General features: G+C 41.6%; 48 protein-coding genes, 1 pseudogene and 1 CRISPR repeat array (2 of these 50 running past the window's edge). Of the genes and pseudogenes, 17 read left to right on the forward strand and 32 right to left on the reverse strand.

The genetic code is table 11. From position 1 onward, the window contains the following. Window positions 1-221, reverse strand: the 5' end (the start) of a protein-coding gene (locus tag J8Z24_RS19975) for a GntR family transcriptional regulator (protein WP_176032818.1). Its footprint begins 454 nt before the window's first position; only the first 221 of its 675 coding nucleotides appear in the window; the start codon lies at window positions 219-221; the stop codon falls past the left edge of the window. Between the two features lie 246 nt (window positions 222-467). Here J8Z24_RS19975 and J8Z24_RS19980 point away from each other — a divergent pair, with 246 nt between their 5' ends. Beyond that, window positions 468-1,208, forward strand: coding sequence for a substrate-binding periplasmic protein (locus tag J8Z24_RS19980; protein ID WP_252095719.1), 741 nt, complete (start codon window positions 468-470; stop codon window positions 1,206-1,208). 124 nt (window positions 1,209-1,332) lie between these two features. Next, window positions 1,333-1,680 carry a RidA family protein gene (locus J8Z24_RS19985; protein ID WP_128729941.1) on the forward strand — a complete coding sequence of 116 codons (348 nt, stop codon included), beginning with the start codon at window positions 1,333-1,335 and terminating at the stop codon, window positions 1,678-1,680. 563 nt (window positions 1,681-2,243) lie between these two features. Here the strand turns inward: J8Z24_RS19985 and J8Z24_RS19990 are convergent. From J8Z24_RS19990 to J8Z24_RS20000, 3 genes are all read right to left on the reverse strand, one after another. Then, on the reverse strand, window positions 2,244-2,741 hold the full coding sequence (locus J8Z24_RS19990; RefSeq protein ID WP_252095720.1) for a P-loop nucleotide/nucleoside kinase family protein: 498 nt from the start codon (window positions 2,739-2,741) through the stop codon (window positions 2,244-2,246). A gap of 174 nt (window positions 2,742-2,915) precedes the next feature. Next, window positions 2,916-3,881 carry an ABC transporter substrate-binding protein gene (locus J8Z24_RS19995; protein ID WP_252095721.1) on the reverse strand — a complete coding sequence of 322 codons (966 nt, stop codon included), beginning with the start codon at window positions 3,879-3,881 and terminating at the stop codon, window positions 2,916-2,918. A gap of 457 nt (window positions 3,882-4,338) precedes the next feature. Continuing rightward, window positions 4,339-5,058 carry an SDR family oxidoreductase gene (locus J8Z24_RS20000; protein ID WP_125252613.1) on the reverse strand — a complete coding sequence of 240 codons (720 nt, stop codon included), beginning with the start codon at window positions 5,056-5,058 and terminating at the stop codon, window positions 4,339-4,341. A gap of 269 nt (window positions 5,059-5,327) precedes the next feature. Between J8Z24_RS20000 and J8Z24_RS20005 the strand changes: the two genes are divergently transcribed. Then, window positions 5,328-6,224 (forward strand): LysR family transcriptional regulator, encoded by an 897-nt coding sequence (locus J8Z24_RS20005; protein ID WP_252095722.1) that lies wholly within the window; start codon window positions 5,328-5,330, stop codon window positions 6,222-6,224. A gap of 247 nt (window positions 6,225-6,471) precedes the next feature. On the opposite strand, the gene J8Z24_RS20010 is transcribed toward J8Z24_RS20005, so the two are convergent. From J8Z24_RS20010 to J8Z24_RS21875, 9 genes are all read right to left on the reverse strand, one after another. Continuing rightward, complete coding sequence (locus J8Z24_RS20010; protein ID WP_252095723.1) at window positions 6,472-7,665, reverse strand: MFS transporter; 1,194 nt, start codon at window positions 7,663-7,665, stop codon at window positions 6,472-6,474. A gap of 46 nt (window positions 7,666-7,711) precedes the next feature. Beyond that, window positions 7,712-7,978 carry a sigma factor gene (locus J8Z24_RS20015; protein WP_252095724.1) on the reverse strand — a complete coding sequence of 89 codons (267 nt, stop codon included), beginning with the start codon at window positions 7,976-7,978 and terminating at the stop codon, window positions 7,712-7,714. Window positions 7,979-8,431: 453 nt separating this feature from the next. Then, window positions 8,432-9,460, reverse strand: coding sequence for an alpha/beta hydrolase (locus J8Z24_RS20020; protein WP_161972716.1), 1,029 nt, complete (start codon window positions 9,458-9,460; stop codon window positions 8,432-8,434). Window positions 9,461-9,934: 474 nt separating this feature from the next. Then, window positions 9,935-10,282 carry a hypothetical protein gene (locus J8Z24_RS20025; protein ID WP_125252612.1) on the reverse strand — a complete coding sequence of 116 codons (348 nt, stop codon included), beginning with the start codon at window positions 10,280-10,282 and terminating at the stop codon, window positions 9,935-9,937. 116 nt (window positions 10,283-10,398) lie between these two features. Beyond that, window positions 10,399-10,836, reverse strand: coding sequence for a GNAT family N-acetyltransferase (locus J8Z24_RS20030; RefSeq protein WP_147391374.1), 438 nt, complete (start codon window positions 10,834-10,836; stop codon window positions 10,399-10,401). 350 nt (window positions 10,837-11,186) lie between these two features. After that, the gene (locus J8Z24_RS20035; protein WP_252095725.1) at window positions 11,187-11,468 is read right to left on the reverse strand and encodes a DDE-type integrase/transposase/recombinase; all 282 of its coding nucleotides are present in this window, start codon (window positions 11,466-11,468) and stop codon (window positions 11,187-11,189) included. A 449-nt stretch (window positions 11,469-11,917) separates the two neighbouring features. After that, a complete protein-coding gene (locus J8Z24_RS20040; protein WP_252095726.1) occupies window positions 11,918-14,599 on the reverse strand; it encodes an amidohydrolase in 2,682 nt (893 codons plus the stop codon). Between the two features lie 607 nt (window positions 14,600-15,206). Then, on the reverse strand, window positions 15,207-15,770 hold the full coding sequence (locus J8Z24_RS20045; protein WP_252095727.1) for a dihydrofolate reductase family protein: 564 nt from the start codon (window positions 15,768-15,770) through the stop codon (window positions 15,207-15,209). 915 nt (window positions 15,771-16,685) lie between these two features. Next, a complete protein-coding gene (locus J8Z24_RS21875; RefSeq protein WP_286037150.1) occupies window positions 16,686-16,820 on the reverse strand; it encodes a hypothetical protein in 135 nt (44 codons plus the stop codon). A 136-nt stretch (window positions 16,821-16,956) separates the two neighbouring features. Between J8Z24_RS21875 and J8Z24_RS20050 the strand changes: the two are divergent. Then, window positions 16,957-17,099, forward strand: a pseudogene (locus tag J8Z24_RS20050) (IS110 family transposase); the annotation flags it as partial. A 334-nt stretch (window positions 17,100-17,433) separates the two neighbouring features. Here J8Z24_RS20050 and J8Z24_RS20055 read toward each other — a convergent pair. Then, window positions 17,434-17,775: a zinc ribbon domain-containing protein YjdM gene (locus tag J8Z24_RS20055; RefSeq protein ID WP_125252608.1), complete on the reverse strand. Its 342-nt coding sequence runs from the start codon at window positions 17,773-17,775 to the stop codon at window positions 17,434-17,436. A gap of 178 nt (window positions 17,776-17,953) precedes the next feature. Here J8Z24_RS20055 and J8Z24_RS20060 point away from each other — a divergent pair, with 178 nt between their 5' ends. After that, a complete protein-coding gene (locus J8Z24_RS20060; protein WP_252095728.1) occupies window positions 17,954-18,397 on the forward strand; it encodes a hypothetical protein in 444 nt (147 codons plus the stop codon). Between the two features lie 302 nt (window positions 18,398-18,699). On the opposite strand, the gene J8Z24_RS20065 is transcribed toward J8Z24_RS20060, so the two are convergent. The 5 genes from J8Z24_RS20065 to J8Z24_RS20085 form a co-directional block, all read right to left on the reverse strand. After that, complete coding sequence (locus J8Z24_RS20065; RefSeq protein WP_010603820.1) at window positions 18,700-18,909, reverse strand: cold-shock protein; 210 nt, start codon at window positions 18,907-18,909, stop codon at window positions 18,700-18,702. 350 nt (window positions 18,910-19,259) lie between these two features. After that, complete coding sequence (locus J8Z24_RS20070) at window positions 19,260-20,093, reverse strand: alpha/beta fold hydrolase (protein ID WP_252095729.1); 834 nt, start codon at window positions 20,091-20,093, stop codon at window positions 19,260-19,262. 162 nt (window positions 20,094-20,255) lie between these two features. Then, entirely contained in the window at window positions 20,256-21,212 is a 957-nt protein-coding gene (locus tag J8Z24_RS20075; RefSeq protein ID WP_252095730.1) for an acyltransferase family protein, read from the reverse strand. A gap of 276 nt (window positions 21,213-21,488) precedes the next feature. Further along, entirely contained in the window at window positions 21,489-23,699 is a 2,211-nt protein-coding gene (locus J8Z24_RS20080; protein ID WP_252095731.1) for a sensor domain-containing protein, read from the reverse strand. Window positions 23,700-24,248: 549 nt separating this feature from the next. Beyond that, window positions 24,249-24,593, reverse strand: coding sequence for a VOC family protein (locus tag J8Z24_RS20085; protein ID WP_125252605.1), 345 nt, complete (start codon window positions 24,591-24,593; stop codon window positions 24,249-24,251). 162 nt (window positions 24,594-24,755) lie between these two features. Here J8Z24_RS20085 and J8Z24_RS20090 point away from each other — a divergent pair, with 162 nt between their 5' ends. The 5 genes from J8Z24_RS20090 (at window position 24,756) to J8Z24_RS20110 (ending at window position 31,748) form a co-directional block, all read left to right on the forward strand. Further along, a complete protein-coding gene (locus J8Z24_RS20090) occupies window positions 24,756-26,552 on the forward strand; it encodes a glycoside hydrolase family 3 protein (RefSeq protein WP_176033693.1) in 1,797 nt (598 codons plus the stop codon). Window positions 26,553-26,562: 10 nt separating this feature from the next. Then, on the forward strand, window positions 26,563-27,363 hold the full coding sequence (locus J8Z24_RS20095; RefSeq protein ID WP_176033692.1) for a D-glutamate cyclase family protein: 801 nt from the start codon (window positions 26,563-26,565) through the stop codon (window positions 27,361-27,363). A gap of 9 nt (window positions 27,364-27,372) precedes the next feature. Beyond that, window positions 27,373-28,101 (forward strand): 5-oxoprolinase subunit PxpA, encoded by a 729-nt coding sequence (locus J8Z24_RS20100; protein WP_176033691.1) that lies wholly within the window; start codon window positions 27,373-27,375, stop codon window positions 28,099-28,101. A gap of 47 nt (window positions 28,102-28,148) precedes the next feature. Beyond that, window positions 28,149-28,682: a GNAT family N-acetyltransferase gene (locus tag J8Z24_RS20105; RefSeq protein ID WP_128732692.1), complete on the forward strand. Its 534-nt coding sequence runs from the start codon at window positions 28,149-28,151 to the stop codon at window positions 28,680-28,682. 354 nt (window positions 28,683-29,036) lie between these two features. After that, window positions 29,037-31,748, forward strand: coding sequence for a lamin tail domain-containing protein (locus tag J8Z24_RS20110; RefSeq protein ID WP_252095732.1), 2,712 nt, complete (start codon window positions 29,037-29,039; stop codon window positions 31,746-31,748). Window positions 31,749-32,113: 365 nt separating this feature from the next. On the opposite strand, the gene J8Z24_RS20115 is transcribed toward J8Z24_RS20110, so the two are convergent. Further along, the gene (locus tag J8Z24_RS20115; RefSeq protein ID WP_125252599.1) at window positions 32,114-32,527 is read right to left on the reverse strand and encodes a VOC family protein; all 414 of its coding nucleotides are present in this window, start codon (window positions 32,525-32,527) and stop codon (window positions 32,114-32,116) included. Between the two features lie 480 nt (window positions 32,528-33,007). On the opposite strand from J8Z24_RS20115, the gene J8Z24_RS20120 reads away from it, so the two are divergent. The 3 genes from J8Z24_RS20120 (at window position 33,008) to katG (ending at window position 38,851) form a co-directional block, all read left to right on the forward strand. Further along, the gene (locus tag J8Z24_RS20120; RefSeq protein WP_252095733.1) at window positions 33,008-35,026 is read left to right on the forward strand and encodes a S9 family peptidase; all 2,019 of its coding nucleotides are present in this window, start codon (window positions 33,008-33,010) and stop codon (window positions 35,024-35,026) included. A gap of 436 nt (window positions 35,027-35,462) precedes the next feature. After that, complete coding sequence (locus J8Z24_RS20125; protein WP_252095734.1) at window positions 35,463-36,242, forward strand: class I SAM-dependent methyltransferase; 780 nt, start codon at window positions 35,463-35,465, stop codon at window positions 36,240-36,242. Window positions 36,243-36,628: 386 nt separating this feature from the next. Continuing rightward, complete coding sequence (katG, locus tag J8Z24_RS20130; RefSeq protein WP_176033687.1) at window positions 36,629-38,851, forward strand: catalase/peroxidase HPI; 2,223 nt, start codon at window positions 36,629-36,631, stop codon at window positions 38,849-38,851. A gap of 125 nt (window positions 38,852-38,976) precedes the next feature. Here katG and J8Z24_RS20135 read toward each other — a convergent pair whose 3' ends face one another. The 5 genes from J8Z24_RS20135 to J8Z24_RS20155 all read right to left on the reverse strand — a co-directional run bounded on the left by J8Z24_RS20135 (window position 38,977) and on the right by J8Z24_RS20155 (window position 45,529). Beyond that, a complete protein-coding gene (locus J8Z24_RS20135) occupies window positions 38,977-39,417 on the reverse strand; it encodes a hypothetical protein (protein WP_252095735.1) in 441 nt (146 codons plus the stop codon). Window positions 39,418-39,772: 355 nt separating this feature from the next. Then, window positions 39,773-40,991: a CRISPR direct-repeat array (repeat unit 32 nt; unit sequence GTTTCAATCCACGCGCCTGCGGGAGACGCGAC). 313 nt (window positions 40,992-41,304) lie between these two features. After that, the gene (locus tag J8Z24_RS20140; RefSeq protein ID WP_252095736.1) at window positions 41,305-42,144 is read right to left on the reverse strand and encodes a lipase chaperone family protein; all 840 of its coding nucleotides are present in this window, start codon (window positions 42,142-42,144) and stop codon (window positions 41,305-41,307) included. Further along, on the reverse strand, window positions 42,141-43,058 hold the full coding sequence (locus tag J8Z24_RS20145; protein ID WP_252095737.1) for an esterase/lipase family protein: 918 nt from the start codon (window positions 43,056-43,058) through the stop codon (window positions 42,141-42,143). Before J8Z24_RS20145 ends, J8Z24_RS20140 begins: the two co-directional genes overlap by 4 nt. 250 nt (window positions 43,059-43,308) lie before the next feature. Then, window positions 43,309-44,271 (reverse strand): LNS2 domain-containing protein, encoded by a 963-nt coding sequence (locus tag J8Z24_RS20150; protein WP_252095738.1) that lies wholly within the window; start codon window positions 44,269-44,271, stop codon window positions 43,309-43,311. A 229-nt stretch (window positions 44,272-44,500) separates the two neighbouring features. Then, window positions 44,501-45,529, reverse strand: a complete 1,029-nt coding sequence (locus J8Z24_RS20155; RefSeq protein WP_176033683.1) for an NAD(P)H-dependent flavin oxidoreductase — start codon at window positions 45,527-45,529, stop codon at window positions 44,501-44,503. A gap of 252 nt (window positions 45,530-45,781) precedes the next feature. On the opposite strand from J8Z24_RS20155, the gene J8Z24_RS20160 reads away from it, so the two are divergent. Next, entirely contained in the window at window positions 45,782-46,291 is a 510-nt protein-coding gene (locus J8Z24_RS20160; protein WP_125252591.1) for a hypothetical protein, read from the forward strand. A gap of 112 nt (window positions 46,292-46,403) precedes the next feature. Here J8Z24_RS20160 and J8Z24_RS20165 read toward each other — a convergent pair whose 3' ends face one another. From J8Z24_RS20165 to J8Z24_RS20180, 4 genes are all read right to left on the reverse strand, one after another. Further along, the gene (locus tag J8Z24_RS20165) at window positions 46,404-46,616 is read right to left on the reverse strand and encodes an EF-hand domain-containing protein (protein WP_176033682.1); all 213 of its coding nucleotides are present in this window, start codon (window positions 46,614-46,616) and stop codon (window positions 46,404-46,406) included. A gap of 8 nt (window positions 46,617-46,624) precedes the next feature. Next, window positions 46,625-46,846, reverse strand: coding sequence for an EF-hand domain-containing protein (locus tag J8Z24_RS20170; protein ID WP_125252589.1), 222 nt, complete (start codon window positions 46,844-46,846; stop codon window positions 46,625-46,627). A gap of 47 nt (window positions 46,847-46,893) precedes the next feature. Beyond that, window positions 46,894-47,115, reverse strand: a complete 222-nt coding sequence (locus J8Z24_RS20175) for an EF-hand domain-containing protein (RefSeq protein WP_128731904.1) — start codon at window positions 47,113-47,115, stop codon at window positions 46,894-46,896. A 711-nt stretch (window positions 47,116-47,826) separates the two neighbouring features. Then, window positions 47,827-48,753: a hypothetical protein gene (locus J8Z24_RS20180; protein WP_176033681.1), complete on the reverse strand. Its 927-nt coding sequence runs from the start codon at window positions 48,751-48,753 to the stop codon at window positions 47,827-47,829. A gap of 363 nt (window positions 48,754-49,116) precedes the next feature. Between J8Z24_RS20180 and J8Z24_RS20185 the strand changes: the two genes are divergently transcribed. Beyond that, a complete protein-coding gene (locus tag J8Z24_RS20185) occupies window positions 49,117-49,932 on the forward strand; it encodes a hypothetical protein (RefSeq protein ID WP_147389920.1) in 816 nt (271 codons plus the stop codon). Between the two features lie 66 nt (window positions 49,933-49,998). Here the strand turns inward: J8Z24_RS20185 and J8Z24_RS20190 are convergent, their stop codons facing one another. Next, a complete protein-coding gene (locus tag J8Z24_RS20190; protein ID WP_125252585.1) occupies window positions 49,999-50,724 on the reverse strand; it encodes a YebC/PmpR family DNA-binding transcriptional regulator in 726 nt (241 codons plus the stop codon). 203 nt (window positions 50,725-50,927) lie between these two features. On the opposite strand from J8Z24_RS20190, the gene J8Z24_RS20195 reads away from it, so the two are divergent. Continuing rightward, a complete protein-coding gene (locus J8Z24_RS20195; protein ID WP_252095739.1) occupies window positions 50,928-53,696 on the forward strand; it encodes a methyl-accepting chemotaxis protein in 2,769 nt (922 codons plus the stop codon). A 94-nt stretch (window positions 53,697-53,790) separates the two neighbouring features. Here J8Z24_RS20195 and J8Z24_RS20200 read toward each other — a convergent pair whose 3' ends face one another. Both J8Z24_RS20200 and J8Z24_RS20205 read right to left on the reverse strand, forming a co-directional pair. Further along, window positions 53,791-54,264 carry a peroxiredoxin gene (locus J8Z24_RS20200; protein ID WP_128732424.1) on the reverse strand — a complete coding sequence of 158 codons (474 nt, stop codon included), beginning with the start codon at window positions 54,262-54,264 and terminating at the stop codon, window positions 53,791-53,793. Window positions 54,265-54,351: 87 nt separating this feature from the next. Further along, on the reverse strand, window positions 54,352-56,418 hold the full coding sequence (locus tag J8Z24_RS20205) for a winged helix-turn-helix domain-containing protein (RefSeq protein ID WP_252095740.1): 2,067 nt from the start codon (window positions 56,416-56,418) through the stop codon (window positions 54,352-54,354). 323 nt (window positions 56,419-56,741) lie between these two features. Between J8Z24_RS20205 and J8Z24_RS20210 the strand changes: the two genes are divergently transcribed. Further along, window positions 56,742-57,671: the start of a TonB-dependent receptor domain-containing protein gene (locus J8Z24_RS20210; RefSeq protein WP_252095741.1), read on the forward strand. The gene runs 2,106 nt beyond the window's last position; only the first 930 of its 3,036 coding nucleotides appear in the window; the start codon lies at window positions 56,742-56,744; the stop codon falls past the right edge of the window.

Genomic DNA, 57,671 nt, shown 5'->3' on the forward strand with positions numbered 1-57,671 from the left:
ACAACACGTGCTCCAACGTTGGCTTTACGTTCAACCAAGTGACATGACTCCAAACGATTAATTGCCTCACGAACAACCGCTCTACTGACCTCGTATTTTGTCGACAATTCCATTTCGCTGAGCTTGGAACCAGCAGCTATCTCTCCTTCGACAATTTCCTTTCTCATACGAAAGAATGCTTTATCAGAAGAAGTAACTGCTTGTTCGTCTAGAAAGCTCATCATTAGTTAGTCAGTCATCGTTTTTTAAGTTGTAGACAATATAGTGTTAGTTGACGTTAACGTCAACTAACAAAAATACAAATTGTCGACAATTCTTAATATAGACACTATTCACCAATTTTATGATGTATTAAAACTTACCGTTGATTCATTCATCACGTACAGAGGTAACGACAACATTCATTGCGCAGGATAACAATTCTGCATATTATGATATGTAATAGGACAAAAGGCTGACCATTAGCAATGTGGCGTTACCCCCTCATCACAACAATATTTCTGCTGGCAACAGGCCTTGCCAACGCACAGTCTTATTCTGTGTTGGTGTATCATGGCGCAAACCCACCCTATTATTTTGAAGAGAAAGGCAAACCAACAGGCATATTTGTCGACATTTTTCAGGAGCTGAGCAACCTGACCTCACATCAATTTAACTTTATTCCACTTTCTGTCGCCAGAGGACAACGTTACTTTGATGGTGGTAATGTAGATATCGAACCCGGCGTAAACCCAGTTTGGCGTAAAGCCGCTAGAGTACCCGGCATATATAGTATTAACTACGCGTTTTCAACAGAGGTGCTATTAGGACGAAAAGCAAACTGCAAGGGAAAGCAACAACCTGAACACTTTTATGGTGCGCTCGTCGGCAAGGTAAGAGGGTACCACTATGACACATTCGAAGAGCACCTAGGCAAAGATAAGATCTCCATTTACGAGAATATTTCTGAAAAAGAACTCCTCGCGCAGCTTGAGCATAACCGTCTAGATTATATTATGATTGGCGCAGAAACCGCGGATTATTATATCTCTCAGCAACCTAAATATCGTGATTTTTCCCCTTGCTTTAGAATAAGCCGCTTGCCGGTGCACATGCGCTTCCAACCTCATTTGACACAGCTAAATCTGGAAATAAACACGGCGCTGAGCCGCATGATTAATGACGGCAAAATAAAGGCCATTTATGCTAAATATAAAATAACGCATTGATGGCTAGAGCTGCAGCTTCACGTCTTGCTCACGATACCAATGGTCAGGTAGTCCATCTTCTAGAAAAAGAGTAGTATTAGCTACTCTTAATTTACTCACGTTACCAAATAACCAAGGAAAAAACTTGATAGAACGTATTGAAACTAAACAACGAATGAGCCGCATAGTTAAACATAACGGGACAATTTATCTATGTGGTCAAGTCTGTAAAGATGCCGAGCAAGGGATAAAAGAACAAACCGAGACCATGCTTGAAAAAGTTGACGAACTGCTTATTCAGGCGGGCAGCGACCGCAAGCACATCCTTTCTGCAACAATTTATATTAAAGACATGAAATATTTTGCTGAAATGAACGAAGTATGGGATGCGTGGGTACCGCAAGGGTATGCACCTGCACGTGCTTGTGTTGAAGCGAGCATGGCTCGTGATGCTTTGCTTGTTGAGATTTCGGTAGTCGCTGCAGAAATCTAGCTGATAAATTAAGGTAAGTGCGATTAACATTGCACTTATCTGTCATATCTGGCTCTTCGATACCGGCAAAGCTTGGCAATAACACCAACCCAGATTTCCTCACGTCATTAGATTCTATTTGCTGTTAGTGAGCATAAGCTGATGCATTTCTTCATTGCCTTAATCTTGCAGGTTTGAGCTCTAATAATTTCGATTTTTAAATACCATGGGTGTGAGCAGCATAATTACTAAGATTATGAACGCTATTGTAAAACCAACTTGCTGAACCATATTAGCACCAGAAAAACACATCAAAGTGGCTATCGTCAAAACAGCAATTTGAGCAAACCCAATTAAGCCTCTTTTCCCACGGTTTCCATCCCCCTTAAACACCCAAAACAGAATAATGGGTAGCGATAAAGCAAGCAAAATAAGTAAGGGAAAAAGCAACCCTGATGCTGCGTGTACCATCTACATTTCCTATTTACCTATGCTAACGTTAAGTAATGAGCCGCTAAACTACTATACTGACAGCACGGAAGTTAATTCAAAATAGTACCAAACGTTCCATTGAAAATGTTGCGCTACTCGATACTTTCCACAGCCACCAAATTAAGACCTTCACTCGCTGTTGGCGCTTCAAAGTATTGGGTTACATGATGAAATACAGCTTCTGTATCAAACATTGACCTTTCTGGTTGTTCTACCCGACGCATAGCGATTTGAGATAAACATTGCTCGTCGGTTAACGCTAGATACCAGAGCTCATAATCACTATTTACTTCAGAACATAGTGATACGAACCATGACCTTTGCTTGACAGTATTTGCTGGGAAATCCATAACAACATTAACCCCAATACTTAATAAGTTTTGCACATGAGATTTAACAAAAGGTTTAATGAGGTTTGAGTACTGAATGTAATCATCAAAAGTTTGAATTTGAGAAGGATAATGCGCTGACAACCAATCATCTTCTGAAATTAAAATTGCATTATTTACAGTAGCGACTGTCTGAGACTTTGTCGATTTCCCCGCCCCCATCTTGCCACAGAAAAAGAACAGCTTTCCTTTATTTTCCATATTTTCTCCATTTGTACTTAGCAATCACTTAATTGGTAAAAAACACTTTTGTGTAGAGTTGCCTTAGCTTTCTTTGAATTATACATCATCGCTACCCCACTATAAGTGGTGCCTACTTCTTGGGCAACCCCTGTAAATAGCACGCTAAGCGAAAAGTGTAACCCCCCTTTACAATTACTTCTGGCTATAGCGATAAATTTGGCAACTTGGATGTTTCAACCAACTTTGCCAACGTGATTGATATCGCTTAAGCCACATTTCACTGGCTTTTTCATTCGTTTTTGCGTTTATATTAACTTGCAAAGCAAACTGTGCAAGGTCGTCAGAATTAAAGGTCATACTTTGTAAAATCGCAAAGGCGCACGGTTGTGAGCGAACAAACGCGCTTGACGCTATTTTCTTTATCCAACCATCACGAGGGTTTCCACAGTCATGTAAAAAATCTTTATTAATGCCCCATTGTGGCTGAGTTCCACACTCTATTGTATAAGGTGGAAACTCTACAAAATAGCCAGCATAACGTGCTTCCACCCAGTTTGGGGTCCAATTAAATATTAAAATAGGCTTTTTGTTTTTGTACGCATCTTTTAGGACGCGCACCAGTGAAAAGTCGTCAGGTAAGTTTTCGACTCTATAATTCAGGTTTAATGCTCTAATTCTCGCTGAATCGTTCTTTTCCCATGGACCGTTATAATATACACCTCTTGGATCACCACCTTCGCTAAATAAATGTACACAATCGTTTAAAGCTCGCCAATCAGGTAGCTTGGGGCATAATTTTGCGACATAATCCGGATACCACCACTCTTCTCGTGTAGAAATAGGATACGTACCCGCCTGCTGAATATCACCCGAATGCAGCAATTGTTCTAGTTTATCTTCCATTGTGCCTTGCCATACCTCAACTTGCACATCAGCATGGTTATATTTTAAGTAATACCACTGCCCTACGGTTGGCAAAGAAATAAACTGTGACTGAATTCCAGCGTGCTTGAGCAAGCTGGCATAAATATTAGACACCACCAATTGGCTTGCCCAATCATTAACAATGATGCGTACTGGTTCTGCATGAGCAAAAAACCCTCCACATAAATACAGTAGTCCTCCTAAAGCCACGCGCTTACATCGTAAAGTATTCATATTGAATCAAGCAAACAGTGTACATTTATTAAGTTATAGCTGCTCGGCTCTAGATTGTGAACTTAAACCATTAGCAAACACACATCAATGCGTAAATCACATTCATCCACTTCGAAGATCAGATTTACGTGTTCAAAAAAATATAGACTGTTCGGCAAACAGGTCGGCGCTTTGTGGTAACCACTGTTCATAATGCCTATAAAATCATATTGTCTAAATTACCATGGCTACCAATATAGGTAGACTTCGCGATAACCATGCCACGTCAATTGCGTGTTTATTTGTTCGAATGAACTATCACATTAATTAAGCGCGACCGCCTCTCCCGTTAAGTCTACAAATAACCAATAGCGCTTATTGTTAAGCTAACAAGTAAGCTAGCGCGATTAAAACAAGCACTTATTACAACTGGTTTATGTATCCAACCAAAGGGAGAGCGGCTTTACTGCTTTTGTGATCAAGGTTGCTGTTTAGTAGGTGCTATTGCTATCTCACGAATACATACATTTTGTGGTTGGTTGTATGCGAACATAACCGTTCTTGCGACATCATCGGCACTCAACGCTCCACCAATGTCTTTTTTCCAGTTTTCATAGCCATCTTTTATGTCGTCAGAAGTGGTATGAGAAAGCAACTCGGTTTCAACTGGCCCTGGGGCAATCGTAATTACACGAACATTGGCTGAGGCAGCCTCTTCTCTTACATTCTCAGAAATGGCATGTACAGCGAATTTAGTGCCGCAGTATGCCGCATGATTTGGAAATGTTTTTTTACCTGCAATAGAGCTAATGTTGATAATAGTTCCCGTGTTTCGTTCTAGCATAGGGGCAAGTGCGGCTTGCATACCATTCAGTAACCCAATAACGTTCACATCAAACATGTGTTTCCACTCACTTGGCTCTTGAGTGTCAATTTGTCCCAGTAGCATAACCCCCGCATTATTTATTAATAAATCGACCTCTCCAAATAATTGCTCTGCTTTCAGTATTGCTGCTGTAAAAGCATGTTTGTCCGTAACATCAACTTTTTCGCACAACGTATTGGGCAAATTCAGTGCTTCTAATTTTTCTACTCGACGTGCGAGCAGCAGCAATGGGTGACCTTGTGCGCTTAATTGACGTGCAATTGCTTCACCAATACCCGAACTCGCACCTGTAACAACAACTAGCTTTTTCATATTTGATTACCTTTTATCGATTAAAATTGAACACCCATCTTGTAGCGAAAAGCAATAAACCATCGCTTTTCCATTAAGCTTTAATGCTATTGAGTGACTAGGTACTATCTTAAAGCTAGTTTATTAGTGCATATATATCATTTCAGTTGAAACACTGTTGCACCTGAGCAACAATAAACATCACGACTATGTAATACTAATCAGTTGCTCGGATTTTGAACTCTAACAATGATGCTTCATTAGATCTTTTAGAATAAGGAGAGTGTTTAGTGATAATTGACCAAATAAGCTTGGATGATATTCGTATTTTTGCCGTAGTTGCTGAACAGGGTAGCTTCACTAGCGCGGCAGAGTTGCTTAAGGTCTCTCGGTCACATATATCAAGAAGAGTAAGTGCGCTTGAAAAACAAACTGGTTTGACGCTGCTACAAAGAACAACAAGAACATTAAAATTAACGGATAGTGGTAAACGACTGGTTGCTCAATGTCATAGCGCAATACAAAAAATTGAATATGCCCTAGTAGATGCCATTAATGATAATGATAATCTTAAGGGAAATATCCGAGTCAACAGCGTTGGTGGGTACTTGGGTGAAGTCTACGTTGCGAGTCTCGTTAGTGAATTTATGAAACTGCACCCTGAAGTGTCTGTTGAACTTGATTTTAGTAGCCATCGAGTTGACTTAATTAACGATGAATTTGATGTTGCATTTCGTATGGGGAAGCTCGAAGACTCAGGTTTTGTCGCACGGCAATTATGTATGATAGAAATGTGTACGCTCGCAAGCCCCAATTATTTAACTGGTAAACCGGTGATTAAGCATCCAAAAGAGTTGCAAATGCATTGCTGCTTAACCGGCTCTGTTGCACATTGGCGCTACTTGCACCATCAAACAAATGAATCATATTCCGTCTCCATTGACGGTACCTTACGCTGTAAAAACGGACAAGTATTAATCAGTGGTGCTCTTAATGGACTCGGGATAATACGCGTGCCTCGGATTTATTGTCAAAATGCGATAGACGAAGGAAAGTTGGTGGAAGTGTTTACTGAATGGCATATTCCAAGTGTTGAGTTTTCTCTTCTTTATCACAAGGATAAACATCAAGCTAAGAGACTGGCTGCATTTATTGAATTTACAAAAGCATACTTCTTAAATACTTAGCTAGTGGCGTCCCTTCGTTATTCCGAAGTCAACCGTTTAACAAAATAAGTTATCAACAAAGTTTTAGGTAAAGCCAAAGGCTTCCATACTAAACAACCTTAACTGGGGATAAATAGTTAAAAGTAGATAAATACTCGTATTTTTTAGAAAAGCAAATGCACGATTAATTAATTCGTCATACTCTTGTCCTCATCGGTACGCCACTGGTGCGCGATATTTAGGGGGCATAAACTGCCCCCTAAAACATTTAACGTCTCGCTGCCCAAAACACGATCACCACTAGCATGTTCGCAATCAGCAAGTAGGGCATGGTGTTATCAACGCCATACAGTCCAGTACCAACTATCGGCCCACTGATAATTCCCAACCCTTGAGCAGCCGACACTATACCAGCAGCCGCGCCTTGTTCGGTAGGGTTGACCGAATTAGCAGCCAGTGCAGAGACCGATGGATAAATCCAGCCCATACCAAACCCAGCTATTGCATAACTCGCCCAAATAGTCATGGTATTGACCGCCAACACAGCGCTTACAAACCCAACAGCAGCAATGAGCCCGCCACACAAGATTAGTTGTTTTGGTTGCCATGTTAATTTCTGCAATACAATCTGGGCAATAATCAATGCAACTCCAACAATAGCCAAAGCAACACCCGCAGCCCTAGCTGCTTGAGCGGGTTCAAGTTGGAGCTGATCAAGTACAAAAAAGCCAACTATAATTTGCGCCACCGCCACACTAAAAGTGCTGACGAATGCGACTCCAACAGCACTTCGCAAACGTTTATCACCGAGGCTTACTGTATTAGCCGATGGCTGAGCATGCAGCTCTACTTTTGGTAATACGCGCCATAGAACAAGCAGCGCGATAACCGGAAAAAAGGCTGTAATATACAATGGCAAGCTTAAACTTATTGGCCCAAGCAAACCAGCAAGACCAGGGCCAATCACCATTCCAGCAGCACTTGCAGCGCCAACTCCAGCCATTGCACCAGCACGGCTATCTGGTGCTATATGGTCTGCTACCAACGCTGCCGTTGTTACAGGTACCGCCGCATAAAAAAATCCAGCGATCCCTCGACCAACAACAATACCGATAAAAGCCATCACAGGCAGTATTGCACTGTGTAAGGCATAATCAATAAACAGCGCCAATATAAAGTAACTAACCACAAATCCAGTGAGACCGAACAACATCACTGGACGGCGACCTTTTCTGTCACTTAGTCTCCCCCACACCCGTGCCATGATAACCCAGGCTAACCCAGCTACAGTTACAGCGGCACCTACTTGCCAAGCTGACAATCCTATAACTCGAGCAATGGGTGCAGCTAAGGCCGAAAAGGCCATCATTGCCATAGTGCATACAAAGGTTTCAAACATCATTGGCTTTAAGCTAAAAGATGTTGCCTGCAACGATTTAGTATTATTCCTTATGCTGGTCATTTGAGCTCCATTTCATCAACAGGTTTTGACAGTTTTCCGACTTCATCTATTCACCCAAACATCTGTCCTCAAGATGATTGTCATCTAGTGTGCGATCAGTGCGTTGCTGGTTAACCGCCGCACTCTTCGCTGCTCGATATAAAAATGCCCGCACATCATCAATAGGAGGGTCAGGGTTGCGCCTTAGCATATTTTCAGCAACCGATTGAAAGATATCTTCAGCTGTTTCAGCACAACCAACTTTTCTGATGAGAAATCGGCTGACTTCTAGTCGGTACTTTTCTATTGCCCCCGCCATAGATACAGTATACACCTCTGATGAGCTACGGCCTTTTGCTGAAAATAACTTCTAAGTTATTGATAAATCTTTACTAACCACATAACTACGGGCTAAGAAAGAGAATCCAGGCAATACTGTAAGGCTTCGTGTAACAATACCGCAAATAGAAATCACTCTCAATAACGAACTGCAATTAGGTACAACAATAACCTGGTCAAAAATCATGCTTTCTACATAACTTGCTACTCGCTGTCGCGTTTTTTCAAAGTTGTACTTTTAAGATGCTGTAAAAAGCTTAGATCCAAACTCGGAGTTATTAATTTAGGGGATAATTAATCAAAAACGTGTACAGCAACCTTATTTCAAAGTGTTTTGATGCTAAAGCGAAGCAATTCGTTGCAATGTTAAGTAGAGCCTGACACAACCATGATGAACAAATATTAGTGCAGATCAGTATTAACTCAATAATACACGCAGGCACAGTATCTAATCAGCTTGCCTTTTAACCTCACTGATAACGAATAACACCGTATTGATTACTTCGGTAGGTTTTTCAAATTGTATGTAATGCGACGTGTTATGGAATAATTTCAAATGACTATTAGATGACCATGATGCTTGGTCGTTAAACATATAACGGTCTTGCTCCATTACTGCCGGCACAATATCACGGCTTAAACCTGCATTGGCAAGTTGTAGATCAGACATTTTTGTGTAATTAACAATGTTACCGAGAACAAACATAGGTCTGTCGCCAAAGTTTCTTAGTGAGCGGATTTGTTTTAGACCAACAGAGTAATTCAAAATTTCCTGAGATAAAGTATGATCAGATAATGGTGCAAAGGCTTTCACAGCTTCTGAATGATACTGTGATTGATTTGGAAAAGCGAAACTAGCCTGATTATTTATAATACGAGTTAAACCTATTATATCCATAATGGGCTTAACTATTTGGAAAACTGAATTTTTTAAAGATAGAATCAATGGTATTTCAACATCTTGAACTAAATCCATCTGCTCTGGATGAGGTGAGTCTATCAACACAATACCAGCAACTTTTTTTTCAAACAGCTCAGTAAATTTCGTAATATATACACCACCAAATGAATGACCAACCATAATATATGGAGGTTTCTCATTCGATATAACAAGCGCTTTATTTAAATCACTCGCAATATCTTGCATCAAATTGTTTGTTCGGGGCCGAGGGTCACTCCACATGATACCTGCGCGATCATAAGCACAAGTTCTCGTTGTTTGAGCTAATTGGTCATGAACAGCTGACCAACTTAATGAACCCAAAGTATCTAAGCCTGATTCAAGAATAACAATAGGCGTACCTTCCCCTCTGCAGTCAATGTGCAAAAAGCGAGAACCTATATCAACTAATGAGCCGTTAGCTGGATACTTTAATAATGTATTATTTCGAGAGACTTGTTCATAAGTTATACCGAAACTAAGAAGTAACAGTACAAATAAACAAAAACTTAAGACAGTTTTGCTTTTAGATAACAACGGTAATACCCTATATTTAATTTAAGTAGGCTAACACCTTCCTAATTAACACACAAATAATTGAATAAAATAATCAGCACTAGTGCACACGCCGAGCTTTAAGAACACTGTCAAAATTCGGTTGTTATATATTTTTATTCAAAAATCTAGAGATAAATAAACTTCTAACAGGAAGTTATTAATCCTACTAGGTTTGCTGATATTTCTTGTAGTATTCATCATTTCATCCATTGTCATTTTGCGTCCTTTTGTTTAGGAATTTGTCATATGCCGAATATATAGTGCATGTTTAACAAAGTTAACCGTGTAACCAAAAAAAGATACATAGCATTAAATTATCACATCGGATAATTTTTATGACTTTAAAGTTGATTCTATTGATGACATTACAGGCGTATTCGGCCAGAAGCAAAACGAATAAGCAAAAGTCTACTGTGTAGTATTCCTTTGTTAAAGCATGTTTCAGCATTTTGCTCACTCCGAGCTGACCCTCGGCAAGCCTAACTTTTTAACTAACGTTGCAAATTGCTCATTTGTATATGGCCCAAATACAAATTCGTCGTGCTCTGCAAACTCGTGATCTTTGATTTTATCAATGTAATAAAAAGAGCAAGTTTGATATGGGCAAGCATAAACTGATATATATTTTTTATTAGCGGTAATATTTACAGGCTCATGAATACGCCCAATATAAGCACCTTCACCAATGCTATAACCTAAAGTTTTAATACCATTAATATAGTAAACTTCATACGGCAACTCTTCCCAAATAGGGGAGCAACCAATTAGAGATAATGTTGCCAAAGCTAGAATTACTCTCATAAGCCTCCCCAAATACTAATGCATTGCTTAAAGGCGTAAAAATGTTTGGTTACAATTGGCGAAAAATATGCGCAGGCCACGCCTTGTTCGTCCCCCTTTAATATACATATTAGATTTTAAATACTGATGACTGCGAGCATATCTTCATTGTCTTCATCCATACCAACCTCAACAAAGCCAAAGCTAGAATAGAACTCCTTAGCCACAGGATTCTTAGGGTTATAGCAAATTTCTATTTCCTTAAGGTTTGCAAGCTGCTTAATTTCGGCTAAAGCAAGATCTAACGCTTTACGACCAATGCCATTTTTTTGGTGTTTATGATCAATCATAAACCGCCAGATTGAAACCTTTGTAATCGACTCTTTAGCCCACATAAAGAAGCCGACAGGCTCTTTTTCCAAGTATATTGCTCTGGTTTCATACCCATCGTTAAACATAGATTCAACAAGTGACCACATATTACAAGCAACGTATTCTTCTTGCTCCTTTGATACATCAAGCTCACACACTGCTTCGTAATTATCTTTTGTAATTTGACGAAGTGACACTTCCAAGATTTTCTCCTTAAAGCTGGTGTTACCTACCAAAAGTAGACAGCTTAATTTATGCATACCTGCTTGCGTATTCCATTGGACTTAAATACCCTCATGCTGAACGCAATCGTACGCGGCTATAAAATATTTCAATGCACTCAAATATACTCACTTTAATTTCTTCAAGCGACTGATATTTGAGTAAAATACTAACTCCCGTTTAATTTCGAATAAAAAGGCTCCATCACCACATTATCCCAACAGTTATTTCTTCTACTAGTACTAGTTGTAGCTCCTATGTTACCTATAAGCCCTTGGTACATTAGTACTCTGCATTGAATATCTCTAACCGAGTGTGTAATCAAATCGGCTCAGATTTCTCTGCGCTCAATTGCCATTTTCAACGCGCTTATTATCAGTAATTCTGTCATTTGCGTATAAAATGACCCACTAACTATCGCTTGAGGAAATAGGTCCATCACTGCCATAAAGTAAAGCCATTGCCCTTTACACCATATATACGTGATATTTGTCACCCATTTCTCGTTTGGAGAAGCCGCAAAAAACTTCCTGTTTAATACATTTTCAGCCACATTCGGTGTCGCATAGCTAGACTGAAGAGCTACATTGAATGGAGCTAGATTGACGCTCACTTCAACTCAGAATTACACAAAATTGTCTATTATTCGTATCGAAACAACTCTAAAGTAAGGTAGCTATTGGTGTTTTCATATTTCTAAACATCAAAGCCTAAGCATCGTACAGGGCAAGACGCTGTGGTTAACAGAGCTTAAGGGGTTATCGCTAAATAGTTTATTCGGTTAAGCCAGCAAATATTCACAATTTGCTAGATTTGTGCGCCGTCGCCTTTTAAGGGTTTCACAGCAAGCGGTGAGTACTCGCGGGATGGGCAGTTGGTTGTTACCTGGAGGTTTTGTGCAACTGATAAGACAATTGCTTTAGTAAAAATGCAAAAGCGCTCTAATAAAATAATAATTACACTCGGTTGCTGATATATAAATTTAATTGAACATGTCATGAAAAACCCACTCTAATTGGGAGTGGGCTAATTTAAAAATTGTTACTTATGGAAAGCTACTTTTTAGAGAGTACCAATTGGGTTAATCCGTTGGGGTTTATCAACACACTGAGTGACTGCATAAGCCGCAATTCTATAATTACTACCTAAACATATACCTACTTTGTAGGTTTTACCTAACTCTAGGTCGAGGGAATCTAGGTCAATGGGGCTTTCTATTAATTCATCTGTCAGATTTTTACAATAGTAGATACCCGTATCCGTGCTCGTTCCTTGTGTTGAACCGTCCCCTTCTAAATTTGGAGCGACCTGACCATTATCCCAACCATAGTTGGTGTTAACATCTGTAATAAACAACCAGCAGGTACCATTTTTAGGCTTTTGAATGTCTGACGGTACCTCAAAGCTAATAGAACCAGATGATGGCATTAGCTGTAATTTGTTAATGCTCGTTTTATCGTTCACTTCAGATGTGCCACAGCATTTATCAATAAGTGCGCTTGCTGCAATCACATCCGCTTTTTTTGATTGTAAAAAAACACCTGCAACTAAATAAAACTTGGTTGCAGAATCAAATTTGGATAAACTTTCAGTACAAATCTCAACTTTACGATTAAAATACACGTTATTCATTGGCTCAGTATACTTATCAGTTAATGCATCGCCATTTTCGTCTTGCAGCTGATACCAAATTTTGGCCTCAACGCCTTTTGGTGGTGAAACTTTTGGCCCTGTATATTTAAAGGTCAAGGCTTTGTTTTGATTGTCCCAGGAAATGTTAGACAGGTATGATTCTTGAGGCTGTACAAATACTTGTTTACCTCCTTTAAAAGTTTTAAGCACAGGAATATCACGCATCCCTTGTGCAGGGTAAGCCATGTTTTTGCGGTTTTGGTACCTCAGCGGTGACTCTGCCAAAATCGTGAAGTCTGCGCACTTACCAACTTCCAACGATCCAACCCATTTATCCGCGTGGCATTGCCAGGCAGCATCATAAGTCATCGCTTTAAGAGCTTGAAATGGCGTAAGTCGTTCATTCGGGTTTAATACTTCCAGGCTTTGATTTGGCGCACTTTCCATTAGTCGAGTGATGGCCTGCTCCATATAACGCAAAGGTCCCATAGGCGTAACACTATAATCACTATGAAGTGTTATTCGCATACCATGGTTATTAATGGCTGATGCACATAAATCTAATTGGTCTGCTCGTTGTTGACCGATAATAGTATTTTTAAAATTCCACCCCCAATAACCGACATGCCCAATAGTAAAACTTGGTGAAATGCCAAGGTGTTCCATTTCAGCCATGGTACTTGGTGAAAGCAAGGAGCAGTGCTCAATTCTGTCTCGACGTTGGTCTATAGTGTTTTTCGTAATACCAGCTTGTTTAAAGGCGCTGAGCGTTCTGTCTATCGCGTGATCGCCATTAGCATGCGTCATCGTCGGCCAACCATAATTGTTGGCTATTCTCATTAGTCCATTAAACTCTATTGGGTAGCCATAATTAAACAGGCCTGTAATATTCTGCTCTGCTAATTTTTTTATTTTATCTTCATTTTCTTCATTGAAGTCTGACTGTTCTGCATGGGCAAACACTTCATAATTTTCATTACAATCATACGGCGTATACTGATAGCCAGTTAATCCTTGTGAAGAACCATCGGCTATAAGCTTTAGAAAAGAAAGATTAAAGTCTTCGTCACCTGAGTTGGGCAAACCCAAAGAGCCGATGCTTGTATTCAATTGATCCAAACTATCTATCAAGTAAGCACCGCCTATGCGTACCTTACTCTTTGAGCTTTTGGCATACGCTTTTAAAATCTCTATTTGCTTCTCATCTAGCGCAGCATCCAACATATATGTGCTACCATGAGACACCGCACTTTCAAACAGCTTATCGAACTCTTGTTTAATTCGTTCTTTTGCTTGTAGCTTAATTTTCCCGTTTTCATAGTCATATGTTTCTATCAGAACTTTTAAAACTGGCACCATTTCAGAGAGTTCTTCAAGTACCCCGTTTTTACCTGTACTAACTTTTTTTTGTTTTTTACTTCCATTTTCTGCTTCTACGCTTATGTTATGTTCATCAATGACCTTAATCGCCGCATTATTAATATATGCCAAATGTCCTGATGTATTTGTAATATAAATCGGCACAGAATTAGATATGCCATCTAACTTATCCGCATTTATAACTTTATTCCCAGAAGAGAATAATGAAGGATCCATATTATGCCCTAGAATCCAACCTTCACCAGCTGTCATATTGTCTGCTTTTTCGGTCAAGACCTTTTTAACCCAATCAAAATTATATTTATCTTTTGGAAACACATTCTCCCGAAGTTGCTGACCATAAAAAGGGCTTAAATCTAACCCTGCATTAATTACCGCGCTGGGAATAATATGCACATGAGGCTCAATAAATGCAGGAATTAAAGTGGCTGCACCTTCAATTTCTTCGACCTTAGGTACTGAGTCTGAGAATTCTTTTTTTACATCTTCAAAACTACCTGCAGCGCAAATTTTTCCATCTTTAATACCTATTGCTTCGACATTTTCATTCATTCCCTCTCGCATAGTTAAGATTGTGCCGCCATTTATAGCGTGCATAATAAAACTCTCTGTCGCGTTATCTTCGGTTTGATCATTCAATTCGCAAGACGGGTTAAAATCTTTTGGCAATAAGCTTTGCCATAATTTACTGCCACAAGCACAGTTAAATATTTGATTACATTTATGAGTCATTTTTTATCCTTAATTTGAAATAGATAGTCTATTCTTCATCTAATGCAGTTCTTTTTTTAGCCAAGCACACAAGCATGGCTGCGAACAACACAGAACACATTTACAAATGAAGGGCAAAGTCACAATAAAACAATTAGGCAATGAGTTTAGGTAGTTTATACATACAATATACAGTAGCACACGAAATGGAGAGTAAAAATTACACAGAGTTACACATCTCTTGCAATCCACTTCCTTTAACATGTGACATGTAAACTTTGGTTTTTTGGTAAAGTCATCAGCAGAGTTTGCAGCAAAGTTATTCGCTGACTTTCAGAGAATTACGGCAGAAGCACAATTTCGTTAACAATGAGCTTTTTACTACAAGATATGACACATGAATTTGAAAAAGGCCATTACACTTCATGCTCTTAAGTTATTTTAAACGTAAGGCGCTTCTCGTATTCATAAATTAAGATTCATCGCTCAAACAGGCTGTATTCGGGCGTGGTAAGATTAGCCTCGATACTTCTCAAGCGTCCTCGGTGAAAACTTTACTTGGTGTCTGCCCCTATAAAATGTACTTGAGCGACACAGCCAAGCTTTGAGAATCACTCTTAAGTGCTTGTTATAAGTAATTCAGAATAAACTTCTCTTGAATAAAACCATTTGGAAATACAGTAGCTTCTATATTTGTAAGCTTAATACTTTTATTCAATTCGCCAAAAAGCGGAATACCTTTACCTAAAATGATTGGTGCTTTTGTAATTGTCATTTCATTGAGTAGTTGAAGATTAATAAAATTCGTAATTGTAGTGCCGCCATCAATATAAGCATGTTTATAGCCACTACTTTTGAGTTGACTTATTAGCTTCAAAATATCACCTGAATACATCTCAACTTTGTTACGTAAATTTTCAGGTGGCTCTTTCATTGTATTACTTAATACATAGATTTTTGTATCACCATAAGGCCATTGCTCAGGAGTCAAGTTAAAACCAGCAATAGCATCCATGCATTTTCGCCCCATAATCATGCAATCAACTGAGGCGATAAATTCATCAAATCCCATATCAGGGTTCTCACTCATATCTGCTTCAGAATTTCCTGCAGTGTGCAGCCAATCAACATCGCCATCAAATGTTGCTATATAGCCATCGGCACTGGTTGCAATATAAACGGAACACTTCATAGCTTATTTTTACTCCGAAATTGAGATTACTTATAACATCTCAGTTAAAACGCAAAATCTAGTTGGCTATCATCTGAATCGGATCGAAACCAAGCCAACGCAATTTTATTCACTTATCAAACAGTCTGATAATTATTGAACCCTCTCCTAGAAGTTTAGCTGACAGCTAAACTTCTAGGCGACCAAACCTAAAGGAGAAAGATCAATGAAATCCTATTCTACTTTTCATTAATATTATTGTGGAATTGGCCTTCATGCACACATTTTATACGTTTGCATACCTGATGGACGCGGTAATAAGGTTGTTCATCAAAAAATACAAGCTGATAAACATGAATTACTTAAACTGACTTCACCTTATCTTGAAGATATTGTTATTGGTGTCGTGTCATGCATTACTGGTATTGGATTAGTAATTGATGTGCTGAACATGATAGCGATTTTGTGCTTATGCCAGTAATAGCTGAATTTGACAGGTAAGTGTTGTCGGAGTAATAAGCTATTTCGCCGTGATTAGACACCGATTGATGCGCACTAATTTAAGCAATGCATTAAATCGTTTTCACCTTAGTTGAACCTTTAACTAACTGGACGAATGAGCCATCCGTTTGAGTGGCGCCAGATTAAGGTTAACTGATGAATATCTAGTGGCCCAAACATTAAGTTGTATCGACTGACTTGGGCAGTGGTGGTCGCAATAAGCTCCCTCAATCTGTGTTTGCCAAAAACGGTTTTAACGGCCAAACATAACGAAGTTGGACAGGTTTAGGAATGACTAATACAAATTAGCAGCTAAAAAGAATCGTTATGCTTACTGGATCGAAGAAGGTTCATATGTGTTATGTTGCAGTACTAATCTCCAGCACTTTTATTATTCTTCTCCGAATCACCACCGAAAATAGAGCCAAATCCAAACTAATAATGCCCAGTAAGAAATTTTGAAAGTACTGCTGACAACACAAGAGTAGTTAAGCCAATTCCCCACTGATTAGTTAAAATCAAATAAAATGAACCTATGAACAAACTAATGGCAATAATATTTTTAATCATCAACTACTCCTTGTTGAAACCCTATGCAATATAGACATAATAACCTCCACACAGTGCTAACTTTCGACCTTCGTGGGTTAGTTAAAAAGCCAGAGCCATAATTAGTTTGTCAAATAACTAAACAGCAGATGCTAGCATGAATAGACGTAACATACTTTTCATGGCTTAGATACTCATAAAGAGATCATTGAGGTTGCCTACACTGAAGATAATCGCGGCGCACAACCTATTCATTTCAGAGGTATATCTATTGCTAAAAACACGATTAAAAGCTTATCAGGCAATACTTTTTTCCTTTCACTACTCGCTGTCACCCCCCCCTATGATGACTATATTTTTCCGCATCACATACACGAAACCACTTTTTGAAAATAGCTAAGGTGCGCAGCTAAGCAATATCCCAAATAAGTTAAAGTTCATACTTCCCGCTGTATGTTTGCAACACAACGATTAATCAGTAGAACCTATATCATGACAGTTTAGGAGCTTTTGGGTCACACTGATATTCGTACAACTGAAAGGTATACTCATGCTATTGAGCCAAAACTTAGTTCCACTCTCAGCCCACTGGAGCAACTTTAATAAAGCTCCATAACCCCTAAACACCGTCCACTTAAGTATTTGCTTTCTTGACAAACTTCGCTGTCACCATCATTTCACCAACACCATCAACCTTGCAGTCAAGCTCATGGTCTTTTTTATCTAGCACACGCCTTACCAAAGCTTTAGTGCCTATTTTAATGACTTGTGAACTACCTTTGATTTTTAAATCTTTAATTACTGTGACTTTATCGCCATCAGCGAGTAGTGTGCCGTTGGCATCTTTTACTTGAAAGTCGTCCTCTTTAGCAGTCGCATTAGGATCCCATTCGTAAGCACATTCAGGGCATATTAGTTGACTTTGATCTTGATAAACATATTCAGAATTGCATTTGGGGCAAGCAGGTAAAGACATAATTAACTGTATCACTTTTAAGGCTGTGTATCATCGGCATATGATACTGTAAAAGTGAGTAGAGCGTCCTCTATATTCGTCTTTAAATCGCTATTGAATTAAGAATAGCTACCCAAAATGTTGCGGCACGGCAATTGCTTAGTAATTAATCTATATTTCATCATATAAAGGATTACCTATGCTTGTTAGTCAAACTCAAGGGGTTGGCTCACCAACAATTTATAGCAGCCAGAGCCTGAATCAACCAAAAAAGGCTGAAGCGGTACAAAAAGACACCCAAGTCTCCATTAGCCAAACCGCTAACAATGCCGAACATAATTGGCAAACTATTGCCTCTAAATACAACGTTCACAATATTTCTGCGGCAGAAGCACGAACTATGTCCCGAGAACTATTCGAAGGAGGGTTTATTGATTCAGGCCAGATGATAGCTATCGGCGCGCCGATATCTATGACTGAAAACCCACATGAAAAGATTGATTTACTTGGAGATATGAAGCGTACATTTGAAATTTCAGCGGCTAGCGGCGGGCTCAGTAAAACATCACGAGAGATTTATGCTTCGGCGATCACTACGCTTGAAAATCTCGCCAAGACACACAGAAATAATATGCCAATTTGAGGAAGCAAACCTGATGCAAATACCAATTAGACTTAATACTTGCGCAATTTGAAGGAGTAAACCCGACGCTAACAGCGTTAAAAACTTCTTATTTAGAACAACTAAATAGCAAAATTTTTGCCTTGCCTATATGGATGTAGGTACCTTAGCGAGAGCAGTACGCGGTAGCCGTGTTATCGACAAGATTTTCCTGTCTCAAAATAGCTCACTTCATTAAGCTGATGGGCACAAGTTGATATTCGTTAAATTACAGACACAAAAAAAGCAAGCCATAGCTTGCTTTTTCTTCATCTATTAAGCGATTAAAGCTTAACGATGTTCTCAGCTTGAGGACCTTTTTGGCCATCAGTTACTGTGAATTCTACTCTCTCGCCTTCAGCAAGTGTACGGAAACCGTCACCTTTGATTGCGCTGAAGTGTGCGAACACGTCAGGGCCATTTTCTTGAGCGATGAAACCAAAACCTTTTGACTCGTTAAACCACTTAACGGTACCTGTAAGAGTGTTAGACATAATACTAATCCTGATATAAAAACAAAAACCAATGCTTTGCATTGATGAGCTATGCCCATGTGGGCGCATAGACCTAAATTTGTAGAGTGGATAAAACTTCAGGACGGTACTACTACAAGCAAACACTTATACAACAACGTAATGGAGATTTTAAAACACTGACTCAAATTCTGTCTATGAACATCATATAGGGATTCCACCCTAAGTCAATGTATTTTTAATCAGCAATATGACTCGTTAATGACAAACCTCAAAATTTTCTTGTGTATTTTTTCAACGCCTTATTTTTAAAGGCATTATTTCATCAATCCCGCGCCATCACTGATAATTGCAATAAAATATTCATCAAGTTATAGCCCCTTTTTGGGTGTTAATTCTTGAACGAGTTGTATCACTTGCTCTATCACTATTTGAGGTGCTTTCATTGGCACGGTGTGATCGCTATTTTGTGCAATAATCAACTGAGAATTACAATGTGATGCCAACATATTTTGACCTTCTCGCCATGCTTTTAGATCACGTTTGTTCGGGTCAAACGCATACTGCGCTGCAATCACCCGACATGGGACATTTTTAGGTATTTGATGAGGTCTAACACTCGCCACAGTTTCACTCAATGCCTGAGTTTCACGTCGTAACGCCCTGGCAAAAACACTGTCAGGTAACGTATCTAAAGGTGGTAGTAATGTGTCAGGGGTGAGTCCTTGGGTTTTATCGATAAAGTAGACTGTGACAGGATCTACGTATAGTAAAGCGGCTATTTGCTCAGGGTAATAAGTAATGTAATTTTGCATCACATAGTAAGCATAGGAGTGGCCTACATAGATAAACGGAGTACTAATATTCAGCGCTTTTAGTAACTGCTGCAAGTTTCGATTGTCAGTATCTACACTATAAGCTCTATGGCTAAGTTCACTCTTTCCGTAGCCCTCACGATTGTATGCCAACAGCGTATTTGGCACCCGCTGTGACAAACCTTTTAACACCAAAGTCCAGTAAATTGCGGGCGCAGCAGAGCCAGTTTCAAATACAATAGCCGGATCGCTTCCCGCCACATGATACACTTGCAGTGAAACTGTATTTGCAACAACAATACGCTCTTTGATGGTACGCTCAAGCACAGCCTTCGCAAAGGCTGTGCTACTGGCAACAATACAGAATAAAAAAAGCAGCTTGTGACACATCTATTTTCCTTGATGTTAACCTTTCCACTTGGGAAACAATGTAGCAGCCAATAACCAAATCCGCTATGGCTTGCATTGCGCCTGAGACTTGAGCTAGAGCTTAGCTAAGCTTATGTTTTATCGTGCTAAAATCTGTAATAACAGAATTTAGATGTCTGCTTTTTATAAGATAAACTTAACTTTGCTATTTACTCGAATTAAAAAGTGAGAAGCAAGCAAAGAAAGCCCGATACATAAAGCGGTCAACATGGTTGCTTCAACATCAGTAAACATTTTTAGCAAGCTAAGAAAGAATGAGTGAATAAAGTAGACCGCTGATGAATACAATGCAATATTTTTACTGTTTCCTGATACTTTTATTTTCGTAAAAGTAATGAAAACAAAAGGACACAGAATTAAAAGTGAGAAATAGTTATCGAACCCTTCATCCATGCTGGCTTGGGAGTAGTTGATATAAGACTCTAGCAGTAAGAAAGCAAGACCCAAAGCACTCAGCGTTGTAGCGCTTGTTAAACTAATCTTAGTATGAATGCGATGCTTATTTATCAAAAAACCAATACAGAAAAATGGATACGAAAAAAATAAAGCATTTCGATGAAACCAATTTAAGTTGAAAAAGTTATCTAGCCTACTCCCTTCAAAATAATGATAATTTCCTAAGTATTGGATCAGTATTCCTAGTGCGGCAGTGGCAACAATAGTTATAACCAAAATAGTAGATGAAAATCGTTGCAATGCGCATAGTAATAACGCTGCTCCCAACATTCCCGCGATATACCACAAATGATGGTAACCAACGATGATGTTTTTGATTAGCTCAATAATATCTTTTAACGAAAAACTCGGTAATGAAAACCAAAAATAGGAATAAAATAGCATCCACACTGCATACAGAATAAAGACTCGCTTCAACCACGTGGTTTGCCTTCCTTTAGCTAAAACAGGAAAAAAGTAAAACCCGTTAATGATCAAAAATACGGGGACTGCAATTCTAAATACACCTTGAACTGTAAGGTATGATCCCAACGCTGATATTTCACTTAAAAAGCCAGCATGTAAACCAACAACCATAAAAGCCATTGATAGTTTCAGAATATCGAGAGAGACATTTCTATCCATAAGTTATACTTACTTTCCTCTTTTATAGACGATTGAAATATTTTATCAAAAAAACAGCAAAATAAGCTGCAAAAGTTCACTTAGGACCCTAACTTAAACTAAAAAGCGGTCCTGTCGTTAAGGAAGCTTTATTGAGCTATTTTTAGCCATGGAACAGGCATATAAGAATTAGTTTTTTTAAAGTAATTTTTATATCCCAATACAACAGTTATTTGAAATGCCCTGCGTAAGGACATCGATTACACGTCGACACACCATAGTAGCAATCCACTGATTTTATTTGGCTTTACGCCGCTCTATACTCATGTAAGTATTCAGTAATGGCGTGACGTCAGTTTCTGATAGAGGGGGATATAGGTGGTTTCCTTGGATCAGGTGGCACCCAGCAAGGTTTAATGACTTTGCTTGTATCGGTGTTTCTACACCCACAGCTGTACTCTCGATCTCAAGTGTTTTTGCTATTTGGACTACCACTTTGATTAGATTATTCTGTGAAGCTAAAGACTCTGATGAAGCCAAAAATGCCGGTGGGATTTTTACTGCGTCGAATACAAAATCTTGTAAGTACAGCATGTTAGCATGACCAATACCAAAATGGTCGATAGCAATACGAATCCCGGTTTGTTCTAGCTCCTGTAAAACAGTTGGTGCTGTCTCGATTAAATCAATGATATCTACTTCTTTAATTTCTATTTCAACTTGGCGATACGCTATTTGATGCTGTGCTATCTGTGCTAAAAACTGCTTCATCAACGTTTGATCTGTTAATTCCACCAAAGAAAAGTTAAACGTGATAATTAGATTGTCAAAAGTACTGCACCAAGTCTGCATTGCACGTAGCGCTCGCTGACGGATTTGTTGACCGATTTCAATCATCAATTCACCGTCACAGGCAACTTCAAAGAAGTCTTTCGGTAGCAGTAGTTGATCGCCCTGTTGCCATCTAGCTAATACTTCTAGCTTTTTAATTTTTCGTGTGTGGGCATCAATAATTGGTTGATAAAAAGGCACAAATGCTTGATTTTGTATCGCTGCAATAAGGTCGCTCTCTTGTTGCAGCCGCTTCTCAGCTTCATGGTCTAAACGAGCGTTATAAAATTGAAATTCTGTCTGTTTTATTTTCTTAGCTCGGTACATAGCGGCATCGGCATGTTTTATTAATGCTTCAGAGTCCTCGCCATCATCTGGATAAATAGCGACGCCAGCGCTAACGCAGGCTTTGATAGTTACTCGCTCGAGCGTATATTGACCATTAACACACGCCAATATTTTACTAATCACTTTTCGGACATATTTTTTGTTTTTGATACTGTCAATGAGTATCACAAATTCGTCTCCGCCCACTCTTGCAACAGTATCACACCGCCTGATTTGCCCAGTGAGCCTACTTGCGATTTCTTTGAGGAGTAAGTCTCCGTAATCATGGCCGAGAGAGTCATTGATTTTCTTAAATTTATTCACATCTACAAATATCAGAGCAAATTGATGCTGCACCCGCTTGGCTCTTTTGCACGTCTGAACGAGTCGGTCATGAAGTAATAGTCTGTTTGGCAGGCCCGTGAGGGAGTCATGATGAGCCAGATGGTTCATTTTTTTCGCCATAAGCCTTGACTCTGTGACGTCTTGAAACACCATCACGGTTCCCAAGTATGTGCCGTCTTTAGCTATGATTGGCGAAAATGAATCTTGGATTGCAAAGGTTAACCCTAAATGATTAGTGATGGAAGTAAGTTCAGGTAGACAAATTGTATGGCCTTGCTTGAGACAACGTTCAGGAAATTCGTTGAGTGGTGTTTTAGTGACCTCGTGATACATAGGCATCACATCATCAAAATGCCGCCCCACAACTTCTTCGCTCAACATCGCCAACACCGCTTCCGTCACAGGATTGACATAAGTAATAACACCCTGAGTATCAGTACATATCACCCCATCTCCTATTGAATTTACTGTAACTTCGAGCAGCTCCTTTTCTGCTTCAAAGGCCTCAGTTAGCTCTACCTCTTTTTTCATGTCTTTGAAAATACATATATAGCGACAATGTGAGCCATTAAAATACAGTGGCACAACGATAGCCGTCATCGCGCTACCGTCACACTTAAGAGTACAGTTTGGATTCTGTTGGCCAAGTAACACAGGTAATAACCCTTGTTCTGACTCAGGTTTAGTATTTGAGACCGAGATTAAAGCGTCTAATGACTCCCCTTCCACAGAAGCAACATCAGCAAACAAACACCGCGCCTGATCGTTAGCCTGTACAACTACCCCTGAGCCATCTAGCAACAGCTGAGGAAAGGGTGCATTAGCTCCTAAGTGAATACTTTGTTGCCGTGATACACCGCACCTGAAATACCACAACAGTAACGCTAATATAACGAAACATAAGGCACAATACACAAAGAGGTTCAGGTTAAATAAAGCAAATTTATCGGCCATCAACACCACTATCAGAAACACAATGCTAATACCTGAAAATATTACTTTCATCGCCCAACTAACCTGAACTGAGTAAGGGAAAACGCTTTGGTAAAAACACGACACACACAACACTAAAAAGCCCAGAGCCAATAAGATATTGTGTTACTGTCTGATACCAAAAAATGCGAGCTTAGGTAAGTTCTAACTATTGTTCACGACAGTAGTAAATTCAAGTTTGTAGGAGCAACGGCAAAGCGTAAATAGCCAAAGATTTGGATAAGGAGTCGGCTAATTAGTAGTTTTTAAAGTCACACTAAATTGTTTCCAAATCTAGCCAGAGAGTTTTGGCCAGAACACAGCGCAGGTGCGGTGTTATCCCAAGGTTTGCTAACCCCCAAATACATCACTTAATTAAGATAACTGAAATTAAATAGCAATAATGGTAAACGATAGCGCTCTGTAAATAGGCTTTACAAAGCGTTTGACAGAAAATGTAACAGGCCTCGAGATAACTGCTTGTTGTCTAGCAGAGACAATTCCGTAGCCGTGTTAAATTGATCTCCACAAGAGTAATATCCAACCATCTGGCTAACATGACATTGTACTGTTGCGCTGTGGCTACTGAGACCAGACAGCCAACTCATTTCCACTTGGCTCAACAAAATGAAAGCGGCGACCACCTGGAAACGTAAATATTGCTCTAACTATTTCACCTCCAGCTTGCTCTACTTTACTTTGTGCTAATTCCAAGTCATCACTATATAGCACCACTAATGCACCGCCGTTAGCTTGCTTTGAGCTACCTTGCGCTGTAAAAAAACCACCATTCAACCCTGCGTTTGAAAAAGCAATATAATCAGGCCCGTATGATTCAAACTGCCAGTTAAATACTTGTTCAAAAAATGCCTGAGTAGCGGGTAAGTCTTTTGCTGCCAATTCAATATAGTCAATATGATTATTCATTGATTTCTCCTTCTCGTGTTACCAATATTTTCGTTTGTTTTCAGGTTTTGCACTTTGTAGTCACTTCCATATCAGTGATACAGTGTAGGCAATTTTATTCAGCGTTTATTATTGATTGTGCGATTATTATCTTTGCTCTCTACTTTAGGAACTATCACATTCATGAGTTTCACTTCTTCGTCTACTGCTTCTGAAACAACAGCACCGCTAACCACACCTCAAATGCTTGGACAAAAGTTAATGCTCGACTTTCGTTATTACTGTCACGACCACAAAAAAGCCAGTGCCGATTGCAGAATACCGATGACCACGCTCCCCCCTGAATTGGCAGAATTAATTAGCCAATACGAGATTGGTGGTGCTATTTTGTTTTCCGAGAATGTACAAGATACGACTCAAATCGTTGGCCTCAGTAACGCACTTCAACGCGCTGCACAAAATAGTAAAAGCAAGCTTCCTTTATTTGTGGCTATTGATCAAGAAGGCGGCCGGGTTGCTCGCATTAATCGTCAACAAGCCACCTCATTTACTGGAAACATGAGTATTGGCGCAACTTACCTACAACACGGTGATAGCTATGCAACAAAAGTCGCAGAGGCAATTGGTAAAGAGCTACATAGTTTAGGCATTAATGTTAATTTTGCACCAACAGTCGATGTCAACAGCAACCCCAATAACCCAGTGATCAATGTACGTTCATTTTCCGAAACGCCTGAAGTTGTCGCAAAGTTAGGACTTGCTCAAGTAAAAGCATTTGAAGACGCAGGCGTGATCTCAGCGTTAAAACATTTCCCAGGTCACGGTGACACCCACGTTGATAGTCATACTGGTTTACCCCGAGTTGATCACGACCGCGAAACGATTGATAGTCAGGATGTATTTCCATTTGCAGAGATCATAAAGGCACATCCACCAGGTATGATCATGACTGCACACATTCAATACCCTGCACTTGATAGCAGCACACTTGTAAATTCCCAAGGTCAACGCATGATTAAGCCTGCTACCATGTCTTATCAAATTATGACACAACTTTTGCGGCACGAGCTTGGCTACCAAGGGGTGACGGTGACGGACGCTTTGGATATGGCCGGGATCAGTGACTTTTTTAACCCAGTTGACGCCACTATTGCAACGTTTAACGCCGGTGTTGATATTGCACTGATGCCGATTGCAATTAGAAGCCCTAAAGACATTGAACGCTTTGAACAATATATGAGTAAGCTGGCTCAAGCCGCTGAAAGCGGTAGGCTTGATAAAAGCCAGCTGAATGAGTCGATATCCCGTATTACCACCCTAAAAAATAAAATACCCAATACCGCGGCATCCGGCGCAATCGCACACTCTACACTTGGCAACCCGAAACATCGTGCATTAGAAGCTGAGCTCGCCCTAGCTGCAATCACACAAGTAAAAAATGAAGGACTGGTACCACTTTCAAATGACGTTAAAACGCTTCATCTGATAATGCCCGACAGACAAAAATGCTTGGCCCTTGAGCAAGCATTACAGACAATAAGTCAACATCCACTAACGGTGACTTGTACCAGTTTACAAGCATACGACCCTGATATTGCACTCAAAGCAATGTCACAAGCTGATGTGGTCATTGCCGCTCATGCTTCTCCGCCACAAAGTGCTGTAGAGATAGGTGGGATGGACGACGTTAAAAAACTACGTGCGCATGGTGTTGCGAAAAACGAGCAGCCCGCCGCACTGCAAAAATTACTGAAACAAGGTAAACAATTGGCAAAAAAACAGGTTTTTATTAGCCTAAGAGCCCCTTATGAAATTAGTACGTTTGCACCTTTCAGTGACGCAGTGTTAGCGAGTTACGCCTATAATGTAGATATAGTTAACGGTGACAAGGTCTCGGGTCCTGCTTATACCGCGTTGGCTAAAGTGCTATTGGGCATAGCAAAAGCGCAAGGTTCTCTACCCGTGACTATAGATAAGTGATGGAGACTTTATGGATCCCAGTGCTTCTTTGAGCGCACCATACGCAATCAGAAAAATGATTAAAGATGGGGACTATAGCGGTCCAACTAAGGGGTTTGTTCCAGGCTTCACCCAGTGCAATGTAATCATTTTGCCACAACGTGAAGCCTATGATTTCTTCAACTTTTGCCAACGAAATCCAGAAACGTGTAAACTGCTTATACCACCAACGGATCCCGGTTGCTTTCGTGCTGATGAGCTGGGAAAAGAGGTTGATATTCGCCACCACATACCGAAATATCAAATTTTTAAGAATGGACAACAAGCACAAAAGTGCCTGCAGATTGAGCAACTTTGGCGAGATGATTTAGTCACATTTTTCTTCGCCAGTTACCTGTCTTTTGACTACTTACTCAGCCAGTATGGTATTGCTTCTCACTCGGTAAACCCAACCACTCCCTTACCTCTTTACATCAGTAACATTCCCTGTAACCCAGTTGGTAAATACACCGCAACACAAGTACTCGCAATGCGGGCGCTGTCGAAACCAGACTTAATCAAGACAATTCAAGCAGCGACCCTAAGCCGTCTTCCCTTTGCGATGCCACTACATTTTGGCACACCACAAGAAGTTGGTATAGACGATATTAGTAAGCCTAATTTTGGAGAGCCTCTAACTTTTAGTCACAATCACTTACCGGTATTTTGGGGTTCCAGTTTAACTGCACAGTTAGCGATTACCAAAGCCGCGCCTGAATTTTGTATAATGAATTGTCCACATCACTTGCTGGTAACAGACATGCAAGATTTAGAATTAGCAGTACACAAATAGGAAAACAGCATGTTGTTAAATTGCGATTTAGGCGAAAGCTTTGGCGCTTGGAAGATGGGCTTAGACGAACAAGTCATGCCACATATTGATATGGCAAATGTCGCTTGCGGCTTTCATGCGGGCGACCCAGATGTACTTGCAAAGACACTGACATTGGTCAAAAACCACCAAGTAATATTAGGTGCACATCCGAGCTACCCAGACCGGCAGGGGTTTGGCCGACGCTCGATGTCCCTCAGTGCACAAGAGTTAACACATCACCTGCATTATCAAATCGCAGCTATTGATGGGATGGCACAGGTGCAACATACGAGTCTACATTACGTAAAACCACATGGCGCACTATACAATGATATGATGAAATCAGAAGCTGTGATGACCACAGTTCTTAACGCCATTGCGTGTTACCCCAAAAAACTGAAGTTGATGATATTGGCCAGTGCAAAACAAGATATACATCAAAAGCTCGCTGAGCAGCACGGTGTCACGCTAATTTTTGAAGCCTTTGCAGATAGGCTTTATCGTGACGATGGGCTTCTAACACCTCGTTCAGAACCACTTGCGGTGCATGACAAAGCCGCACTGCTAGCGCAAGTTGAACAACTACGCAAATATAGTCGCGTTACTACGGCATCAGGTAAGTCGCTGACATTGCGTGCCGATACTTTATGTGTTCACGGTGACAATGCGGCCAGCATTGCGTTAATCCAAGAAATAAAAAGCATGATAAATCAGTAGATTGTGATACTTTACAGAGATGGATTTCATCATTTAAGGAATAATACATGCTGCTAACAACTGAGAGACTCACTTTGCGCCCACTTCTTGAGTCCGATTGGGCGCTTTGGCAAGCACTCCACCAGCACCCTGATGTAATGCGCTATATCGGTGATATAGCCAACGAAGATACAGTACGGGAGAAATTTAACTCACGCTTAAGTGCAGGGCTTGGACAGTGGCGCAAGGAAGACAATAGCTGGCTTACGCTGGTGATTGAGGAAAAAGCAACCGGTATCGCCGTAGGGCTTCACGGCTTTTTAAGTATGTGGACGCCTTTTCAACAAGCAGAGCTGGGCTTTATGATAGCCCCCGAGTTTCAAGGAAAAGGTTACGCTTATGAAGCCTCTCAAGCGGTGCTATCACTCGCGTGGCAGCAATGTAATTACCATAAGCTTGTTGCAACCGTGACTCAAGGTAATCAAGCTTCACATCGGCTGCTGAAAAAACTCGGCTTTGAGCTAGAGGGCACATTAAAGGACAACTATCAAATTGCTGGGCACTGGGTAAACGATGAAAAATTTGGAATGCTAGCCCCATAACCTGTGTTTGGTACAACGAACCTGAGCTTTGGATAAGAAGTGCGCCAGTTCATTGTTTTTAAGCCCGCATCAAATTTTTCCTTATGTAGGGCATTTTGATAATAACTAAGCAAATTGACGCAGTTAACGCTAAAGCTGACTGCGAGAGCGGTATTAATCACCCCGATTTTTGGGTTAATTAATACACTTTTAGCTGATAACTGGCTTAACTTTCATTCTTTCCGGGAAAAATATAACCCAAATTAGTAAATTAATGCGGAATTTTTACATTCATTAACACCCAAGTCTGTACTTAATGTCCCTAAAAAAGTAAGTTGATGGCCGGATGTACGCCATAGTTCAGGATCAATAATAATGAATAAAAAAATATTCCAACTTTCTTTGATAAGTTTAGGGATGCTACACCTTAGTGGTTGTGGTGGCTCAGGTGGTGACGATAAAAACGCACCGCCACAGATAGTTTCAGCACTTGAGTCCAGTGCCGATGAAAGAAGCTACGTCAGTGGCTCAGTGACAATTTCTGATAGTGATGGCTCCGTTGCAACCCGTACCGTAAAACAAACGGAAGGGCCAGAGGTTATCGACCTCACACTCAGTGATTCAGGTCTTTCATTTATTGCCCCTGAGGTCTCAGAAGATACCAATGTCGTTTTCTTAATCAGCGCTACAGACAATGATGGTGACAAAGCCGAATCAAGTGTGTCGGTTACGATCAAACAAGTTAATCAAGCGCCGGAGCTGACAGGCGGTGCCTACAACGTAGAGTTTAATGATACCCTTGAGTTCACCCTTGATGCCAAAGACGCAGAGAGTGACGCCATTACGGTTACTTATGAACCACCGCTTTCTGGTGATCTTACTCTAATTGATGGATCAACACAGACATACCGCTACACGCCACACAAAAATAGCACTAATAGAGAAGTGTTGCGTTTTAGTGCAACTGATGGCGCATTATCCACCGAAGCTGAAGTGTTGATTGATGTAGTTGATACCTCAGCGCCACAATTACTATCTAGTTACCCTGAGTCTGACACGACTCCCTTTAGTACAACAGATGAGCTAGTGCTGCGCTTCGACGACAACATGTCTGCATCTTGGGTAACTGAGATTGGGACTCCTGAGTGCAATGGCGCTATTCAACTTCGTAAGATGAACGACCAAACTTGTGTACCTTTTTCCGTTGGACAAGCACAAGAGGATGTACATTATACTCTGACCTTGCTACCCAACGAGTCGCTGCAAGCCAGTTCACAGTATGAGCTCATAATCACAGATGCCGTGACAAATTATTATGGCACAAGCGCGACACAAGCCCAGACGATTAATTTTGTCACTGCGCACACAGACTTACTGATAACTGAAATCTCATCATCCAAGTTCATAGATGATAATCGCTGGGTAGAGTTATATAACGGTACCAATGAAGCAATAGACTTAAGTCAGTATCAGCTGGTCACCGAAAGCGTTGCACTTGAGAATTATACTGATGGAGGTACGCGGGTATTTCCATTAACAGCGCTATTATTGCAACCTGGTGAGTATATTGTGATACAAAACCAGCATGGCCCGCAAACGTGGCAAAATAGCGTCTCCAGTTCGTCGCAATTAATGTTGATAGGTGAAGGCTTGTACGCCCCAGCATGGTATCAATCTGGATATGTAGAGTTACAAAACAAGCAAGGAGAAACCGTTGATTTTGTGCGTTTTGGCGAAAGCCAGAACACGCCAGCGACCGCTTCACAGTGGCAACAAAGTGATCAAATGCAGCCTATTTCTACTCAGTTAGGCCAAAGCTTAGTTAGAACAAACTTGCTTATTGACAGTAATACGATAGATGATTGGCAGCCTGCATCATTTTTCACTCCAGGTGGCAAAAACGATGTACTTTGCGATGAGGATGCTGATTTAGACGGGATCCCAGATTGTGCTGAACAGCCTGGTGGCAGCTTTGCAGGTTTACCTTTATATGAATGGGGGGCAAGAGCTGGGATCAGAGACATTTTTATTGAAGTGGATTACATGGACAGTGAAGATGCCGGTATTATTCCGCAAAAACCTGCCCTTGATAAAGTGAAAGCAGCTTTTGCAGCACAAAATATCGCGGTACACTTTGATGTAGGAAATTTATACCATCAGGCAGATGGGTTATCACCGGCACATTATGACCTTGGTGGTGGTAGTCGAATTCCTTTTGTGCAAACCACTACTTTTGCCAGCACAGAAGCCGCACCTAGCGTACTGGATCACAAAGCAAAGCATTTTGACCTTAAACGTAAACCTATTTTCCACTACATGTTGATGGCCAACAGCCAAAAAGAAGACGGCAGTCAAGGTTCATCCGGTTTAGCAGAACTGTTTGGCAATGACTTGATGATTTCACTTGGTAATTGGGGGCTAAATGTTAATTCAGAAATTGCAGCCAATGTAACTTACAGCTTTCAAGCTGGCACCATTATGCACGAACTAGGTCACAACCTTGGCTTGTATCATGGTGGCAATGAAAATGTAAACTTCAAACCAAACCATGTGAGTGTGATGAACTACCTATATCAACTCGATGGCTTGCCAACGGTGGGGAATAAAGAAGGAGATCGGTACTTAAGTCGATGGTTTTATAGTAACGAAAACTGCTTCCCTAAGGGAACTGCACTGGTAAATAGCCCAGCAGAAGGCTTAGAACATTTTATAATTGACTACTCGCATGGTCATAATAAGCCAATAAATGAAGCGAATATCGATGAGTCAAAAGGGCTAAACAACGATAAATCTGAGGCAATCGACTTTGACTGTAACGGTAGTACCTCTGATCTCCTAACCAACTTTGACCTTAACGGTGACAATGACAATACCTCGGTCCTCAATGACTATGATGAATGGTCAAGTCTGATACTCAACTTTACGCAATTTTGGAGTGGTGCGAATAGCGGCCATGCAAAGCAAGATATGGAGTCTCGGACGCAGAAATCCATCATGCACAGTGATAGACAAGCGGTACAGAAAGAAAGCGAGCCATCACCTGCGGTATTTGAGCAAATTAAACGCTGGTCAAACTATCAAAACTAAATAACCTGAGCTGCGGATAATTAATGCCTTTCTAGCAGCCAGTTTTAGCGCTAACTGCGTTGAATTCACTTCCAATAGCCAGCTATTGGTGCGTAAATTCGCCTTGCCTACAGGATGTAGGTACCTTAGCGAGAGCAGGACGCGGGAGCGGTGTTTTCCCTAAAACTCTCTGGCTAGACAAGAAAAAACTAAGTTGTACTTTAGCAACAATGAGTTGGAACATTCCTTATCCAAACCTCAGGTTAAATAACCTGAATGGGGATAAAGCCCTTCAAACTCAAATAGCCGCCAGGTGCTTTACGCAACTTCGCGGCTATTTTCTCTGTCAACTCTCGAATTGATGTGGCGAAATACTTAATTTGACTTCAGTCACTGTTGCGCTGCGTTGGTAAATCACTTAAATACTCAACAAATTCAATTTCAAAGCCTGCTGGGTCAATAAAATAAACATTTTTTCTATATGGATGCTGCGCACCCACTTTATCAACGTCGTATCCCGCCTCTGTTAGCCGCTTTACAACACTTGCTATATTTTGTACAACATAGGCAAAGTGTGCAAAGCCAACTTGGTGACCTGTAAGTACCCTGTTTTGCCCCTCTCCGTGATCGCTAAATGCAATATAGTGATAGTCATCGCCGAAGTGCAGCCAACTCCGTGATTTTCCGTGCCACTCTCCTTGTCCCTGACTTCTCACCTTCCAATGTGGAAAAGCCGCTTGATAAAATGCCAGTGTTGCTTTTAGGTCGCTTACAACTAAGTTTACATGCTCTAAATACATATACTATTCCTTACTTTGCGCTCGATGCGCACTTCGGTGTGTTGTTGATACGCTGCACACCATAAAACCTTAAGTTATGTTTAGGTAAAGCGATTTTTTAATAAAGAGCAAAGTTACAGCGCATATTTCGACATCAGGAATATTCAGTAATACCAATTATCTTCATTAAGTGGTCTATGTTGAGGCGAGAAAGTTTCGCTATTTAATTGTACTAAATGAGAAATTTTTAACGAAGTTAGCGTCAGGTTTACTCCTTCACATTGAACAAGTATTAAGGCTTATTGGTATAACCTAAGCGTGAGGTAACGGCTTACTCTCTTAAGTTATTACACCCTGCTATAGAGTTAAATCTGCTTGCATTAGGCCAGAGTCAGAGAAATACAGCATTGTATTAGTAAACAGCAGCACGTTCATCGCAAAGAGTTGATTAAGCCGTTATAAACGCCATAGTAGAGAAAATAATAAGCAACAGGATCAGCTATGAAACACTTTTTAGCAAGCGCAGCCATCGCCAGTACGGCATTGACACTGCAAGCTACTCCGCTACAACCAACCGATATTTTTAACCTTGAATACGCCAATCAAATAGACATCAGCAACAACGGCGACAAGGTATTCTTCGTGCGTAACCGCATGGACATCAAAAGCGACAGAAAAGTCAGCAATATTTGGTCTGTTGATCTGTCAACAAACGCGATGCAGCCTGTGACTTCTGGCCTCCACATGGACTATGCCCCAGCTCTATCACCGAGCAATGACAGAGTCGCATTTATCTCCACTCGTGATGGTAGCAGCCAAATCTATGTGAAATGGCTAGATACCGGTGCCATTGCAAAAATCAGTAACTTAACTCATGGCCCATCAGGGCTGCACTGGTCACCAGATGGCAAAAGCCTCTATTTTAGCCAATTTGTACCAAGCCAAAAAGCACCTCCAGTTTCCATAAAAGGCAAGCCTGAAGGTGCAAAGTGGGCAAAGCCACCCGTGTTTATCGATGATGTGTATTACCGTGCTGATGGCGCAGGCTATACAGACTCTGGTTTTAATCATATTTTTAAGCTGGATGCCAATGGTGGGAATGCCAAACAAATCACCTCTGGTGATTTTAATCATAGCGGTGTAATTAGCTTTGCTGACAATGGAAAAACCCTATATTTTTCAGCTAATCGCCATCAGGACAACCAACTAAACCCAGCCAATAGTGAAGTCTACAAGCTAGACTTAAGCTCACTTGAAATCACTGCGGTAACCGACCGAAAGGGGCCAGATAACCACCCCGCCGTCTCACCAGATGGTCGATACCTTGCCTACCTTGGCTATGACGATGAAAAAACCAATTATGAAAACAGTCTACTTTACGTCAAAGACCTCAAGTCTGGTGAAACCAAAACCTACGCCACCGATTTAGATAGAAGTCTAGACTCCGTTACATGGGCAGCCAATAGCCGTGGGGTCTATGTTAGCTACGATAATGAAGGTAAAACCACTTTAGCTTACCAGCCTTTAAAGGGACGTTTTGAACAAATAACCGATGCCATTGGTAGTGTTAGCTTTGGACGTCCATATTCAGGTGGCGACTATGCCATTAGCGACCGTGGCCTAGTTGCATTTACATTGGCTGATCCGCTACGACCCGCCGACGTTGCCATCGTAAAGCGCGGCGAGCCTAGGCCTATCACAGCATTAAATGAGGATGCTTTAGGCGATAAAACACTGGCAACCGTTGAAGAGGTATGGTTAAAATCAAAGCATGATCAATTGCCAATTCAGGCATGGGTTGCCTACCCTCCTGGGTTTGATAAATCTAAAAAGTATCCACTTGTGCTTGAGATCCATGGCGGCCCAGTTGCTAATTATGGCCCACATTTTAGCGCTGAAGTTCAGCTTTTTGCAGCTCAAGGTAATGTTGTACTGTATATGAACCCACGCGGTAGCGACTCCTACGGCAAAGAGTTTGCACAAACTATTCACCATAATTACCCCAGCCATGATTTTGACGATCTCATGACTGGCGTCGATCACTTAATTGGTGAAGGATATATAGACAAGAGCCGCTTATTTGTTACCGGAGGTTCTGGTGGTGGCGTATTAACTGCGTGGACTGTTGGCCATACCGACAGATTTGCCGCCGCTGTAGTAGCAAAGCCTGTGATCAACTGGTATAGCTTTGTGTTAACTGCTGATTTCTATCCATTTTTTGCAGATTATTGGTTTCCTGGTAAGCCATGGGAGCATTTGGATCATTATATGAAGCGCTCGCCAATTAGCTATGTAGGTAACGTGAAAACACCGACTATGCTACTGACAGGGGAAGCCGATTATCGTACACCGATTTCAGAAACAGAGCAATATTATCAAGCGCTAAAACTGCAAGGAGTAGAAACCGCGATGGTAAGAATCCCAGACGCTTCACACGGCATTACCAAAAGGCCATCTAATCTATTAAATAAAGTGGCGTACATTCAGTGGTGGTTTGATAAGCACGATCCGAAGAAGTAGTAAATCACCTGAACTCGATAAAACACTGAGGTCAGCCGACCTCAGTGTGCTTTTAACTATTAAATTAACACTTAGACCAACTTGAAAGGTGAAAAGCATATTCACTTCATTTACAACCCTTCATGGTACAAACTAACCCTATGAAAAAAATGGGGTTTTATTTTTCAGCAACTTTTTTACGCTTGCTATATTAAACGTACTTTCTATGGCGATTACTTGGAAAGTGTGAGCATATATTAGCAAGAAACGCAGATTACCTAACTAACAATACTTTTTCGCTTCAGTAGCGTGTACTTACTTATTATGACCGACTTATCTCAAATTTGCTTACGGTATGAATAGCACTCATTGAGTCCTTATCAGTATAATTGCGAGCGTATTAGCAGCAGTACGTAGTAATGTTTATTTAGAAATTAATTTTTTAAGGATGATCAATATGGATTACCTTTCTCTAAACAGAAAAGCTTGGGAAGAAAGAGCGATTGCGCACTTTGATTCGACGTTTTATGACGTAAATAGTTTTTTAGCGGGAAAATCTTCACTAAATACAATTGAATGTGAGTTATTGGGGAGTGTGTCTGAGCAAAGCATACTTCACTTGCAGTGTCATTTTGGCTTGGATTCACTTTCACTTGCTCGACTTGGTGCCAAAGTTACGGGCGTCGACTTCTCGCAAGAGGCCATTAGGCGCGCGAATACACTAGCACAGCAAACAAAGCTGGAGGCAACTTTTATTTGTCAGGACATTGAAAAGTTTGGCAGCACCAATACCGACAAATTTAATATTGTATTTGCATCCTATGGTACGATTTGTTGGCTGCACGACCTTTCATCGTGGGCCACCACGATAGCCAATGCCCTGAAACCGGGAGGTCAGTTTTGCTTTGTTGAATTTCACCCAAGTATTGATCTTAATATGGGCTACTCATACTTTGCAAAGCAGCAACCCGATGTAACAACAGAGGCTACTTACACCGAAAACCAACAAAGCGATACTCAAACCATCGCTACTTGGCCTCACTCAATCGGCGAGGTGCTCACTGCACTAATGCAAGCAGGCCTTACAATCACACACTTCGATGAACATCCTTTTAGTCCGTATAACTGTTTTGACGGGCTTGAGGCTGTGCCTGGACATGGTTTCCAGTTACTTCACAAAGGTCAGCAAGTCCCTTTACTATTTTCAGTCATGGCAAAAAAACATGCAAATGAGTAGTTTGCGTGTTTTAAGCTTTTTGTTCAGAAAAGTTACCAACCTTTAGACATTTGCTTGAATCGTCGTATTTGTCTTCACTTCGCTCAAATTCCATAACAATGCTTTTTTAAAAACTGTTTGATCCACCATCAAAACCCAACATTGAACATCAAAAAATTAACCTTTAGTTATCAAAAAAATATTGAAAGGTATTTTTATAAGTTTCTTATAATTTTGATCTAACTTAAGCGAAATTACAAATAAAAGGTAAAACACTGTTATTTAATAAAAAATAACGATTCATTTTTCCGAATGCTGTGATTTATTTTTCTGGATTTTCTCTTTTTGATTTGTGAACTAAAGTTTAACGCGAACGTTACGACCAATTTATTCAAAGGGGAGCACCCATGAACAAAAAATCAAGAACGATGTTATCAGCTGTTGCACTTGCAGTGACAACGACTTTATCTGCACCAAGTTTTGCAGCGATAAGCGAAGCAAAAACCAACCAATTTTGGTGGCCAGAACAATTAAACCTCAGCCCTCTAAGACAGCATAGTCCAGAATCAAATCCATACGGAGCAAACTTTGACTACGCAGCCGAATTTAGCAAGCTTGACCTAACACAGGTTAAACAGGATATTGAACGCACACTCACCGACTCACAAGATTGGTGGCCAGCCGATTGGGGGCATTATGGTCCATTTATGATCCGCATGGCTTGGCACAGCGCAGGAGTGTATCGTGTTCATGACGGTAGAGGCGGTGCAGCAGGTGGTCAGCAGCGTTTTGATCCTTTAAATAGTTGGCCAGACAATGCCAATCTAGACAAAGCAAGAAGACTATTATGGCCTATCAAGCAAAAGTATGGTCGTAGTCTGTCTTGGGCGGATCTTATGGTACTTGCAGGAAACGTAGCACTTGAGTCAATGGGCTTTAAAACCTTTGGCTTTGCTGGTGGTCGTCAAGATGACTGGGAGCCAGATCTCGTTTATTGGGGTCCTGAAGACGCTTTCTTAAAAGACGAGCGACGCGACAAAAAAGGCAAATTGAAAGGGCCGCTTGCCGCAGTTGAAATGGGACTGATTTATGTCAACCCTGAAGGTCCCCATGGTAAACCAGACCCACTCCTTGCAGCAAAAGATATTCGCATGTCATTTGGACGCATGGCAATGAACGACGAAGAAGTTGTTGCGCTTATCGCCGGTGGCCATACGTTTGGTAAAGCACATGGAGCCAAAAAACCGTCTGACTGTGTGGGTAAAGAACCCGCTGCAGCAGCAATAGAAGAGCAAGGCCTTGGATGGAAAAACAAGTGCGGAACCGGTAAAGGTGCAGATACAACAACCAGTGGTTTAGAAGGCGCTTGGACAGTAACCCCAACTCAGTGGTCAACAAACTACTTAGATAATCTGATGAACTTTAACTGGGTAATAACGAAAAGCCCAGCGGGAGCAACACAGTGGATCCCAGATAACAAGGCCGCAGCCAACTTAGTACCAGATGCACACATAAAAGGTAAGCGCCATGCACCTATTATGTTTACTACAGATATCGCGCTAAAAGAAGATCCTGAATATCGCAAAATTGTTGAACGTTTTCGCAAAGATCCAAAGCAATACGAAGAGGCCTTTGCAAAGGCTTGGTTTAAGCTAACACACCGAGATATGGGACCACGCGCCCGTTATATCGGCGCTGAAGTACCGAGTGAAGTACTTACATGGCAAGACCCAATTCCTCAAGCTGATCACCAGACAATTGACGATAAAGATATTAAGACGCTGAAGCAATCTATCCTCGACTCTGGCCTGACAACACAAGCGCTGATCAGAACCGCATGGTCAGCAGCATCAAGTCACCGTGTGACTGACATGCGAGGTGGTGCAAATGGCGGGCGTTTACGTCTTGAGCCACAGATCAGCTGGGAAATTAACAATCCAGAAGAGGTAAAAAAAGTACTGGCCAAGCTGGAAGACATTCAAACCAACTTCAATAAACGCGCAGGCAAAAAAGCAGTATCTATCGCGGATCTTATTGTATTAGGTGGTGCCGCTGCTATTGAAAAAGCAGCAAGTGATGCCGGACACAACATCAGTGTACCGTTCACCCCAGGTCGAACAGATGCCTCACAAGCACAAACTGATGTGCTCTCGTTTAGCTACTTAGAGCCAAAAGCCGACGCATTTCGTAACTACTACAGTAAGGATGCCTATATGTCACCAGCTGACATGTTGGTAGACAAAGCCAATATGCTAGATCTCTCCGTGCCAGAAATGACCGTGTTACTTGGAGGTCTACGTGCGTTAGATGCCAACTATCAAGGTGTTGATCACGGTGTATTTACCGACAAGCCAGGACAATTAAGTAACGACTTTTTTGTCAACCTGCTTGATATGTCAACCAAGTGGTCGAAAGTGGATGGTCAAGAGGGCTTATATGAAGGTCGTGACCGTAAAACTGGTGAAATCAAGTGGACGGCAACACCTGTGGATTTAATCTTTGGCTCAAACTCTGAACTTCGTGCAGTTACAGAAGTGTATGCCTCAGACGATGCCAAGCAGAAGTTTGTTGATGATTTTATCGCAGCTTGGGTAAAAGTCATGCAACTGGACCGCTTTGACCTAAAATAACCGCGCTCACTCAACAGGGTCTACACTAGACCCTGTTGTATCTAGCCTGAGGCTTTAGCCCTACTCTGGCAACAAGACCTGCGCCTGTCGGCAAAGCTAAGTTACACGCCAAGCGCTGACTCAAATTATTGCAACGCCAAATTGGTTCTAGGCAAAGAGGTAAAACACAGACGCGTTTGCATTTCACCTGTTACCAATTCAGTTTGTGTAATGTCCCAGCTATTATAGAGACGTAGCTGTTTATCCTGTTGCACATAATAAAACCCTAGCTGATCCAACCGCGAAGCCCACCTAAACGCTAAAGCCAGAACGCAACGGATAAAAACACTCAGCTCTCGGTATAACATGGGTTTATCACCGCCCCAAAGCAATTGATAAGGCCTATTGGCACGCTGTAAAGCCCCTTGCCAAAATCGTGAAAGCCGCTCATTCTTAGTTGCACTTTGTATCTCACCGCTAGGATTCCAGAGGCTGATAATCGCCCCTGAAGCTTCAAAGCGCAGTGGCCGTGTTGGTCTAAAATACACATCCAAGTATAGTTGCCATAAATCTGGTTCAATTCTCATTTGTTATACCAATTTGCTTAATTAAGTGGTCTATTTTGAGGCGAGAAAATCTTGTCGATAACACCGCTTCCGCGTCCTGCTCACGCCGAGGTACCTACGTCCTGTAGGCAAGGCAAAAATTTTGCTATTTAGTTGTTCTAAATGAGAAATTTTTAACGCTGTTAGCGTCAGATTTACTCCTTCAAATTTAGCAAGTATTAAGTCAAATTGGTATTACACCTTATCTTGATATGTGACTTAGGCAAAAAGTTTAAAGCTTTATTCCTTTATTATGCTAGCTCTCAAATGAAAATAACCTTATGCGCCTGCGGGAGGCGCGACTAGATAGCCCTTGATTAAAGTTACCAAGTCCGTCGTTTCAATCCACGCGCCTGCGGGAGGCGCGACGTCATTGAGGCGTGTTACATCGACATTAAGACAGGTTTCAATCCACGCGCCTGCGGGAGACGCGACTTCTTCTATGGAATTGGTTGGCTCTGTTGGATTAGGTTTCAATCCACGCGCCTTCGGGAGACGCGACCAACTGTAAGAATGAGCCAAAGCCACTTAGTACAGTTTCAATCCACGCGCCTGCGGGAGACGCGACACGCGAGCCCCTACTGGAGTTGTCATCACATCTGTTTCAATCCACGCGCCTGCGGGAGACGCGACAAAATTTTTAACTTACTAAAAATGAAGCGTGATGGTTTCAATCCACGCGCCTGCGGGAGACGCGACTTGCGACGCAAACCACATATTGTAAACCCGTTGGGTTTCAATCCACGCGCCTGCGGGAGACGCGACATTCATAACGGCTCTTGGATTTCGTTGTGCTGGGTTTCAATCCACGCGCCTGCGGGAGACGCGACATTCATAACGGCTCTTGGATTTCGTTGTGCTGGGTTTCAATCCACGCGCCTGCGGGAGACGCGACCACTAAAGTTGTGGTGGAATTTAACTACCGAGGTGTTTCAATCCACGCGCCTGCGGGAGACGCGACTTTACTTTTATTCGTATTCGATATCGTGCCACTGTTTCAATCCACGCGCCTGCGGGAGACGCGACAATCAAACAACTCAATTGGAGTAAGCATGTCAGAGTTTCAATCCACGCGCCTGCGGGAGACGCGACCCAGTAATTTATAATTTAAACGGTAACTAGGACGGTTTCAATCCACGCGCCTGCGGGAGACGCGACGCTTTAAGCGATAAGTATTTGTCAGACCAAAGCTGTTTCAATCCACGCGCCTGCGGGAGACGCGACTTTTCTCAGGAGTGATTTCTGCACCTAGCTTTAATGTTTCAATCCACGCGCCTGCGGGAGACGCGACGCATGCACATAACTAAAAAGATCATAGTCCTTCGGTTTCAATCCACGCGCCTGCGGGAGACGCGACTGTTCAAGTGCGTCCTTCAGTTTGAAGTAAGGCTGTTTCAATCCACGCGCCTGCGGGAGACGCGACAAATGTTCGTGACGGCAGTTACTCGAAGGTGATCGTTTCAATCCACGCGCCTGCGGGAGACGCGACCTTTAGCCATAGCTCAATGGTCTTATTGATATCCAGTTTCAATCCACGCGCCTGCGGGAGACGCGACTGCCTTGCTTTCAAGGCACAACAACCCTAGCACGGATTGCTGTTTTCCGCTAACTGTCAATTAAATGGGGTATAAGGCCCGTTTAACTGACGCAAAAAAGGAATTTTTCCATATTTTTAAATAACTTATAAAATCGCTAGATCCCTGGGGTTTTGATGAGTACGCTGCCCTAGCGATTTAATCGACTTCATATTTTATACCATACACTATGTAAAAAACTTAACCCCTGTCAATCGCGACTTATATACAGCAATAATTTGTCAGTACAGCTAACAACGCACGCTACAACACGCTTTGTGCCTATCAGCATGGATCATTTGGTCAATACAGCCACTCGCTTGCGTTCATTTTCAGTAAAACTCTTTATTAATAGGGCTTCAATCTGCTCTGTTGCCATTGGGGTATTACCATACTCGGCTAAAATGGTTTGTTTTTGGGCTTGAAACGTGTGCAGCTTTTGCTGCCAATCTAGGTCTTGCTGTGTTACTTCAAGCACACGCATCGCAACGTCATCACCAAAATCAGCACTTAATTCGTTGTAACTTCGTTGCTTGAGGTTAGCGTGTAAATCATGAAGCTGCGCCGTCGCACGAAACAAAGACTGCTCGGGCTTTGAAAGCTGACTGATATTTGCTTCTATAAGTTGCTGTTTTTGCGCATCGCTTAAGCGAGTGTCTGATAAAATCTGCCAACGGTTCACTGTTTGCCTATCCCATGCGTTATCCTCCTCAAACCACAGCACAATTAGCTCTTTGGTAAAAAAACGACGCTGTAAGGCGTGCAATTGCTCAAGCCGCTCTGACAAATTAAGCTGCTCATCCACTTGCCCTAATGCTTGTTTAAACTCCACATATCTACCAGCTATTTGATGAAGGCACTCAGGCAATAAACTTAGGTGATCAGCCCACTGCTCAACTTCTTGTAAATTCTGTAATGCAAAAAGCCAGTCATCGATTAGATATTTATCCTCTTTACTGAAAGGCTTGCACTCAGCACTCACAGATACCGAATTGATAGATTGTGGAGCCTTACTCTGTTCGTATTTAAGAGCAGGTGCAGTCACTAACTGGGAGAAATGACTTGACCGTTGCTGCTGAGTAAAAATCAGTAACATACTCAGAAATACGATAAGCAGCAGGCTCCACTTTTTCATAGTGCTAATGCCTTCAAGCGGCGGATATGTTGTCTATAAACTGTTAATGGATCAGTTTCAAACAGATGGTGAATGCCAATTGTTTGGTTTACCTGATCTAAGTGGTTCATTTTGAATTGGTTATTAATCACTTGGCCTAAATTACTAGAGCAAGCCGACACCAAACCATCGTTGGCTTCATCAAATACTTGTGAGAACAAGGCTAAAGCATTGTCGGCAGGGTCAAAAACATTCGTCCATGCTTTGCTGCCACTCCAAGAAAAATAATGTACGCCATTACTGGCTAGGCTTTGTGTTTCAGCGCAGTAGCTACTCGGCACACCTTCAGGATATTTTTGATTGAATGCCAAGGTTCCTGCTGTTGTTAAGGCGCTGAGTGCTTCTAGCGCGTCTTTTGGTGCGCCTGACTTACCTGACAGTAAATCAATTAGTCCTGCAAGCGCGTTAGCAAGGGAAGCTAAAAACTGCTCTGAGAATGAGCCACTATCAACGCCACCACGCACCACATCCGCAAATCGACTGCCCCAATTAACGCCACCGATACTGGTTACAGACGCTACCCACTCAGGTTTTACCGAGGCCACATAGCGGATAGTTTGTGCACCTTGGCTGTGGCCGATTAAATTAACTTTTTCTTGCCCTGTTAATGCTCTCACTATTGCGACTTGCGCCAACAACTGCTCGCCACGCAATTCTGAATTATGGGCAGAAGATACTTGTGCAACATATACCTGACCACCTTCTTCTTGAATAACTTGCGGGACGCGATAGAAATAATCTACACCCAGCAAATTATCAAAGCCAAACAACCCGTGCACTAATATCACCGGATATGTTAGCTGCTCTTCACTGTGCGCGGGGGATCCCACGATTGCCAATACCCCAAATAGGGCGCTAAGAATTAACCTTTTCATGTACTTGCTCCAATTGTTACAATTTAATAACAATACAACTGTAGAGGACAATGGTCAGAGGTCAAGCCAGAATGATGTGTTAAATGAAATTTTAATGAATCAAAGGTAAACAAATGTAAATATAAAAAGGGTGCAGAATGAGAAAATTAGCAACTGAATATCTACACTTTAAATTGTTGCTGCTGGTTTATTGCCTATCTGAAGCTTGGATAAGAAGCAAGCTGGCTCATCCAAGCTTCGGGATTAGCGTTTATTGACAATCTGCATTCGGATAGGTTGCCAAGCCATCAAGATGAACACGATAGCTATTTCCTGTAATCGGCGTTGTACCGTAATGCCCTGCATCAGCACCTATGGTAAAAGCCTGCGATGCTGGGATCCCTGCTTTAATAAAAGCTTCAGCGTCTGTTTTTGCATTACCGTAGGCGCGCACGACCTCTATACCTTGTGCTTCTAGGCGATTAATTTCAGCGGTTTTATACTCAGCCGTCTTGAATAAGCTGGTTTCGTTACTCAAGGAGGTGCGCAAAAACCCTTGCGGTAGGCCCATCCAATTTAACCAACCGCGTGTCCCTTTTGCATACCAATATACGCGCGCAGTCAAAAATACAGGTTGATAACCCAAATCTAAATAATGACGGACTAGATCGTATGCCCCGTCTTTTGGTGAGGCGTGATCTATTCCTGTATAGTCGCCGATTTGCTCCGCATCGGACTCTGTTAAGGTGCCATCAATATCAAACAACACAGCTTGAGTCCCAGGCTCTACCACGGTGACATAACCCTGCGCCCCAGTACCGTCAGCAGGCACCCCAGCGTATATACGATACTGTCCTGCAGGTAGCGCTGGCAAAGAAATAAAGGCCTTGCCATCGCCATTTGTCGTTTGCTCCCCAAGGTAATGCCAGTTCGAGTCTGACTCACTGCGATAGTAAAATTCCACAGCTTCAAACTCTAAATCTTTGTGGGTGATACTACCATAATCAAACTTTGCGGTGATCTGGGTCACGGTACCACTCGCTGTTACTTGATCATGCACCATATGGTAGCTCGGTAGCCAAGATAAATACTTATTAAAGTGATTAGAAAAACTGCGCTTTTCCATATTGGGGGCAGCATACTGTGTTTCTAGCTCACTGATGTTGGGACACTTTGGGGCTGCTAGTGAAGAAAATGAAGCGAATAACGCAACGGCTAAAATAGAATGTCTCATGCACGACTCCGTGTTTATTATTGTCGATAACAAATACATCACTTGAGGATCACTTTGCTATTCTCAAGTGATAAAGCGCAAGGCACGATAATCATCGCCCTGTCATAAAACGCTAGAGCATAAACTCGAAATGTGTCAAATATGTTAAATCAATATTAATCCAAAATATAAACCCTACGCTGCTAAATTAGCCTGTATCCAGAAAACTCTATCGCATTAGAAGCACGTATTACTTTCCATTCAAGATAGCGACCATTGCTTCGATACTGACTTCCTGACATCCTCGTCGGTTACTACCGCTCCAAAGCGGGCTAAAGTCACCTTTCCCTTGCTTTTCGGCTGCAACGCGTAAAGGTGTCAACGCAGCAGATGCGTATGGGAAGCTTGGTGTTTGCTCGTAGATAAAATCAAGTGCAAGCATTAGCCGATTCTCAATCCCACGAGCTGGTCGACCGGAAAATACATTTGTCACAGCAGAAGGCTCAGCTAATGATTTAAGTGCATGACGATGAACTTGCGTGGTGTCAGCTTCATCACAGAGTAAAAAACTAGTACCTACTTGTGTTCCACATGCACCAAGTTTTTGCATCATCAACACATCTTGATGTGAAGCAATGCCACCTGCGGCAATCACCGGAATAGGTAACTTCTCAACCAGCTGTGCTACCAATTGTTTTGTTTGCAATTGCTCATCAAGTTTAGCTTCAGTAAACGTTGCTCGGTGACCACCAGCTTCAATTCCTTGAGCGATCACAATGTCTGCACCATTTTTTGCCAACCAAATTCCCTCTTCGACTGTTGTTGCTGAAGATAAAATCGTCGCTCCCCAAGACTTTACCTTTGCCACCAGTTCTGGCTTTGGTAAACCAAAGTGAAAGCTGATAACTGGAGGTCTGTAAGGAGCAATCGCCTCAGCCATCTCCTCATCAAATGGCCTCCTAAGTACACCAACCTCATTGTCGGGTGTTAGGCCAAATTCAGCATAATATGGTGCTAGTTTTTGTAGCCACTTACTTTGCTGTTGCGTATCCAACTTGGGCATATCATGGCAAAAAAAATTAAGGTTGTACGGCTTGGATGTTTGTGCCCTAAAGTTTTTTATTTCACACACCACCTGCTCTGCGTTAAGCATGCCACATGGGATTGAGCCTAAAATTCCAGCCTTGCTTGCTGCGGCTGCTAAGCGCCAATTTTGCACGCCTGCCATTGGCGCTTGGATCATAGGAATTGAAATATTAAGTAATGTAGAAAGCTGCATTATAAAGTCCTTGTTTTTATCGTAGCGCTGATACGCTCATACACTATAAACACGCTCTGTGTGGGGCCAGCAACATAGTAAAACACAACCGTGTTCATTAGACACCTTTTTGCTCGTTGGCACTCGATTTTAACCTAACGCATACGTGCCTTCATCTCCTGCGTTTTTGGCATTGTAATCTAAAGTAATTTGCGTAGCGGCAGCCTTGAGTTACACTCTCGTAGATCTCACTGCGCAGTTTAAGGATGTACCATGCACGAGCATACACAACGTATCTGTGATTTTCTTAGCGAAATAAACTTACCCTACAAACTCCACTCAGTAGAAGCAGACACATTTTTACCTGGTTTAAAAACTGTCATGGGCACACTTTATATTGATACCGATAAACTCATGTACCCAGGTGATATACTTCATGAAAGCGGCCATATTGCAGTATGCGAGCCTATATATCGCAAGCAACTACATGAAGATGTGTATAAAAACGGACTAAAAAATGGCAGAGAAAAGCAAGCCATGCACGCTGAAGAAATGGCAGCAATTGCTTGGTCTGTGGCCGCAATCCAGCATATTGGATTGCCAATTGAAGTCGTACTACACCAAGATGGCTATAAGGGGGCATCCTCAAACTTAATTGATGCCTTTAAGAGCGGCGGTGGACTTGGCTATCCACTGCTCGACGCATGGGAAATGACATGCCCTAAAGCGGGTTTTCCTAAAATGAAAATATGGATCAGAGAGCGTCGCTGGATTAATGAGTAGGTTAACTAGTGGTTCACATGAGGTTTTGTTCTTTTTGTCATCACCAACTCAGCTAAACAGCTAGGTTAGTGATGACATAGTGCTCCACTCTTAGAGGCTAAAACCAATTATCTTAATTAAGTGGTATTAGTTCTTGTGGAGACAGCTTACCGTCTTCATTGCTGTCTAGTTTATCAAAAATAGCCACGAGTGAATCTGATAATGCGGCTTCGCTTTTTGAGATGAACCCATCTTGGTCTAGGTCAAAGTCGCTAAACTCGGCTGCCATGACAGCACTTGACCCTAGTGCCGTAATGGCCAAACAAAGAGTGATTAGTGGTTTCATGATCCCTCCTAACCTTTAAAATTAGAAAATTCAGACGCACTAAGCTGACCATTTTTGTCCGCATCCAACTTCTCAAATTGACCAAGTAGTGAGGAGGACATCGAAGCCTCTTGCTGACTTATTTGACCATCTTTATCTTTGTCTACATCTTGAAATGACAAGGTCGCCGCAAGTGCCATTGTGCTCACTAATACGCCAATCGTTGTTGCACATACTGTTCTAAGTTTCATCACTATTCTCCTTACCATGCTAAATTAATTTGGCTTACACTCTTTTATTAGCCTTTGAAGTCGTTAAATTCAGACTGGCTTAACTGCCCATCTTGATCCGCGTCAAGGTCTTTAAACTGCGCCATTAAATTTGGATTCGCTTTAGACTCACCTAAAGAAATATAGCCATCCCCATCGGCATCGTATTTATCAAAGTCTGCGCTGGCATGAGCTGCGACAGATGCAAAAGAAAGTACAAGAGTTGATAATGTGATTGCTAACGTTTTCATATTTGATTCCTCTAAAATAACTAAACTTGTTATGCCTGCTCCCCACCGTGCGTGTTGAAGCTTATACCAATTTGACTTAATACTTGCTCAATTTGAAGGAGTAAATCTGACGCTAACAGCGTTAAAAATTTCTCATTTAGAACAACTAAATATCAAAATTTTTGCCTAGTTATCGACAAGGTTTTCTCGCCTCAAAATAGACCACTTAATTAAGCAAATTGGTATTACTGTCGCTATGGCCATTCCAACTTTAGTGCCAAAATTAAAAAAGCAATATTTTTCAATATGTTAAATTTATTTATATGAGCGCATTCAGAGTCGATTCAGTAGCGTTGTTGCTATTTGGCAACACCAATCCAGAGAAGATAGAAAAAAGTTAAGTAATTCATAAAATTAAACTGTCGCATAAAAGCGACATAGTCAATAAGAGGTCTTTTAAAAGGAAAGTAAGTTTGCCGAAAAAACACCAAAACAATGGTTCTGTCACCATTGTAGCGAAAAAGCCATCGACATAATTTACAACATAGAAAAAAATAAGCTCATAAATATCAACTAGATATAAACACTCATGCTAATGTTAATCTATATTCGATAGATTTTTTGGTAGGAAATAAATACAAAAGGCAAATGTGTTGCTATTTGGCAACACATTTGCTTCATCGACGATACGTTGGATTAAGGCAGACAACGAATCAGTATCAATGCAGCGCTTTACCCATTAGATTGGCTTTTTAGCTCTTCCAGCATACGCTCGTCACCCATCAAGTTTTTCAAGATTGCTTTGACCTTTGGATCTGCTGCGTTTTCATAAAGAGACAACAAATCTTGCGCGATTTTCTTCTGCTGTTTAGGGTCTGAGCCGGACTGAAAATATTGTGACATCAGCCCTTCAGCAGCTAAGCTCTTTACGTAATCGTTCTGCTCTTGTTCAAGCATTTTCACAAACGATTGTGACAAACGCTCATCAACAATAGGAGTGCGTGACACTAGCTCTAATGCTTGTAATCTTAACTTTTCATCGTTCATGCTGTGCGTCATATTAAGAATGGATTCTACCGCTTGGTAATCATATTGCTCTAAGTCATTGCGGTTTAGCATAAACATATTCATTTGTAACTGACTCATTGCAGCTAACCGCTCTGCTGCTGGTAGACTGCTATTGAGGATTTTCTGTTTTAATTCGTTACTTACTTGGCTTGCATACTCAGGATCGGTTTTAATCCGCATTTCATAGTCTTCAGGTAAGTCTTCATAAAACCCATAAATTGGATTCTCTGCTTTCATTTCTGCTATTTTTTGCTGCTCACGCTTTTCTATTAGCGAAAACACCAAAGATTCAAATTCTTGAGGCGCTTGTTCAGACAACATTTCTGACTTTTCCATCGACAGCGCTTGTATACGCGACTCTAGCTTATCGATTCGGGTCAATAGCGCAGCAATATCTTGAGTTTGCTCGTTCGCTGTGCTTGCAAAGACATGGTATTGCGTTGCCTGCTCTGTAGATTGATAAGCGGGTGCAGGATAGACTTGAGTTGCAACAGGACTAGTCGCTAGCTTTGTTTGGATAACATTAAACCCAGAAAAAGCTAATGCAAGAACCGAACAAGAAAGCGCAATATTGAGTTTAAGATTTGACATGAGCAAGTTACCCTTTGAAAAAGTAGCAATGTAATACATCTGCAAGATAAATACTGTAAATGATTGTATTGTAAATTGATACAGCTTCGTCTAGTTAACCTAAACTTGGAGTAAGAAGTTATTTTTTAATACAAGGTACATTTGTGCGTCAATAGCTACTCTATTACAAACCAGTTTAACGCAGTAACAAGGGATAACAGCGGTTGGATAACAAGTTATTGTCCCAGACTCAGGTTATACCTATAGTTTAAATGAGGAGTGAGCTAACATATTGTTTTTTAAGTTTACCTTAATTTATACCAGAGCGCTTTAAAGCTGGCATAACGCCCCAGCACAGTCGATATAATGTAAAACGGAGTTTAATTGGAACCAATACTGGCTAAACAACACTATAAATTACATGTCCTAAGTTTGCTTGGCATCGCATTTATTATGGCTATCTTTGGTAATGGTGCACTGTGGCACAGTCACCAAGCGCTGCTACAGTGGTGGCTTCCAGCGGTGTCAGTGCTGCTGTTATTACACTTGGGATGGCGTATTAGGCAAGCTAGCTTGAGTGTTGGCACTACTGCGCTGTATTTGGACATCAAACTCTGTTGGGTCGCGCTGCTGTTATGTAGCGGTGGAGATCTCATCAATGTTAACCCCTTACAGATTTACCATCGCCAAGATACCGTAATAAAGCACGACTACCTCATTGACTCAATTTGGTTATTTGCATCAGGTTATGGTCTTTTGCTGTGGCTACTCGTTAGAATGCTCAAACGGGAGTTCTCGCTCACAATCACCCAAACTACGCTATTAATCGTCGTGGCAGCAGTGTTGTCTTCACTGAGTTATTACCAACTCTATTTACCTAATATAAGTTTATATTCATTGCTTTTAAGTGCTGGCTATAGCTTTTTGGTGGCGTTACTTGCGGTGTTTGGTGGCTGGTTAGCGGTTCAAAATTTACGTCTTGGCTTGCGACTAAATTATGCTGTTGCCCTTGGCTTTATTCTAGCCATGGTTGCTGATGCTATCATCGGACAATTTTGGCTCTTTGCTAATAATGGCGAAGGGTATTTCCCCATTGCCAGACATGTAAATTGGATTATTTATATTAGTTCTCAAGCACTATTGTTGTTATTTCCTATCGCCCTGATACGCACTCACACAATGAACCAACACTTACGCTAAGCTACCACCACATAAAAAGGCCGAACAATGTCGGCCTTCTATCTACTTTGAACGTAAGCGTAGATATTATCTTTTTATGATCGCATTGTGATAAACGTTTTGTACGTCATCGACATCTTCTAGCATATTGATTAGCTTTTCGAATGTTTCAATCGCTTCTGCATCATCTATTTCTACATGTGTTTGCGGCACCCAAGTGATTTCATCCACTTCAAATGTGATGCCTTCAAATGCTTCTGTTAATGCAGTTTTTGCTTTGAAGTACTCAGTATGTGGAGCAAAAACCGATACCTGACCGTCTTCTACTTCCACGTCAGTCACATCGACATCAGCCATCATTAGCGCTTCCAAAACTGACTCGTCATCATCACCTGCAAAGCCAAGGATTGCAAAGTGATCAAACATATGCGCAACACAACCTGGACTTCCTAGGTTTGAGCCAGTTTTGGTAAACGGTAAGCGTACATCTTTGATAGTACGATTCATGTTATCTGTTAGGCAGTCAACGATGATCATGCTGTTACCTGGGCCATATCCTTCGTAACGTGCTGGCGTGTAGTCTTCACCGGCACCACCGGCTGCCTTTTCAATTGCTTTGTCGATTACGTGCGCAGGAACTTGATCTTTTTTTGCTTTATCGATTAAACGACGTAACGACAAGTTAGTTTCAGGATCTGCGCCGCCATTTTTAGCAACAACGTAAATCTCTTTTCCGTATTTTGAGTTTACTTTTGTTTTTGCCGCCGCCGTTTTTGCCATGGCGTTTTTGCGGACTTCAAATGCTCTGCCCATCTTAATGCTCGTTTTGTAAAAATTGTCGAAGATTTTACCAAGACATTTGAGTTACGGCTATACCCAATTATCTGTGTAGGTAATTAGCGGCACGTTAAGCTTAAGAGGTTCACTTACTCAGTAGCCAGTAGCTTGGCTTATACGATAATGTTGTGGCACAGCTAAATAACTACACTATAGTTACTACTGTTAAATAACCTACTATGGGTAAGTTTGTTATGATCATGTTTGGCTTAGGAAAGGCAAAAAGGGACAATGACCTAGACGCTCCTCTTTTTCAGCACATAAAAAAAACCACTGCGTACCTTGAGATTGATCATCAAGGAAATACTATTGAGGTCAGTAATCGGTTTAAGCAGCTATTGGGGTATGCACCCGATGTACAGCTTACTTCAATCAATCAAATTTGCCGCAGCCCAAAACACAAAAGCGCACTAGAGCAAGCCATTACGCAATTGGCGAACCAATCTCAAGTTAGCGTTGAAATAGCCTTCGACACCGCAAAGCAAGTAATTAAGCCATTACTGCTTGAGCTCTCCAAAACACCACAAGGGAGGATTGTGTTGATTGCAACAGATATTAGCCATTACCGCACCACTATCAATACTGCACGAGCAAGCCTGCAAGCACTTTCATCTTCGTTTGCAATGGTTGAATTTAACGTTGATGGCACTGTTTTATCCGCAAACGACAAGTTTTTATCTTTGCTGGGTTATGAGCTAGCTGAGATCCAGAATCAACATCACAGTATGTTTGTTGAAGATAACGATGCCAAAAGTGAAGACTATCAATCGTTTTTACAACAGCTAAACAGTGCAAAAAGCTTTGAGGGTGAATATAAAAGAAAAACAAAATCCGGTAAAACGGTATGGCTACATGCCACTTATACCCCTATCGTTAACGCCAATAATCAGCTGAGTAAAATAATAAAATACGCTATTGATATTTCGGAGCAAAAGTTTCAAGAGGCGACATATCAGCATCAAATCAGCGCCATCGAGCAAACTCAAGCGGTTATTGAGTTTGACCCGAACGGCAATATCATTACCGCAAATCCACTCTTTTTAGATGCCGTTGGATACAAGCTGACAGAAGTACAAGGCCAACACCATCAAATATTCATGGATAACAATGAGGCTTTAAGTAGCCAATATATCGCTTTTTGGCAAGCTCTGCGGCAAGGGCTGCATCAATCAGGCGAATTCAAGCGCGTCACTAAAACAGGGCAAACACTTTGGATACAAGCAACCTATACACCCATACGTGATGAAAGCGGTGACGTTTACAAAATTATAAAGTACGCCTCGGACATCACAGCTACCAAACTCGCTTCTTTTGATTCTGCTGGGCAAATTGCGGCGATCAATCGTTCACAAGCCGTCATTGAATTTGATTTACAGGGAAATATTTTAAAAGCCAACCAAAACTTTTTATCCACTATGGGTTACAAAGAAGAAGAGGTTATCGGCCAACATCACCGTTTATTTGTTGCAGAAGACTATGCTCAAAGCACCGAATATAAAGCCTTTTGGCAACGCCTTCAGCAAGGACAGTTTGAGTCAGGCGAGTTTCATCGTTTGGCCAAAGGAGGCAAAGAGGTCTGGATCAGCGCAACCTATAACCCAATTTTGGACGAGCAAGGTAAACCACTTAAAGTGGTCAAGTTTGCGACCGACATAACCAAGCAAAAGCTGAGCCATGCCGACTTTTCAGGGCAATTAGCTGCAATCCGCAAGTCACAAGCGGTGATCGAGTTTGCAATGGATGGAACTATTTTATGGGCAAATGAGCTATTTCTTGACACCATGCACTACAAACTGGAGGAAATTCAAGGTAAGCATCATCGCCTTTTTGCCACAGCTAAACAAGCAAACAGTGCCGAGTATCAAGCGTTTTGGCATAAGCTTAATAGAGGCGAGTTCGACTCAGGGCAATATCTAAGGCACGATAAGCATGGTAACCATGTTTGGATCCAAGCATCTTATAACCCTATCCTAGATCAAAAAGGGAAACCTTTTAAAGTCGTCAAATATGCAACCGATATTACGGCTCAAAAACAAGCTGTTGAGTGTATTAAAGCGGCAATATTCGCGATGGAACAAGGCGACCTAAGGCATCGTATCACCGTGCCGCTAGATGGCGAATTTAGCGTACTTCAGCAAGCTATGAATGGCTTATTTGATAAGCTGAGTGATTTGGTCAATACAATCAATCGCGGCGCTGAGCAAGTATTCGATGTTGCAAAGCAAATTGCCAGCAATAACGAAGACTTAAATAGCCGAATTGAAAACCAAGCCGCGAGCTTGGAAGAAACCGCAGCAACAATGGAAGAGCTCACTGCCACCGTCAAGAAAAATGCAAATAGCGCCAGTCATGCTGCCGAAAAAGCGACATTTGTTAGCGAGAAAGCGCATTCAGGTAAAGCATCAATTGATGATGCCATCACAGCGGTGGGAAAAATAGAATCCTACAGCACGAAAATATCTGACATTATTAGCGTAATTGATGAAATTGCTTTTCAAACTAATTTACTGGCACTCAATGCGTCAGTTGAGGCAGCACGAGCAGGAGAGGCCGGTCGTGGTTTTGCCGTTGTTGCAGGTGAAGTCAGAAACTTAGCACAGCGCAGTGCATCAGCCGCGCGGGAAATTAAGTCGTTAATTAAAAATAGTGTGGATGCAGTAGCACAAGGCAGCAAGCTTGTGTATGAGTCTGGTGTAACCTTTGAGGAACTGATGCAGTCTATCGCAGATGTCAGCCAGATGGTCGAAGAGATAGACAATGCAGGCAAAGAGCAAGCGGATGGGATCTCTGCGGTATCCACCACGATTGCGCAAATGGATAACATCACCCAACAAAATGTGACGCTAGTAGAAACCACTTCCCGCTCAGGAAAGCACATGGAAAATCAAGCTAAACTACTCACCGACCAAGTTGCGTTTTTTCAGCTAAACAACCTAAACGATGAGTAAGTGACTTGAAATTCGGATAATTGATCTGAGTTCGGTTTAATTAATGCCTTTCTCACTGCTAGCTAAGACACATTCATTATCCTCAACTCATAGGCTAGAGCAAAGCTAAGATAACTTCAGCTTTGCTTACCTCAAATTGTTTTGGTTGCTCCACATTCAGGCTTGTCACTACACCATCTTCAATCACCATGGCGTAGCGCTGCGAGCGCAGGCCACCAAAAGCACCGGTATCCATGTCCAGCCCAATTGCTTTTGTGAAGCTGCCATCACCGTCGCCAAGCATCATAATGGCTTGTGCATTTTGTGCTTCACCCCACGCTTTCATCACAAAAGCATCGTTTACTGATACACATGCGATAATATCCACACCTTTGGCGGTAAATTCATCTGCATTAACCACAAAACCAGGCAGGTGCGCAGCTGAGCATGTAGGTGTAAATGCGCCTGGCACGGCAAAAAGAACTACCTTTTTACCGGCAAAGCAGGTAGCGACATCATGATTAACCATGCCATCAGCGGTGAGCTCGCTCAGTTGTGCCTGAGGTAGTTTTTGTCCAACTTCAATCATTTTCAATTCCTTCAATTTATACCAATGTTCTTAATTAAGTGGTCTCTTTTGAGGCGAGAAAACCTTAACGTGTTGCTTCACTCAACATCAGAGTCTATCAATACGCTTTATATCGACTTGCGGGATCTCATAGCCTGTAAACAATAGCCAGTTTTTTGTTTCAATAAACTCCAGTCCCCTACTGCGGCTAAAACTGCGCTCAGGCACTCGGATAATGTCTTTATGTTGTTTACTCGCAAAGTCAAAGTAGCTAATGCGAAAATCACCACGATGAACAGATAAGTAGTAGATACCTGAACGAGACACTGACCAGCTCGCGCTTGATGCTAAATATGCCCCAGTAAATAAATGCTGATGTTCTTTAGACATCAGATCCATTTTCCACATTTCTTGTTGTTCACTTTTGTATATGTATAAGGCATCTTTGTAATCGATCGCTGTCGTCCCAGCGGTTAACTTAGTCACGGGCTTTTGATGTGCCTCTATTGACACTCGAAATATGTCTTTGCCATCTGAGACATATATATGCTTGTCGTCAGAGGACCAGCTAGGCTTGCCATGATACTCAAGACCTGTTTTTATTTGGATCACTTGCTTGTCGGCGACATCCAGTAGCTGGAGCTGACTCCCCTGCGATGATTTAGTGATAAAAACCACTTTGCTGCCATCTTTGGACCATGCTGGATGCAACGCTTGTAACTCTAATTGGGTTAGCTGTACTCGCTCGTCACCTTTGAGGTTAGACATCCACACTTCATCAAAGCCAGACTGATTAGAAATAAAAAGCAACTGCTCTGAATCTGATGAGTAATCAGGGTAACGAAAGCTCACTTGTGAGTGTAAAATTGGAAATGGGGAGCTTGCTACAGTTGCACTTAAATCAAGTTTCATAATAGAAGTATCTATCTCCCAATTATGAAAATAAAGCGCTCCGAAAGCGCTGAAATTTGGGTAGCTGAGCCCAGAAAATGGTAGCGAGGCCAATATCTTGCCGTCAAGTGACACTTTATATGCTTTACGTGCACCATGCTCTATAGATGACACCACAAGGTAATTGTCAGTAGGATGCCAAGTCACTCCTCGTAAGTCATCATGACCTTGTAGAAGCGTAATCTCCCGACCTGAGTCCAGCATTTTCAGGTAGAGGTTTTCTAAACCATTGGGTAAGTTGCGACTGATCACGATTTTAGACGCATCGGGTGACATCACAATACTTTCAGGATAGCTATCTTGACAGTTCAACTGGCAATCTAAGACCGTTTCGGTCAGATGAGTTAAGTCAAGTAAGACGACCTGCCCGCCACTACCTTCACTTTTTTTCGCAACAAACCCAAGTAGATTTTTTTCTGCCGAGTAGGTCAGTGTGGTCGTCGTGTTTACAGGGCAATCTGCGAGCACTTTTTGTGCTTTAGTCACTGTATTTAGCGATTTGATGGCACACTTACCCGTTTGCTTTGCAATGAAAAATACCGTTTGGTTGTCTCGCGCCCACACCGAAACAGACGCATTTTCGTTACCATTGCTGAGCTTAACAGGAGGACGGTTTGGATGAGTAAGATCTTTTAAATACAGATGTGCATGACCACCGAGCTTTCGCCATGCAAAGGCCATAAATTGCCCATTAGGAGAAATACTTGGAAACAACTCTCGCCCGGGGTAATCGGTTACGTCAACGAGCGCATCGTTTGGACGGTCACTGTTCAAATACAGCATTAAAGTGACGACTAAAATACATAAAGTTGTCAACATCATGACTTTGTTGACACTTATAAACTGTGCAATATTAGGTTGTACCTCAGGGCTAATAGCTGCGGGTTCAAAATGAGGAGGAACTTTTAATCTATACCCTGACTTACGAATGGTTTCGATAACCTCGTTTTCTGTATTTTCAGTGCCACAATCCAGTGTTTTGAAGGTTTTTCGCAAATGCCAAATAGCATTGGTCAAGGCTTTTTCACCAACAAAAAGATTGCCATCCCATACTTGAGCAATGATCTCTTCACGTGTTACTACGTTGGGGTAGGCACGTGCCAATACTGACAATACCTCAATAAACTTTGGTTGGACACAACACACTTTCCCATCTTTAGACATACTATGTCCAATAGGATCGATGTTTACGCCTAATAACTGAAAAGTAGTGTCGTGCTGCATGATTTCATCTGTGAATAAGTATGCAATAAATCATACCTAAATTAGTGTCTAAATGAAAAAATTTACACGATGAATGCCACTTTCATATTTAAATCCATCTTAAAGTATTAATTAAACATCTGTTTTAAATGCTTATTTTTAAATAGATATTAAATAGAGCTAAAAACGTTAAAGAATAGATATTGGTATCATTGCATGTACCAAAGGGATGGTCAGAATGAGCAACACTGGTCCAGAATATCGCCTTTTGTTTGTGAAACAATAAGGCATTCCCCGCCCAGCAGACCCTAAATCAATGAACAACAATTAGAAAAGGGATCACCGTGTTACCTAATAATAAATTAAAACTCATTACCCTATCTATCGCACTCGCATGTAGTCATTCCACAACTGCACAAGCGCAACAGATTGAACGTCAACAGGTAGAGCAAACGAGCTCGACAACCAACACTCAGGCCGAAGATCAGGCGCTTGAAAAAATAGTGATCACCGGATCGAGGATTAAAAGAGACAGCTTTTCGGTGCCAACACCAATTGCAACAATGAATGCGGAGTCTTTGAATGATGCTGGGTTTGGTTCACTGGCGGATATTTTGTTCGAAGAAATGCCGCAAGTCAGCGAAGGAACAGGTAACGGAAACTCGCAAAGTAGCGTTCAAAATACGGGACTTTCTACAATCGACCTCAGAGAGTTAGGGGTTAGCCGCACGTTAACCCTGATTGATGGTCGCAGAGTGGTTTCCAATAGCTACTCAGGCAATTACGTTAGCCTCTCAACTATCCCTAAAGGCATGGTTGACCGAGTAGAAATCATCACCGGAGGCGCTTCAGCTGCCTATGGTTCTGATGCCATCGCTGGGGTGGTAAATATCATTACGCAACAAGATAAAGAAGGGGCAACTTTCCATGCTCGTGGAGGAGAAAGTACACAAGGTGGCGCAGCAGAATACACAATAAGCGCAGACTACGGTACCAGCTACGACGATGGTAAGGGCTACTTCTTTTTCAGTGCCACGTATGATGAAGAAAAAGGGTTAAGTTACTGGGATAGAAAACGTGCCCAACAGCAAGACAGCTGGGACTACGATGAAGACCGTATGTGCAACGTGATGCTAACAGCAGCTTACGATCCCGACACAAAAACAGCCTATCAATGTATGCGAGACATCGACAAATCACAATGGACTAGCCTCAGCGATTCTATCCCTGGTGGCGTCTTTGACGAGTCGAGCAGCTTTAAACCCGACGCCGGT

Origin of the sequence: Pseudoalteromonas sp. SCSIO 43201, assembly GCF_023716725.1 — a bacterium.
GTDB lineage: Bacteria > Pseudomonadota > Gammaproteobacteria > Enterobacterales > Alteromonadaceae > Pseudoalteromonas > Pseudoalteromonas peptidolytica.

Excerpts from the sequence above, each read along its gene's own strand:
- J8Z24_RS19980 (WP_252095719.1), top strand. The coding sequence starts at position 468 with ATGTGGCGTTACCCCCTCATCACAACAATATTTCTGCTGGCAACAGGC.
- J8Z24_RS19990 (WP_252095720.1), bottom strand. The coding sequence starts at position 2,741 with ATGGAAAATAAAGGAAAGCTGTTCTTTTTCTGTGGCAAGATGGGGGCG.
- J8Z24_RS19995 (WP_252095721.1), bottom strand. The coding sequence starts at position 3,881 with ATGAATACTTTACGATGTAAGCGCGTGGCTTTAGGAGGACTACTGTAT.
- J8Z24_RS20000 (WP_125252613.1), bottom strand. The coding sequence starts at position 5,058 with ATGAAAAAGCTAGTTGTTGTTACAGGTGCGAGTTCGGGTATTGGTGAA.
- J8Z24_RS20010 (WP_252095723.1), bottom strand. The coding sequence starts at position 7,665 with ATGACCAGCATAAGGAATAATACTAAATCGTTGCAGGCAACATCTTTT.
- J8Z24_RS20025 (WP_125252612.1), bottom strand. The coding sequence starts at position 10,282 with ATGAGAGTAATTCTAGCTTTGGCAACATTATCTCTAATTGGTTGCTCC.
- J8Z24_RS20040 (WP_252095726.1), bottom strand. The coding sequence starts at position 14,599 with ATGACTCATAAATGTAATCAAATATTTAACTGTGCTTGTGGCAGTAAA.
- J8Z24_RS20045 (WP_252095727.1), bottom strand. The coding sequence starts at position 15,770 with ATGAAGTGTTCCGTTTATATTGCAACCAGTGCCGATGGCTATATAGCA.
- J8Z24_RS21875 (WP_286037150.1), bottom strand. The coding sequence starts at position 16,820 with ATGATTAAAAATATTATTGCCATTAGTTTGTTCATAGGTTCATTTTAT.
- J8Z24_RS20055 (WP_125252608.1), bottom strand. The coding sequence starts at position 17,775 with ATGTCTTTACCTGCTTGCCCCAAATGCAATTCTGAATATGTTTATCAA.
- J8Z24_RS20060 (WP_252095728.1), top strand. The coding sequence starts at position 17,954 with ATGCTTGTTAGTCAAACTCAAGGGGTTGGCTCACCAACAATTTATAGC.
- J8Z24_RS20065 (WP_010603820.1), bottom strand. The coding sequence starts at position 18,909 with ATGTCTAACACTCTTACAGGTACCGTTAAGTGGTTTAACGAGTCAAAA.
- J8Z24_RS20070 (WP_252095729.1), bottom strand. The coding sequence starts at position 20,093 with ATGTGTCACAAGCTGCTTTTTTTATTCTGTATTGTTGCCAGTAGCACA.
- J8Z24_RS20075 (WP_252095730.1), bottom strand. The coding sequence starts at position 21,212 with ATGGATAGAAATGTCTCTCTCGATATTCTGAAACTATCAATGGCTTTT.
- J8Z24_RS20080 (WP_252095731.1), bottom strand. The coding sequence starts at position 23,699 with ATGAAAGTAATATTTTCAGGTATTAGCATTGTGTTTCTGATAGTGGTG.
- J8Z24_RS20085 (WP_125252605.1), bottom strand. The coding sequence starts at position 24,593 with ATGAATAATCATATTGACTATATTGAATTGGCAGCAAAAGACTTACCC.
- J8Z24_RS20090 (WP_176033693.1), top strand. The coding sequence starts at position 24,756 with ATGAGTTTCACTTCTTCGTCTACTGCTTCTGAAACAACAGCACCGCTA.
- J8Z24_RS20095 (WP_176033692.1), top strand. The coding sequence starts at position 26,563 with ATGGATCCCAGTGCTTCTTTGAGCGCACCATACGCAATCAGAAAAATG.
- J8Z24_RS20100 (WP_176033691.1), top strand. The coding sequence starts at position 27,373 with ATGTTGTTAAATTGCGATTTAGGCGAAAGCTTTGGCGCTTGGAAGATG.
- J8Z24_RS20105 (WP_128732692.1), top strand. The coding sequence starts at position 28,149 with ATGCTGCTAACAACTGAGAGACTCACTTTGCGCCCACTTCTTGAGTCC.
- J8Z24_RS20110 (WP_252095732.1), top strand. The coding sequence starts at position 29,037 with ATGAATAAAAAAATATTCCAACTTTCTTTGATAAGTTTAGGGATGCTA.
- J8Z24_RS20115 (WP_125252599.1), bottom strand. The coding sequence starts at position 32,527 with ATGTATTTAGAGCATGTAAACTTAGTTGTAAGCGACCTAAAAGCAACA.
- J8Z24_RS20120 (WP_252095733.1), top strand. The coding sequence starts at position 33,008 with ATGAAACACTTTTTAGCAAGCGCAGCCATCGCCAGTACGGCATTGACA.
- J8Z24_RS20125 (WP_252095734.1), top strand. The coding sequence starts at position 35,463 with ATGGATTACCTTTCTCTAAACAGAAAAGCTTGGGAAGAAAGAGCGATT.
- katG (WP_176033687.1), top strand. The coding sequence starts at position 36,629 with ATGAACAAAAAATCAAGAACGATGTTATCAGCTGTTGCACTTGCAGTG.
- J8Z24_RS20135 (WP_252095735.1), bottom strand. The coding sequence starts at position 39,417 with ATGAGAATTGAACCAGATTTATGGCAACTATACTTGGATGTGTATTTT.
- J8Z24_RS20140 (WP_252095736.1), bottom strand. The coding sequence starts at position 42,144 with ATGAAAAAGTGGAGCCTGCTGCTTATCGTATTTCTGAGTATGTTACTG.
- J8Z24_RS20145 (WP_252095737.1), bottom strand. The coding sequence starts at position 43,058 with ATGAAAAGGTTAATTCTTAGCGCCCTATTTGGGGTATTGGCAATCGTG.
- J8Z24_RS20150 (WP_252095738.1), bottom strand. The coding sequence starts at position 44,271 with ATGAGACATTCTATTTTAGCCGTTGCGTTATTCGCTTCATTTTCTTCA.
- J8Z24_RS20155 (WP_176033683.1), bottom strand. The coding sequence starts at position 45,529 with ATGCAGCTTTCTACATTACTTAATATTTCAATTCCTATGATCCAAGCG.
- J8Z24_RS20160 (WP_125252591.1), top strand. The coding sequence starts at position 45,782 with ATGCACGAGCATACACAACGTATCTGTGATTTTCTTAGCGAAATAAAC.
- J8Z24_RS20165 (WP_176033682.1), bottom strand. The coding sequence starts at position 46,616 with ATGAAACCACTAATCACTCTTTGTTTGGCCATTACGGCACTAGGGTCA.
- J8Z24_RS20170 (WP_125252589.1), bottom strand. The coding sequence starts at position 46,846 with ATGAAACTTAGAACAGTATGTGCAACAACGATTGGCGTATTAGTGAGC.
- J8Z24_RS20175 (WP_128731904.1), bottom strand. The coding sequence starts at position 47,115 with ATGAAAACGTTAGCAATCACATTATCAACTCTTGTACTTTCTTTTGCA.
- J8Z24_RS20180 (WP_176033681.1), bottom strand. The coding sequence starts at position 48,753 with ATGTCAAATCTTAAACTCAATATTGCGCTTTCTTGTTCGGTTCTTGCA.
- J8Z24_RS20190 (WP_125252585.1), bottom strand. The coding sequence starts at position 50,724 with ATGGGCAGAGCATTTGAAGTCCGCAAAAACGCCATGGCAAAAACGGCG.
- J8Z24_RS20195 (WP_252095739.1), top strand. The coding sequence starts at position 50,928 with ATGGGTAAGTTTGTTATGATCATGTTTGGCTTAGGAAAGGCAAAAAGG.
- J8Z24_RS20200 (WP_128732424.1), bottom strand. The coding sequence starts at position 54,264 with ATGATTGAAGTTGGACAAAAACTACCTCAGGCACAACTGAGCGAGCTC.
- J8Z24_RS20205 (WP_252095740.1), bottom strand. The coding sequence starts at position 56,418 with ATGCAGCACGACACTACTTTTCAGTTATTAGGCGTAAACATCGATCCT.